Origin of the sequence: Paenibacillus xylanexedens (genome assembly GCF_017874615.1) — a bacterium.
Lineage (GTDB): Bacteria > Bacillota > Bacilli > Paenibacillales > Paenibacillaceae > Paenibacillus > Paenibacillus xylanexedens.
Map to the genome: position 1 here is coordinate 115344 of NZ_JAGIKV010000008.1, position 57671 is coordinate 173014.

50 protein-coding genes (2 of these 50 cut by a window edge) are annotated in these 57671 nt (G+C 45.2%); 20 read left to right on the forward strand and 30 right to left on the reverse strand.

Going from position 1 to position 57671, the window contains the following annotated elements; genetic code table 11:
• On the forward strand, positions 1-288 hold the 3' portion of the coding sequence (locus J2Z28_RS12590; protein ID WP_244988257.1) for a hypothetical protein. It extends 432 nt beyond the left edge of the window; the window shows 288 of its 720 coding nt (coding positions 433-720); its start codon lies beyond the left edge, outside the window; the stop codon is at positions 286-288.
• Positions 289-431: 143 nt separating this feature from the next.
• Here the strand turns inward: J2Z28_RS12590 and J2Z28_RS12595 are convergent, their stop codons facing one another.
• From J2Z28_RS12595 to J2Z28_RS12610, 3 genes are all read right to left on the reverse strand, one after another.
• On the reverse strand, positions 432-4031 hold the full coding sequence (locus J2Z28_RS12595) for an S-layer homology domain-containing protein (RefSeq protein WP_211082763.1): 3600 nt from the start codon (positions 4029-4031) through the stop codon (positions 432-434).
• A gap of 495 nt (positions 4032-4526) precedes the next feature.
• Positions 4527-5684 (reverse strand): glycerate kinase family protein, encoded by a 1158-nt coding sequence (locus tag J2Z28_RS12605; protein ID WP_211082764.1) that lies wholly within the window; start codon positions 5682-5684, stop codon positions 4527-4529.
• A gap of 3 nt (positions 5685-5687) precedes the next feature.
• Positions 5688-6122, reverse strand: coding sequence for an Lrp/AsnC family transcriptional regulator (locus tag J2Z28_RS12610; protein WP_211082765.1), 435 nt, complete (start codon positions 6120-6122; stop codon positions 5688-5690).
• Positions 6123-6283: 161 nt separating this feature from the next.
• Between J2Z28_RS12610 and J2Z28_RS12615 the strand changes: the two genes are divergently transcribed.
• The gene (locus tag J2Z28_RS12615) at positions 6284-6751 is read left to right on the forward strand and encodes a VOC family protein (protein ID WP_211082766.1); all 468 of its coding nucleotides are present in this window, start codon (positions 6284-6286) and stop codon (positions 6749-6751) included.
• A gap of 91 nt (positions 6752-6842) precedes the next feature.
• Here the strand turns inward: J2Z28_RS12615 and J2Z28_RS12620 are convergent, their stop codons facing one another.
• Positions 6843-7397 carry a hypothetical protein gene (locus J2Z28_RS12620; protein ID WP_211082767.1) on the reverse strand — a complete coding sequence of 185 codons (555 nt, stop codon included), beginning with the start codon at positions 7395-7397 and terminating at the stop codon, positions 6843-6845.
• Between the two features lie 96 nt (positions 7398-7493).
• On the opposite strand from J2Z28_RS12620, the gene J2Z28_RS12625 reads away from it, so the two are divergent.
• Entirely contained in the window at positions 7494-8411 is a 918-nt protein-coding gene (locus J2Z28_RS12625; protein ID WP_211082768.1) for a phosphatidate cytidylyltransferase, read from the forward strand.
• A gap of 109 nt (positions 8412-8520) precedes the next feature.
• On the opposite strand, the gene J2Z28_RS12630 is transcribed toward J2Z28_RS12625, so the two are convergent.
• Positions 8521-9099: a hypothetical protein gene (locus J2Z28_RS12630; protein ID WP_244988259.1), complete on the reverse strand. Its 579-nt coding sequence runs from the start codon at positions 9097-9099 to the stop codon at positions 8521-8523.
• A gap of 405 nt (positions 9100-9504) precedes the next feature.
• On the reverse strand, positions 9505-9882 hold the full coding sequence (locus J2Z28_RS12635; RefSeq protein WP_211082769.1) for a LysM peptidoglycan-binding domain-containing protein: 378 nt from the start codon (positions 9880-9882) through the stop codon (positions 9505-9507).
• Positions 9883-10186: 304 nt separating this feature from the next.
• Here J2Z28_RS12635 and J2Z28_RS12640 point away from each other — a divergent pair, with 304 nt between their 5' ends.
• From J2Z28_RS12640 to J2Z28_RS12650, 3 genes are all read left to right on the forward strand, one after another.
• Positions 10187-11239, forward strand: a complete 1053-nt coding sequence (locus J2Z28_RS12640) for a bifunctional transcriptional activator/DNA repair enzyme AdaA (RefSeq protein ID WP_211082770.1) — start codon at positions 10187-10189, stop codon at positions 11237-11239.
• Between the two features lie 77 nt (positions 11240-11316).
• Entirely contained in the window at positions 11317-12090 is a 774-nt protein-coding gene (locus J2Z28_RS12645) for an isocitrate lyase/PEP mutase family protein (protein WP_036671753.1), read from the forward strand.
• 50 nt (positions 12091-12140) lie between these two features.
• Positions 12141-12659 (forward strand): hypothetical protein, encoded by a 519-nt coding sequence (locus J2Z28_RS12650; protein ID WP_211082771.1) that lies wholly within the window; start codon positions 12141-12143, stop codon positions 12657-12659.
• Positions 12660-12825: 166 nt separating this feature from the next.
• Here the strand turns inward: J2Z28_RS12650 and J2Z28_RS12655 are convergent, their stop codons facing one another.
• The 8 genes from J2Z28_RS12655 to J2Z28_RS12685 all read right to left on the reverse strand — a co-directional run bounded on the left by J2Z28_RS12655 (position 12826) and on the right by J2Z28_RS12685 (position 18897).
• Entirely contained in the window at positions 12826-13524 is a 699-nt protein-coding gene (locus J2Z28_RS12655) for a hypothetical protein (protein WP_211082772.1), read from the reverse strand.
• A complete protein-coding gene (locus tag J2Z28_RS31165) occupies positions 13521-14075 on the reverse strand; it encodes an AAA family ATPase (protein ID WP_244988260.1) in 555 nt (184 codons plus the stop codon). Before J2Z28_RS31165 ends, J2Z28_RS12655 begins: the two co-directional genes overlap by 4 nt.
• A gap of 9 nt (positions 14076-14084) precedes the next feature.
• Positions 14085-14396 carry an ATP-binding cassette domain-containing protein gene (locus J2Z28_RS31170; protein WP_244988261.1) on the reverse strand — a complete coding sequence of 104 codons (312 nt, stop codon included), beginning with the start codon at positions 14394-14396 and terminating at the stop codon, positions 14085-14087.
• A complete protein-coding gene (locus J2Z28_RS12665) occupies positions 14393-14773 on the reverse strand; it encodes a GntR family transcriptional regulator (RefSeq protein ID WP_036611682.1) in 381 nt (126 codons plus the stop codon). Before J2Z28_RS12665 ends, J2Z28_RS31170 begins: the two co-directional genes overlap by 4 nt.
• Positions 14774-14872: 99 nt before the next feature.
• Complete coding sequence (locus tag J2Z28_RS12670; protein ID WP_074092797.1) at positions 14873-15043, reverse strand: aspartyl-phosphate phosphatase Spo0E family protein; 171 nt, start codon at positions 15041-15043, stop codon at positions 14873-14875.
• Between the two features lie 244 nt (positions 15044-15287).
• Positions 15288-16670, reverse strand: coding sequence for a transcriptional regulator (locus J2Z28_RS12675; protein WP_211082773.1), 1383 nt, complete (start codon positions 16668-16670; stop codon positions 15288-15290).
• Positions 16671-16942: 272 nt separating this feature from the next.
• A complete protein-coding gene (locus J2Z28_RS12680; protein WP_211082774.1) occupies positions 16943-17860 on the reverse strand; it encodes an aldo/keto reductase in 918 nt (305 codons plus the stop codon).
• A gap of 146 nt (positions 17861-18006) precedes the next feature.
• Positions 18007-18897, reverse strand: a complete 891-nt coding sequence (locus tag J2Z28_RS12685; RefSeq protein WP_211082889.1) for a diacylglycerol/lipid kinase family protein — start codon at positions 18895-18897, stop codon at positions 18007-18009.
• 381 nt (positions 18898-19278) lie between these two features.
• Here J2Z28_RS12685 and J2Z28_RS12690 point away from each other — a divergent pair, with 381 nt between their 5' ends.
• The 3 genes from J2Z28_RS12690 to J2Z28_RS12700 all read left to right on the forward strand — a co-directional run bounded on the left by J2Z28_RS12690 (position 19279) and on the right by J2Z28_RS12700 (position 23895).
• The gene (locus tag J2Z28_RS12690) at positions 19279-20796 is read left to right on the forward strand and encodes a leucine-rich repeat domain-containing protein (protein ID WP_211082775.1); all 1518 of its coding nucleotides are present in this window, start codon (positions 19279-19281) and stop codon (positions 20794-20796) included.
• Positions 20797-21079: 283 nt separating this feature from the next.
• Positions 21080-22420, forward strand: coding sequence for a glycoside hydrolase family 30 protein (locus tag J2Z28_RS12695; protein WP_211082776.1), 1341 nt, complete (start codon positions 21080-21082; stop codon positions 22418-22420).
• Positions 22421-22731: 311 nt separating this feature from the next.
• Positions 22732-23895, forward strand: a complete 1164-nt coding sequence (locus tag J2Z28_RS12700) for an MFS transporter (protein ID WP_211082777.1) — start codon at positions 22732-22734, stop codon at positions 23893-23895.
• A gap of 13 nt (positions 23896-23908) precedes the next feature.
• Here the strand turns inward: J2Z28_RS12700 and J2Z28_RS12705 are convergent, their stop codons facing one another.
• A complete protein-coding gene (locus tag J2Z28_RS12705; RefSeq protein ID WP_211082778.1) occupies positions 23909-25516 on the reverse strand; it encodes a helix-turn-helix domain-containing protein in 1608 nt (535 codons plus the stop codon).
• A gap of 212 nt (positions 25517-25728) precedes the next feature.
• On the opposite strand from J2Z28_RS12705, the gene J2Z28_RS12710 reads away from it, so the two are divergent.
• Positions 25729-26718 (forward strand): ABC transporter substrate-binding protein, encoded by a 990-nt coding sequence (locus J2Z28_RS12710; protein ID WP_211082779.1) that lies wholly within the window; start codon positions 25729-25731, stop codon positions 26716-26718.
• 34 nt (positions 26719-26752) lie between these two features.
• Positions 26753-27796 carry an NAD(P)/FAD-dependent oxidoreductase gene (locus J2Z28_RS12715; RefSeq protein ID WP_211082780.1) on the forward strand — a complete coding sequence of 348 codons (1044 nt, stop codon included), beginning with the start codon at positions 26753-26755 and terminating at the stop codon, positions 27794-27796.
• A gap of 140 nt (positions 27797-27936) precedes the next feature.
• Here the strand turns inward: J2Z28_RS12715 and J2Z28_RS12720 are convergent, their stop codons facing one another.
• Positions 27937-28899: an endo-1,4-beta-xylanase gene (locus tag J2Z28_RS12720; protein ID WP_211082781.1), complete on the reverse strand. Its 963-nt coding sequence runs from the start codon at positions 28897-28899 to the stop codon at positions 27937-27939.
• 261 nt (positions 28900-29160) lie between these two features.
• On the opposite strand from J2Z28_RS12720, the gene J2Z28_RS12725 reads away from it, so the two are divergent.
• Positions 29161-31455, forward strand: coding sequence for a 5'-nucleotidase C-terminal domain-containing protein (locus J2Z28_RS12725; RefSeq protein ID WP_211082782.1), 2295 nt, complete (start codon positions 29161-29163; stop codon positions 31453-31455).
• A 173-nt stretch (positions 31456-31628) separates the two neighbouring features.
• Here J2Z28_RS12725 and J2Z28_RS12730 read toward each other — a convergent pair whose 3' ends face one another.
• Positions 31629-32567 (reverse strand): macrolide 2'-phosphotransferase, encoded by a 939-nt coding sequence (locus tag J2Z28_RS12730; protein ID WP_211082783.1) that lies wholly within the window; start codon positions 32565-32567, stop codon positions 31629-31631.
• A 433-nt stretch (positions 32568-33000) separates the two neighbouring features.
• On the opposite strand from J2Z28_RS12730, the gene J2Z28_RS12735 reads away from it, so the two are divergent.
• The 4 genes from J2Z28_RS12735 to J2Z28_RS12750 all read left to right on the forward strand — a co-directional run bounded on the left by J2Z28_RS12735 (position 33001) and on the right by J2Z28_RS12750 (position 39909).
• On the forward strand, positions 33001-33357 hold the full coding sequence (locus tag J2Z28_RS12735; protein ID WP_211082784.1) for a hypothetical protein: 357 nt from the start codon (positions 33001-33003) through the stop codon (positions 33355-33357).
• Between the two features lie 233 nt (positions 33358-33590).
• Positions 33591-35036, forward strand: a complete 1446-nt coding sequence (locus J2Z28_RS12740; protein ID WP_211082785.1) for a DEAD/DEAH box helicase — start codon at positions 33591-33593, stop codon at positions 35034-35036.
• Between the two features lie 308 nt (positions 35037-35344).
• Complete coding sequence (locus J2Z28_RS12745; RefSeq protein WP_211082786.1) at positions 35345-38446, forward strand: AAA domain-containing protein; 3102 nt, start codon at positions 35345-35347, stop codon at positions 38444-38446.
• A 215-nt stretch (positions 38447-38661) separates the two neighbouring features.
• Positions 38662-39909, forward strand: a complete 1248-nt coding sequence (locus tag J2Z28_RS12750) for a TerD family protein (RefSeq protein WP_211082787.1) — start codon at positions 38662-38664, stop codon at positions 39907-39909.
• A gap of 145 nt (positions 39910-40054) precedes the next feature.
• Here J2Z28_RS12750 and J2Z28_RS12755 read toward each other — a convergent pair whose 3' ends face one another.
• Complete coding sequence (locus J2Z28_RS12755; protein ID WP_211082788.1) at positions 40055-41467, reverse strand: DKNYY domain-containing protein; 1413 nt, start codon at positions 41465-41467, stop codon at positions 40055-40057.
• Positions 41468-41712: 245 nt separating this feature from the next.
• Here J2Z28_RS12755 and J2Z28_RS12760 point away from each other — a divergent pair, with 245 nt between their 5' ends.
• Positions 41713-43581, forward strand: coding sequence for an AbfB domain-containing protein (locus J2Z28_RS12760; RefSeq protein ID WP_211082789.1), 1869 nt, complete (start codon positions 41713-41715; stop codon positions 43579-43581).
• A 168-nt stretch (positions 43582-43749) separates the two neighbouring features.
• Here the strand turns inward: J2Z28_RS12760 and J2Z28_RS12765 are convergent, their stop codons facing one another.
• Positions 43750-44343: a hypothetical protein gene (locus J2Z28_RS12765; RefSeq protein ID WP_211082790.1), complete on the reverse strand. Its 594-nt coding sequence runs from the start codon at positions 44341-44343 to the stop codon at positions 43750-43752.
• Between the two features lie 268 nt (positions 44344-44611).
• On the opposite strand from J2Z28_RS12765, the gene J2Z28_RS12770 reads away from it, so the two are divergent.
• Positions 44612-45472: a GNAT family N-acetyltransferase gene (locus J2Z28_RS12770; RefSeq protein ID WP_211082791.1), complete on the forward strand. Its 861-nt coding sequence runs from the start codon at positions 44612-44614 to the stop codon at positions 45470-45472.
• A gap of 49 nt (positions 45473-45521) precedes the next feature.
• On the opposite strand, the gene J2Z28_RS12775 is transcribed toward J2Z28_RS12770, so the two are convergent.
• The 5 genes from J2Z28_RS12775 to J2Z28_RS31175 form a co-directional block, all read right to left on the reverse strand.
• A complete protein-coding gene (locus J2Z28_RS12775; RefSeq protein WP_211082792.1) occupies positions 45522-46061 on the reverse strand; it encodes a hypothetical protein in 540 nt (179 codons plus the stop codon).
• A gap of 184 nt (positions 46062-46245) precedes the next feature.
• Positions 46246-46515 (reverse strand): CD3324 family protein, encoded by a 270-nt coding sequence (locus J2Z28_RS12780; RefSeq protein WP_036611734.1) that lies wholly within the window; start codon positions 46513-46515, stop codon positions 46246-46248.
• A gap of 271 nt (positions 46516-46786) precedes the next feature.
• Positions 46787-47713 carry an oxidoreductase gene (locus J2Z28_RS12785; RefSeq protein ID WP_211082793.1) on the reverse strand — a complete coding sequence of 309 codons (927 nt, stop codon included), beginning with the start codon at positions 47711-47713 and terminating at the stop codon, positions 46787-46789.
• A 60-nt stretch (positions 47714-47773) separates the two neighbouring features.
• Positions 47774-48541 (reverse strand): helix-turn-helix transcriptional regulator, encoded by a 768-nt coding sequence (locus tag J2Z28_RS12790; protein ID WP_244988262.1) that lies wholly within the window; start codon positions 48539-48541, stop codon positions 47774-47776.
• Complete coding sequence (locus J2Z28_RS31175; RefSeq protein ID WP_244988263.1) at positions 48520-48681, reverse strand: HTH domain-containing protein; 162 nt, start codon at positions 48679-48681, stop codon at positions 48520-48522. The genes J2Z28_RS12790 and J2Z28_RS31175 overlap by 22 nt, the downstream gene beginning before the upstream one ends.
• A gap of 69 nt (positions 48682-48750) precedes the next feature.
• Between J2Z28_RS31175 and J2Z28_RS12795 the strand changes: the two genes are divergently transcribed.
• Positions 48751-49317, forward strand: coding sequence for a dihydrofolate reductase family protein (locus J2Z28_RS12795; protein ID WP_211082794.1), 567 nt, complete (start codon positions 48751-48753; stop codon positions 49315-49317).
• A gap of 118 nt (positions 49318-49435) precedes the next feature.
• On the opposite strand, the gene J2Z28_RS12800 is transcribed toward J2Z28_RS12795, so the two are convergent.
• Positions 49436-50560, reverse strand: a complete 1125-nt coding sequence (locus J2Z28_RS12800) for an SGNH/GDSL hydrolase family protein (RefSeq protein WP_211082795.1) — start codon at positions 50558-50560, stop codon at positions 49436-49438.
• A 64-nt stretch (positions 50561-50624) separates the two neighbouring features.
• Entirely contained in the window at positions 50625-50993 is a 369-nt protein-coding gene (locus J2Z28_RS12805; protein WP_036671793.1) for a DUF4180 domain-containing protein, read from the reverse strand.
• A gap of 212 nt (positions 50994-51205) precedes the next feature.
• Between J2Z28_RS12805 and J2Z28_RS12810 the strand changes: the two genes are divergently transcribed.
• Entirely contained in the window at positions 51206-51823 is a 618-nt protein-coding gene (locus J2Z28_RS12810; protein WP_036671794.1) for an NUDIX hydrolase, read from the forward strand.
• 107 nt (positions 51824-51930) lie between these two features.
• On the opposite strand, the gene J2Z28_RS12815 is transcribed toward J2Z28_RS12810, so the two are convergent.
• From J2Z28_RS12815 to J2Z28_RS12830, 4 genes are all read right to left on the reverse strand, one after another.
• Positions 51931-52824 (reverse strand): response regulator, encoded by an 894-nt coding sequence (locus tag J2Z28_RS12815; RefSeq protein ID WP_211082796.1) that lies wholly within the window; start codon positions 52822-52824, stop codon positions 51931-51933.
• Complete coding sequence (locus J2Z28_RS12820; protein ID WP_211082797.1) at positions 52796-54115, reverse strand: ATP-binding protein; 1320 nt, start codon at positions 54113-54115, stop codon at positions 52796-52798. The genes J2Z28_RS12815 and J2Z28_RS12820 overlap by 29 nt, the downstream gene beginning before the upstream one ends.
• A 167-nt stretch (positions 54116-54282) precedes the next feature.
• Complete coding sequence (locus J2Z28_RS12825; RefSeq protein WP_211082798.1) at positions 54283-57420, reverse strand: hybrid sensor histidine kinase/response regulator; 3138 nt, start codon at positions 57418-57420, stop codon at positions 54283-54285.
• A gap of 3 nt (positions 57421-57423) precedes the next feature.
• Positions 57424-57671, reverse strand: the 3' portion of a protein-coding gene (locus J2Z28_RS12830) for a response regulator (protein ID WP_211082799.1). 910 nt of this gene lie beyond the right edge of the window; the window shows 248 of its 1158 coding nt (coding positions 911-1158); the start codon falls outside the window, past its right edge; its stop codon occupies positions 57424-57426.

Consider the following 57671-nt stretch of genomic DNA (forward strand, 5'->3'; position numbering starts at 1 on the left):
ACAAACACCCCATTCTGGGAAGGATCTACTTTTTCTCAAATCGAGCCTGCCATGGCTTTTCAATTCGGGATTCCAATTTTATTAGTTAGAGAGACGGGAACTGACGTCAGTAATGGAATTTGGGCTGGAGGAATTACACCTCTCAACATATTTGTTGATTGGGATTCCGAAAACCAATCCGTAGAGGATTTCTTTAACAGTGTTCAATGGAGAGAGGTCTTTGCATACTGGGCTGCAGAGGTACGGGGTAACTATTTGCTCCGAACAGAACCCCTGTTCAATAATTAAATCATTACCATGAATTCAAAGGTATGTCAGTTGAACCTCGGGTTTGCCCTTTCTTGAACTTATGGATACAAAAAAGAGCGGGTTATCTTATCGATAACCTGCTCTTTTTCTTCATTTTGAACTCTGTGATTCTGTAACAGATATTACTTTTGCGCTGCGGCTTCGATATCAGCATATGCCCAGTGTGTTGCTGGTACATCACTGAACGTTAGCGTAACTGCGCCAGTTAGGGGTGTCCGGTTGAACAGTACGTTCAACACTTTCACCGCTTCAGCACGCGTCAGCTTACTATCCGGTTTGAATGTACCATCGTTGTATCCAACCATCAGGCCAGCCGATTGCACGTATGCAATCGCATCTGCTGCCCACAGGTCTGCGGATACGTCTGTGAAGGAAACTGCTGGACCATTCACGGTTGTTGCACTCGCTTGTTGCTGCGTCCAGCGATACGCAATCGTTGCCATCTGTGCACGGGTGATCGAACCTTCCGGTGCAAATTGAGTGTTGCTCATGCCGTTCATGATACCAGCGGATTGAGCCTTTTGAATCTCACTTGTTGCCCAGTGTGTTGCAGATACATCCTTGTAACTCACGCTATTCCCGGAACCTGCTTTTTCAGTTGGAAGATTGCGAGCCAGCATGGCTGCCATTTGTGCACGTGTTACGAATGCGTCTGGACGGAAGTCAGCACCGAAACCTTGGATGTACGGTTGATGTGTACTTTGTGAAGCTTTCAGTCCATCCACAACAACGAGGGTGAACGTACTGAATTTCGTTACAACAAACTCAATGCCTTCGCTGTTATCCGCGAGTTGCACCAATTTGCCTTGAATCAATTCTTTTGTGCCGTCACTGTGTTCGATATAGATCGCCAGGTTGTCCAATGCTTGCTGACGAGCAGCCGGATCAGTTGGCAGACTGTCACGCAGTGGCAACGTGAGTGTCACTTCGCGGCTCTGCATATTCGTGTCGATCTCTACCGGACGAGCCAGCACGCGTACATTCGTGTTTGGAGCAACCTGTTGAATCAATTGCTCTTTCTTCGCACGTTCTTCCACTTCTTTGCGTTCGGATTCCTTTTTCAGTGGAACCACACGGAAGTATAAGTCTTGATCGAATCCGGCGATGGAATTCGTCGGAACGGAAATCACTACATTTTCAGTGGAAATCTCCAGCTTAAGCGAACCATCATTCAATTCTTTCACCGCTGCCTTTGGCAGTTCAATACGTGTCTCGGACACGGAATCTTTGGTGTCTGGGATGACAATGCGTGCGGTGTTCATGTTCAATTGCTTCGCTTTTTCAACAGATTCCTTGGCAATCGCTTCGGTCATTTTCACCAGGTCTTTGATCGTGCCGTTGGTTTCGGTTGTACGGGTAATCGGCGTTTTGGTCAGGTTCGTGCCGTTTGTTCCATTAACGTCAACCACGATCTGCTCTTGTTTCGTTGTTGGTGCAGGTGTAGACGTTACAGGCGTAGTCGTAGATGATCCGCCACCACCACCTGTGTTTCCACCCGGGTTAGGCGTTGGAGTATTGCCATTATCTGTGCTGCTATCACCATTTTGTGTAAAGACAAACTTCACAGCGCGGCCTGGCAGTTCATCGCTGATTGCTTTGCAACGAACCCATACCGTTTTGTTGCCGCTAAGGTCCATTTTTTGAATGAAGGCAACATCAATCCAGTGCAGCTTATTGTCAAAGGATATCTCCATCGTGCTGTCCAAGCCCGTTAGGGTGTTATTAATGTCATTACCCTTCACATTAGGAGCCGTAAAGAATCGATTAAATACATATTGCAGATTCCCAACATCCTCATAGCTGTCTTGTTCATTTAGGACCCATTCAGCCAATTCCTTCTGGCCTTCAGTACTGAGTTCTGCCCTTTTGGATAAATCAAGAGCGCCTCTAAGATTAAATTTGTATTTGCTGAAGAATGCTTCACCTTTACTCTGATCTTTCATTGCTTTATCAAGCCATTGATCCATTCGCGGTATAGAAGTAGCTTGCTCAAATGAATCGATAGGCATAGAGAGGAGATTCAGGACAATATCAGGATCAACAATATCCCCTTTAGACACTCCTTCCAACCTTTCGAATGCAACTAGATGCAAGTAATTATATGCCAGTACACCTTTATCTACTTTGCTACGTTCCAAATGTTGTTGTCCAAGGCTGCGTAGCACATAGGTCTGTTGGTCATTAAAGTGATTAGGTCCATTTACTAGTTGCTGAGCGAGCAGATCCAGCTTATTCCTAAGAACATTGAGTTCCCTCTGCTCCCAAACAGATTGTGCCAATACACCAAGTTCAATCATATATTGGACCTGTTCTTTATTTTTGTAATCTTTATTTACATATTCAATCAAGAATCCCGCAATGAAATCTCTAACCTGCAAAGACAAGGCACCGTATCCGTTAGGAAGAGTGATACCCAGCTCTGGATCTTCCATAGCCATTCGCATTGCTTCGATATTACTGTTGCTCTTTGCAGTATTTAAGACAGTCAATGGATCGCTTTCGTTATCATCAGGGAAAAATTTATTAAATGCAGTCTGGATTTCTTCAAAACTTGTATATCCTTCATCCGGTCTTTCACTAAGCATAAGATCAGCCAATTGCTCCTGCTCTTCGGATGAGAGGTTTTCCCATTTGCTGATATCCAAAGGGAAACTTCCAAGTGGTTTTTCTTGGTTTTCTTCTTTGGAGTTATACGATTCTATACCTTCTTGAATTTCAAACATCTCATCTAATACTTTCATCATATCTTCTGACGATACTACCTTATTTATAAAAGGAGTATCACTTACTACTGAATCCCTATAACCCAGAATCTTCTTAATGGAAGGGTTACCTATGATTTTACGCTCATATATATAAGCAGTCATACGTTTTTCAATATCTGAAGAGTTGAGATACAGATCAATACGTTCATAGTATCCCTCTTCGACACTAGGATAATCAAAATGCAGTTTCCGCTCTGCTAGCTTTCCATAAAATTCATCAAGGACTATTCTGGAGTCTGATCCTCCAATTTTACGGGGAAGTTCCAGAGCTTGCAGAGCCAACTGCACCAGATATTGAACTTGTCCCTTATTCTGATATCCATCGCTAGTTGGTGGATCGAGACTCAGTACATGTGCTGCGAGTTCAATCTGATCGCCTTCAGATAACGAATTAAAATCAGGATCGGTTATGAATTGTTTATTACGAAAAAGGTCTATAACTTCCTGTTTAAAGTCAGAAGTATCGCCCTGCTTTATCTTTTTTTTGATTTCGTTAAACTGATCCAATTCACTCAGCTGTGTGCTAGGGTTAAAAGATTGCATCTTGTATGCAGTTTCCAACCCATTTTTATCTACAACCATTACATTATAATAGTACGTTTCGGTGTTGCTTAAACCCGTGATTTTTTTAGAGAATGTGCCGTCCGGAGACTCTGAACCCAACACCCACTCCTCATCTCCATACTCAAGTTTTTCTCTAATTTCTTGCATGTTGTTCAGGTCGGCAACACCGGAAACGAAGACCTGGTATTTTAATTCATAGGATGGAGTAGAATCAGAGCCAGCATACCTCCAATGTACTTCAACGTTATGATCTTCCGTCCGCTTGATTGTGATTAGGCCATCATTTCCTGGTACAGGAAATGATGCTCCGGCACTAACCTTCCCTGCTGGTGCCAACCATGGAGCTACTAACACCATAATGAGCATCAAACTAATTATTTTTCTGTAATTCATGTACTTGATCCTCCCTATCTCATGTTTTTTACATATAAATTCAATCCATCTGATACGTAAGGCCTATTGTAGTGCACTGCGATAAACAGAATCTAAACAAAAAGAGTAAATAAAAGGAAAAAGATCCACCCTGTAGTACAAAAACAGGATAGATCTCAACTTTTTTCGCCATAATTCATCATTTTATTTTAAAGAAAGTATTCTTTTGGGCCTATATAACTCCGGCTCTTAAATCAAGGTGTACCCGCCATCCACATACAATGTGCTGCCCGTCGTGAACGTATTGGCCATCAGATACGTAACTGTATGTGCAATTTCTTCCTTGTGCCATCAAGGGTAAAGATAACGCGAACGAAGCAACCTGAACGACAACTATACAATGGAACTTCACAGTAAAAAACGAGAGACAGATCACCTGATATCAGGCATATCCGTATCCCGTCTTTGTCACATCGCATTCCAATCCGACCCTATAAGATCCAGATGGTCACTGATCTAAGAAAGTAGACCCAGCTTCAGTACTCTAGCAATATTCTCGGTGGTACGTTCCACATTCTCCGGGCCTTCTCGCAATATTCGATCCAGATCTGCTGCCCCAGGCACAATACCAAATATGGCATCAATACCTTCTGCGTAGAGGGTGTCGATCCCTTCGCCCACATAGCCTGCAAGAGCAATCACGGGTTTACCCGCTTCCTTGGCTGCTCGAGCAACACCATAGGGGGTCTTGCCAAATTTCGTTTGGAAGTCGATACCGCCTTCACCCGTAAATACCACATCCGCAGCAATCAACTTTTCACGCAACTCAGTATATTCAATGACAATTTCAATCCCTTTACGTAACACAGCCTGTGTAAAAATCAAAAGTCCCGCGCCCAATCCCCCAGCCGCTCCGGCTCCTGGTACATCACGGATATCCTTGTGCAGCTGCTGTTTCACCACATCTGCATAATGGGACAGATTCGTATCCAGCTGCTCCACCATCTCTGGAGTTGCCCCTTTTTGTGGTCCAAACACCCTTGATGCGCCATACTCCCCACATAGGGGATTGGTCACATCACAGGCCACAATGAACTCCACTTCTTGCAAACGCTCATCCAGACCAGATACATCAATCTGAGCCAGTTGATCCAGAACCCCGCCACCACGCGCAAGCGGACGACCCTCTGCATCCAGAAACTTGGCACCAAGCGCTTCAGCCATGCCAGCCCCACCATCGTTGGTCGCACTACCACCAATACCAATGATGATCTTGCGTATGCCGAGGTCCAGACATGCGCGAATCAACTCGCCTGTTCCATAGGTTGTCGTCCGGAGCGGGTCCCGGGTCTCCTTGGTAACCAAGTGGATGCCGCTGGCAGACGCCATTTCGATGGCCGCCGTTGTTCCGCTACCCAGAATGCCATACTGTGCAGTGACTGTCTGACCCAATGGTCCGCTCACCTCGTGCTGGTGAAGGACGCCGCCGGAAGCGTCCACAAGGGACTGCACCGTACCTTCCCCACCATCTGCCATAGGTACATGAATATAGCCTGCCGTCGGGTATATTTTACGCAAACCTTTTTCCATCGCGATACATACTTCTTTCGCTGTCATGCTTTCTTTGAACGAATCCGGTGCCAGAACAAATGTCTTCTCTCTAGTCTCTCTCATATCTTAAAGGAGAACACGGTTTTCCATAATATTTTTCATGCTGATATGGGATTTGGAGGGTCCCAGCTTCACCAGTGAATCCTGAAATTCGGCAAGCTCTTCAATGGACGCCGTCTGTACCTTGATCAGATAGTTATACTCACCGCTAATCCGATAGACATCCGTGACTTCGATAGCCTGTTCACAGAACTGGACCAACTCTTCGCAATACTCTGTTTTGAGTAAAATAAACGTCGTGGTTCCACGGTTTAACCGGGCCAGATTATAGATGGTTGAATAGCCGGTTATTACACCTCTCTCCTCCAGTTTCAGAATTCTTTCCTTAACCGAAGGTTGGGACATGTTAATTTCTTTGCTTATCTGTGCAACGGGGATACGTGCATGATGTTGCAGCAAGCGCATAATCTGCTGATCGATTTCATCTATCATGTGTTCCATTTGTAAGACCTCCGAGTCGTCGACTTATTTAATAAGGTTTTTCTAATGAATTAGCTAAAAATAGTTAGATTTCATCTCATTATATCCTTTGATATTGTATGGTTCCAATGCGATATCAACCCTATAATTTAGAATACAATCTGAAAAAGGAGCGATGTAATGTGAGTGTTATTGGACTTGCACATGTAGCCATTCAGGCTCGTAATTACGAAGATACTCTGGCGTTTTATACAAAAGTATTGGGATTCAAGGTCGGTCACTCCTGGAGTTTGCCTTCCTTCCACATTACCGAGGCATGTATGCTGATCTCTCCGGATCAGCGTACCTGTATTGAGGTATTTGACCCAAAAGCCGTCATTCCCGCCGAGGGTGAACCTGCCACCTCTCCTGAAGCGGTCCGGCACGGCGCACTGTTACACTTCGCCTTTTACGTGCATGATGTAGAAGATATCTATGACCGAGCGCTCGCCCATGGAGCCAAAGCCTATGTTGAACCGGATTGGATATCGCTTGGCGAACCTGCACTTCGGGTTAGAAATGCGCTCGTCCACAGTCCGAACGGTGAAGTGATCGAATTCCTTGAAGCGGTTGATTTTGACCGATCCTCATCCTCACCATCATCCATATGAAGTACACAAACAGCCTGTTGCCTCGTCATTCGTGGCAGCAGACTGTTTCATGGTTCGATTTCCTTGGCAAGCATCAGCACACGCACCTACCCTACTCTTGCTCTGCATTCCCCAGCGTATACTCGCTTAGCTTTCCTTCATAGACCAATTGCAATCGTTCACTCTGGCGAAAATCATCCGGTGTCACCAGCGCCGGCAGTTTATTCCACAGTTTGATTCCCGAACGCTGTAGAATCTCGGCTACAAATTGGGAACAGAAGTAGGAGTTGCTGAACTCCACCGGCTCCTTGAGCGTAATGCCAATCACGCCGAGCAGATTGTACATATATTTCTGGCGGCTGCGGATGAAGATGTGCAGCACACGTTTCATCTTTTCCACTTCACGATCCGTTACCTGAAGCTCATATATGACACATGTAGTATTGGGATACTTGCTGTATGTACCTGTCTGAATATCTTCCTTCACAAACCCGCCGTTAAGCGGATTGCTCGGATGCTTGCGGCCGAAGCTGTACAGCTCGGTTAACTCCTGGTCAAATGAGATCGATGCGTGATTATATGGCGCTCGGGTGTAACTCTGAATAACCTTGGTAAACAGCGTTCCTGTATTCGTAAGCAGGATATAGATGGAGCGTTCATCTGTCATAGCAAAATTTCCCCTTATCAAGTTGGTACTATTCCTTCATAATAACATAGGTACCCTATAATGGAATCTTACTTTGAATAAGCAGGTGATCGGTACGTGAGCAGTTCACTCTTTACACTAACGTTAATCTTCATAGCTTTACTTGTGATACATATCGTGTACAAAATTATTGCAAAGCTTCAGCCAAGCAAAGACTATTCAGGCATCGGCCAAAAAATCAAAACCTGGTGGGGTATGTTTGTGATCTTCTGCCTCGCCACCCTTTTTAACCCCATCGTGTCCCTCATCTCCCTTATGGTGCTTGCATTCTTCTCACTCAAAGAATACTTCTCCATGATTCGCAGTACACGCAAAGCCGACCGCAGGCTGTTCCTGTGGGCGTATCTGGCGATCCCGGTTCAGTTCTACTGGATCTACATTGGATGGTATGGCATGTTTATCGTGTTTATTCCCCTATATGTGTTCCTGGTGCTGCCCTTGCCACGCCTGATTAACAAAGGTACGGTCGGTTTCCTGCGCAGTGTCAGCTCCACACAATGGGGACTAATGCTGATGGTGTTTGGGCTGAGCCACCTGGCCTATTTCCCATTTGCCACACCGGAGTACGGGTCCAAGCTGGTGTTGTTCCTGGTCGTGTTAACACAGCTTAATGATGTGGTGCACTATCTCGTCTCTCTCTATCTGGGCAAACGAAAAGTGGTGCCTACAGCCAATCCATTTGTCACCTGGGAAGGGTTCGCGTGTGCATTCATAGTGACAACAGCTACGTCTTATTTTATTCATCCCTACCTGACGCCATTTGATTGGAAGTTCTCGCTGTTCATCGGGGTGTTGATCAGTTTGGCCGGATTCTTCGGAAGTCTGACGGTGTCTGTACTGAAGCGCGATCTGTTAATTGGAGATGACAACAAGTTCGATTCGCTCAAAAAAAGCTACCTGAGCCGGGTGGACAGCCTGACCTATACCTCGCCGGTTATGTTCCACGTGGTCCGTTATTTCTTTGACTTTATGTAGCAACAGATAGATCGGCGATCTTGTAATTAAGTATGTCAAAAAAAGCAGCCCAAGTGGCTGCTTTTCCTGTTCAACAGGCTCTAGATGGAGCCTTCATGATATGCCTGCGTTACTTCAACGTGATTTCTTTTTCGGACATGATTTCGTTCCCCTCATCATTTGTGAAGACAAATGTGGCTTTGCCCCGCTCGCCCTTCATCTCATCCGAATAGATAAAGCCGGAGAATTGTCCATTGCCGCTAAAGTAAAACCCCTCTTCACCATTTCCACCATGTTCGATGGCTTCCTGTAGCGAATTTACAATCGTCACCGTGTTAGACGTCCACCGCATCTCCGTTAGTGTATACCCCTTCGGGACCTGTTTAATTCCAAAATCAAAGCTGTTACCCTCGCTCGGTTTCTCCGTCTGGTCAATGACAATATCAATCTGCTCAGACGGTTCAGTGGATTCCGATTGAGCCGTAGGCTTGCCCTCATCACCACTGGCACTGCCTTGGTTATTGTTATTCTTCGCATCCGCATTCGGAACAGAGTTTTCTCCAGCTTCCTCTACGGGTTGCTTCGATTGTGGATAGGCGTGCTCCTGAACCGATTCACCATTATTCTGGACTCCACAGGCACTAACTAAGAGCGAAATGCAGAGCACAGACATGCAAAGTGCAGATTTCTTTATATTTATTTTCATCATCTACTTCTCCCTTCATCCATTTACAGCACATATATCTATATCAGTTGAACTAGTCATTTACACGATAACGGAGAGGACAGAAAAAACCTGAAAAAGCGAAGCGTTCGCCTAAAAGCTTTCTGAAAGAAAGCTGCATCGGAAGCATACGCTATCCCCGGATTTTCCCTTTAAGAAAAGGGAATCAAAAAATCTGGGGATAACAGCGATTGGAAGGTTATTCTGTCATCGTAGTGTCAGTGTAAATATTCTTTAGTTCAACTTATATAGCACGCCACTTATTAATCACTACACCATATCGTCCCACATGAAGCTCCATTATATGTAAATGATTAATAAATTCAGTATGTAACTGCACCTCGATGAATAAAAAAAGAACTCTGTTCATGACGTCATGCACCGTTTATTTTATCGATCAAATCCAGGCAAGACCAACACTTGTCCAATCTGAATGGCGTTATGCTCAATTTTGTTCACTTTCTTGATAGCTTCTACATACACACGAGTGTCCATCTGCTGAGGTTTATGTGCCAATGAAATGCCCCACAGTGTATCTCCCTGAGATACAACGATCTGGTCCCCCGATAATAATTGCTCATCTCCGGCAAATGCAGTGAATACAGCACTACACCCTATGATTATAATTAGAGTTATAGTTACGATCTTCATTAGCCAGGTTGGCGTCTTCACACGCTGCATGAAATGATCTTTAACATACACGGTGCGAGACTCGGACGTTTTGGTATAAACGGATTCATAAATACTTTTGTACGTAGAATATCTCATTCTAGTCGACCTCCAAACTTTCATTCCGCTAATCTTTAATTTCATGTTTACCTATGTATTTTTCATATAACAATGAATGATCAATAACTCACTTTTTCACCATATAGGTATCTTTGCCTAAGTTTCCCTGCCCTGATAGGTCTATACTACCAGTTCACTCTAAACAAATTCTGAACAACCGAATTTCAATGTTATATCCGATTTAATCTATCCAATATTCATGCCTGATTTTCGGCGATGCTTGCTGCAACGTTTTTCTATAATAGGTATAGATAAAGATTCTAATGAGTAAGGACGTGCCCCCATGATTTCTGCTGATCTGAAGGAACAATATTACGAGGCGCTTGTGGCCAAGGATTCGGAATACGAGGGTTTATTCTATGTTGGAGTCCGAACCACAGGTGTGTTCTGTCGTCCCACATGCCCTGCGCGAAAGCCAAAATTCGAAAACTGCGAATTCTATGAAACGGCACAGCAGGCACTTCTGGCCTCTTATCGCCCTTGCCAGCGCTGTCGTCCACTTTCTCACCCTAACCAAGTATCCGATGTCGTTCGCATATTAGTGGAAGCTGTGGAGAAAAATCCGGAGAAACGCTGGAAAGGACAGGATTTCAAGGCCCTCTCCATCGACGAATCCACGGCTCGCCGACAGTTCAAGAAGCGGTTCGGCATGACCTTTGTAGAATATGCTCGCGCTCGCCGCATGGGACTTGCCCTGAAAAATATTCGCTCCGGCCGCACCGTGATTGATAGCCAATTATCTACCGGATATGAATCAAGCAGCGGCTTCCGCGATGCCTTTTCACGGATCATGGGTGCTGCCCCTACACAAGTCGATGAAGGACAAATCCTAAAAGCGTCCTGGATTGACACCCGCCTCGGCCCGATGATGGCCATTGCAGATGAGGAGTCGCTATATTTACTGGAATTTGTGGACCGCAGAGGTCTGGAGCGCGAAGTTGAGCGTCTGCGCAAACGAACCAAATCAGCGATTGTACCCGGCACTACAGCTCCCATCCAGTCTATTGAGCGTGAATTAAACGAGTACTTTCAAGGTATTCGGACAGCATTCGACACACCGTTGTTCTGTTTAGGAACACCATTCCAAAAGCGTGTGTGGGACGAGTTGCTGGCCATTCCGGCTGGTGAAACGAGGTCATATCAGGAGATTGCAAATGCACTGGGAAAACCGACTGCTTGCCGAGCTGTGGCACAGGCGAATGGGGCCAATCAGCTTGCAATTGTAATCCCGTGTCACCGTGTAATCAATGCCAGTGGTGAGCTGGGCGGATATGGCGGAGGATTAACTCGCAAAAACTGGCTTTTGACTCACGAGAAACAAAAACAGGGTAGCTGAAAAACAGAATGAAGTAATGAAGTACGCATCAAATGTCCAAAGGAATGCATGATATAACAAAGGAGAGTCAACATAATATGAGTACCTTAGAAGAAAAAGCAGCGTTGTTCCAACAATACCATGTGAAAGGAAAACCACTTGTTCTGGTCAATGTGTGGGACGCCGGAAGCGCACAAGCCATCCAATCCGCTGGAGCAACGGCCATTGCTACCGGAAGCTGGTCCGTTGCTGCGGCCCACGGTGAACGCGATGGTGAAGCCATGCCATTCCATCTGGTGCTTGCCAATCTCGCACGGATTACAGCGAGCGTGGATCTGCCTGTAACGATCGATATAGAGGGAGGGTATGGGAGGTCTGTGTCAGAAGTGAAGCGAAATATCCTGCAAGTCATCGATCATGGTGCTGTAGGAATCAACATTGAAGATCAACTTCCCGCTGGCTTGGGATTGTACACTGTGGAGGAGCAATGCCCGAGATTGTCCGCCGCCCGGGAAGCTGCGCAGCAGGCAGGCATCCCGTTGTTCATTAACGCCCGCACAGATATTTTTCTGCAACATGCACCTGAACACCATAACCACTCTCTCCTGGAGGAAGCACTTATACGTTCGAGCCATTATGCAGATGCAGGAGCCAGTGGTCTGTTTGTACCCGGTTTGCAGGATCACCAACTGATTCAGGAATTGTGTGAGCGTTCACCGCTGCCAATTAACGTTATGGTTACGTCTCCTGAGCCTTCACCAAAACAGCTTGCCACACTGGGTGTAGCACGTGTAAGTTACGGGCCATATCCCTATCTGCAAGTTATGGAACACCTAAAAGAACTGGGGAGAAACATTTTATCGGGAAATTAACAGGAGGGCATGTTATAATCACCTCTATTGAACATTTACAGGAGGCAATTATGCTTAACGTGGAACAAAAGCTAGAAGTGCTACAATCGTATCCCCAACTGCAACGCAAAGATGTTTCTCTCGGTCGAGTTAATTTCCACTACGAGGATAGTGCGTATGATAAAAAAATTGTTGCTCTCCATATTCACCCTAACGGAAACGGTTATATCTATGCAGGACTACTGCCTAACTATGAGACCGATGCCAAAGGATTCGTCAATATTCGTGATTACTCCGAAGCAGATCTGCGCACCTTGTTAGATGAAACGATCCAAGCGATGTCTCACAATCCCAACGCAGTTGAATTCCAAGAACCAGAACAAGTAAAAGCTGCTGCTCCTGCATTGTCTACAACCTCTACGGGTGGCGGAACGTGGATCGATGAAGATGGACATACGCTGACTTTAAAATACGAAGATGACATGTGGTATGTTTATTCCGGTGATAATCTGGATATGGCTTTTGAAACGCGTAGCGAAGCCGGCGAGTATCTCAAAGACGAAGGATTCAAACCGCAGGCTCAGGCTTAAGGGATGCACCTTCATTTGGAATGGCGTATAAAGATTGTTAAATAGGTAAATCCAATGATTTAGGATGATACAAAAAAAACACGAGGCGTGTTCGCACTCGTGTTTTTCATATTTACAGGAAGTTTCGCTTAGATTCCTTGCCCAGTTCCTTTATAACTGTTTCCTGTCAGTCTTTTTTGGATTTCATGGTAAGCGGCGCATTCTTCATCATCGGGTACGTAGATAGAAGTAGCGCACCACCAATACATCCCAGAACGGTGAACAATGTCATCATATTCACACTCGCAAACCACTTCATCCACTCCCCAAAATCTGCGAAGACAACGATCAGAGTGATAACTAGCCCTACCCCAAAGAACATAATGAAGAAGTTACGCATCCCCAAGCGCATCCAACAAACCGTCGGGAAGACAGAGATTCCCAGTACGAGAAAACCGCACATCAGATCGATCCACAGGTAGGATAAGAAATGATACTCGTTTGAATACAACATGCCTGGTTGATAAAGGGTTACGCCAACAATTCCTTTTTCCTGAAGCAGGTGTATGAGGAAATACGCCACATGCAGAATGACCATGGTGCCTGCAACCATCCATACCGAGTTCATATAGAAGGATTTCATGAATTGAATTCGTGTACTGCCCATACCGATCGCAACCGGAAACAGTGTAATAATTCCCCCGATTGCAAACGTACATATCCCTCCGTACATGGGACCAAACAGTTGCGTAGCATACGAGACATCAAATATGAAGCCAATGGCCAGATATACAACGGCGAGCATTAGAGCGATGGATGAAAATATGCCCAGATACAAACGCATATCATCGCGAATCAGTCGGTTCGTACCTTTTACTGCGTTCATGGTTTAACCCCCTCTTGATTACGGGTTCTGTTAACCAAATAATCTTGTAATGTCGCTTTCTCAATGGAAAGACCCTGCGAATGAGCGATATCCTTCCACATTTTCGAGTAGGGCTCATCAATCATCACTTTCACAGTCGATCCCATCTGGGAAGACTCTATAACTTTAACACCTGCTGTGACTCGATTGATATCGTCAATCCCCCCTGTTAGAAGAACCCCTTTTTCGCGTATCTCTTCCATCGGTTGATTTAACAACACCTCTCCGGCTTGCAAAACGATAAGGGACTCACACAAAGGCTGAATCTCCTCAATATGATGGCTGGATATCAGAATCAGACGCGGGTTATCTTCATAACTTTCCAGTAGCGCATTGTAGAAGAATTTACGCTTCTCAGCATCGAGTCCATTAGTAGGTTCATCCAGAATGGTTATCTTCGCATTACTGGCAAGACCCAATATAATCTGGGTGGCAGTCTTCATGCCTTTCGAAAATTTAATGATCTTTTTCTTCTCCGGTAGTTCGAACACATCGATTAAACGTTCCGCCAACTCCTGATTCTACTGCGGATGAAAATATTGCCCCATTTGAACCATGTCACTAACTGTCCAGTTTTTCCCCAGGGGATGATTCTCCTGGATGTAACACAGATGCTCTTGGGCAGCCAGATTATTATAGGGGTCTTGACCCATGATCTGAACGGTTCCACTGTCCGGGCGGTTATGCCCTGCCAGTAAACTCATCATGGTTGTTTTACCCGCTCCATTTCTTCCCCAGATCGCACTAATGATTGGCTCACTCTCATGTAGCGTAACCTGGTTCAGAACGGGCGTCTTCTGGTAGCTGTAGTTGACCTGCTCCATATGAATCATAACTCACTCTCCTTGTCCTTCTTGCCGCGAATCAGATCAATGATCATGTCTTCATTCATGTGAATCCGTCTGGCTTCTTCAAGTAAAGGCTTGATGTATTCTTCATAAAAATCTTGCTTCCGTTCAACGAGCAATGCTTCTCTTGCTCCCTTTGCAACAAACATTCCAACACCTCGCTGTTTGTATATAATCCCCTTGTCCACGAGCTCCTGCAATCCTTTGCGGGCTGTAGCCGGATTGATATTGTAGAAGCGTGACAGTTCATTGGTTGAGGGAACCTGTTCTTCCACCTTCAATCTGCCCTCCACAATATCGTCCATAATCATTGTAGCAATCTGATGAAAAATAGGCTGAGATTCATCCAAAGTCGATTTCATGTGCTTCCAACTTTCATACGTATTCATTAGTCAGTTAGTCGGTTAGTTACTCATGTAACTAACTATAGTATACAAAGACGCAAATGTAAATAGGCGAACTTAATTCATCGCCTTTCCTACCTTGACTCTGTTGTATTGATTAATAAGCCCGTCCAGGACTACGGATTGCTGGATCACTTCCGGATGAAGCAGACTGCCGTATTCCATATGCATGCGATATAACAACTGTCTGGCATCTTCGATCCGTGATATCAAATCCAGGCGATCCATAGTATCCCTCCTTTTTGTCATATTTTAGTGTATTATGCCAATCAAAAGCGCATGTGAGATACGACATACTTATTCTTCCACTTTAATACACAAAAAAAGAACGCTTCTGAAATGAATTCAGAAGCGTCCATTGGTTCAGGCTTATGTCCCTAAACCGTGATCATTTGTTCGGTAAATTGAAGGGTCTGGATTCTCCACAGTCGGGACAGGTCCAGTAACAGGAGCTACAATGCTCACCACTATACTACATGTAACTATCAGCAAAGCCAGCTTTCTCTTCATTGAGTTTCTGCACCTCACCAATCAAGATTTTGTACTGCTGTATAGCTGTGTCAGACGCATATTCCCTGTATTGCTCAAACAGTCCGACACCTCTAAGCATACCTCGTCCATCGCTAATTTCAATAGAAAATCTCAAGCTGTTCAGTACAAAATCTAATCCCTCCACAAACCTGTCTTTTTTAAGACAATACGTGCCTAATCCAGCTAAAAGACGAACGTAGCGATCATCGGTTACCTGCTTGCTTACTTTCCCAATCCGATTTCTCTGTTCATGATAAGTGAAGTATGGCTCATATTGATTGAGTACATGATCTATGTTCATATCATAACGGTTAGCAGCCGTTACAATATCACAAAGCGCTGGAAATATCTCATTTTCCTTCGTTGAGATATACGCGAGGTAGTCAGGTAATACTTCAAACTGCCCAGCCATTAATTGATATATATAACGATTACCTTCAGCCCATTCCTGAAACTGATGAATAACCACTTTTTCTTCAGGTTCAGGCTCTTTCACCCAACTGTAATCGGAGTATAATGCAACATACTTCAATGCCATTTCATAGTTGTTCAAGTGGAAGTGGGCACTTCCACAGGCTAAATACGCATACATAATATAAAAAACGATAGGTCGTTTGGTCTCTTCTTGTTTCCTTCGGCCATTCATCTCATAATGGATGGCTGCTTTCACCTTCAGCTTTTCAGATAGTTCCTGAACTTTACTCCATCTGTGAAGTGATGCAAATGCATTAATTAGTTCGTTAAGCGCATCCAACTGGTAGCGTTCATCTAGCCGATCCACATAATATTCGAACCGAGATGCAATAATCAGATTCCGGTGCTGATCATTCGTCAGTCCCAACCTGAACAGTCGATACTGACAGAGTGCAAGCCGCTCGGAATGTTGCATTTTCTCGCTTTCAGCGATATTTTCATATAGAAGAATGGCTGGTTTGAATTTACCCGCTTGGAAGAATTCTTCAGCCACATCAAATAACAAAGGAATATAGGATAGATTATCCATCATCAGACGAATAACCTCTTCAATACAGTCCAACTTGTCCAACTCGGCACAGCGATGAAGGAAGGGTCCCAGTCTTCGCCAGTCCGGGGTCGCGTGTACAAAACACTCGTCTATGTATAACTCATAGAAGTAACCTTCTTCCAGTCTCATGGCGGAAGTAATGCGATCCAACTGCTGCATGGCAATAGGCCGATTTTTATTCAAAATATTGCTGAGCGTACCCGAATTAATCCCTGACGTTTCCGAAAAATGACTAATGGACATCTGTTCACGCTTCAGATAACTTTCCAAGTGATCGCGTATCGTGGTTGTCGACTCCAAACGAACACCACCCTCCAAAATAAAAAACATAAACGGGATTATCGGTATGCAAAAGTAATTATATGTAATTAGAAAGTATCGGTCAATATAATAATTTCAACTAATTTGTATTAAAACCATTTTAATCCTTTTATAAAACGGACACTCCTATCCTTATTTTATATCGAAAACGCGCCTGACATCAAACCTGAAAATAGACAAAAAACACGAGCCATCTACGGGCTCGTGTTCTCAACTGACTCAGCAGTCATCATGCTCACTATAACTTGGATTTAAGGCAGTATATTACCTGCTGCACGGTAAATTTCATACCACTCTGGACGAGTGAGATGAACATCTCCTGCTTTTACACAGTCTTGCAGACGTTCAATATTCATCGTGCCTGTCACAGGTTGCATCTGTGCAGGGTGACGAAGCAACCATGCGATTGCAATCGTTGTATTGCTCACGTCATACTTCGTAGCAATCTCGTCGATCTTTGCATTCAATTCCGGGAACTTGTCGCTACCCAGGAATACACCTTCGAAGAATCCGTACTGGAACGGGGACCACGGCTGAATGGTGATATCATGCAGACGACAGTAATCAAGAATGCTACCGTCACGGTTAACCGCGGCATCGTTCTCCATGTTCACGTTGATGCCACTGTCAATCATCGTCGTATTGGTAATACTCATCTGCAACTGGTTGGCTACCAGTGGCTGTTTCACGTATTTTTTCAACAATTCGATCTGGTTCGGATTCTGGTTGGATACCCCGAAGTGACGCACTTTACCTTCGCGCTCCAGTTGATCAAAGGCTTCCGCCACTTCCTCCGGCTCAACCAATGTATCTGGACGGTGCAGAAGCAGTACGTCAAGATACTCCGTTTTCAGACGTTGCAGGATGCCATCGACTGAATTCAGGATGTGCTCTTTGGAGAAATCAAACATGCCTTTGCGGATACCACATTTGGATTGAAGAATCATATTTTCACGAACTTGGGGATTCATCTGTACCGCTTCAGCGAAGATCTCCTCACATGTTCCTGTACCATAAATGTCGGCATGGTCAAAGAAATTTGCGCCAACCTCCATTGCAGAACGAACAAAATGTTCGGCTTCCTTACCGTCTAGTGAATTAATCCGCATGCAACCCACGGCGACTACGGGTACTTCTAATGTGCTGCTGCCCAATTTAATGGTTCTCAAGATGTTTTCCCTCCATATTCGAATATTATCGTGTATCTTACCTTTGATTGTGACATAGATCTGCAATCGGTTTCAATAGCTTTATTCTACATTCATATGGAGAAATGATAGTTCTTCATTCCAGCCTATGGTTCCAAAAGAATAAGTTATACTTCTTCCGGTATGATAACCTCAATGTGCCTTGGCAGGACACGGATATGAATCGGCAGGGCAGGACCTTCTTCCCCATCTACATTGGTGCGAATGGCTTCGTCTGAGCGAACATGAACTTCTTTGGCTGTAAAATAGTCCACGTCCTTATGGTCTTTCAGACTACCAAAGAACAGGGAAGTACCTAGTGTCAGGCTGTTGAACACACTGATGTTGCGAACAACAAAACAATGTATCAGACCATCGTCCACCTCAGCATCCGGGGACAACTTCTCGAATCCTCCGACAGAATTGGTCAACGCCGCCAGAAAAAGTGGCGATTCCCCCTCCCAGATCTGTCCGTCATATTCGATGGTTAGATGATTGGCTGGTGTATTCACCAGGTCTTTCAAGCCTTCTTTGAGATATGCGAATGATCCCAACTTCGACTTCTCTTCCGAGGATACCGAGAACAGAGCTTCTGCCAAAGAACCCGCAGCCACCACGTTGGCAAACAGACGATCATTGATTTTCCCCAGATCCACGATATGGGTCTGACTCGAACGTAACTGCCTAATGGCTTCTTCCGGGTCAAGCGAGATATTCAGCGCACGCGCAAAATCATTCACCGTACCTAGCGGTACCACGCCCAATCGGGGACGATGATCCTGATCCATCATGCCGTTAATCGTCTCATGCAGCGTACCGTCGCCTCCGATGGAGATGACCAGATCACAGCCGTCTTTGCAGGCGCTCTGACAGTAGTTGGTGGCATCACCTTCCCCGGCCGTCTCGTTAACCACCACCTCATACTGCTGTGACTCCAGAATTTCTCTGACTTGGGACACATACTGCTCGGCCTCTTCCTTACCTGACGATGGATTACTAATGATCATGGCTTGGCGCATACTCACATCTTCCCCTCCAAATTGGCATCTTTACTTCATCTATACCCGTTTCAAGGGTGGGTTGAATAGGGTCTGCGGGAGATGTTCTATTTTTTTTGATAAACATGTCTCTAAAGAGTGCAGAGCAGGGTTTGTTTCATATAGAATAGAAGTAGAGAAATACCCATTACGAAATTCCTTGTTCCTTTTTCCCGTTGACGGGTTAATAACTATAGATGTGCTTTTAGCCGAACCTGCATATGTTAAACTCTTCAATTCACACTGAACACTCCCGTGGGCAGAACAACCTTCCGGTCGCTGTTATCGTGTAGATACTATACTTAACTAACTCAATCTGTTCGGATTATTTTATAATTCTAAAAATCGGAGGGAATGCATGCAATGAGAAGAATGACGCTATTATTTCTAGTATTCATCCTGAGTCTCGGGGCATCGGGGCAAGCCATGGCTTACACCACTACAGACTTGGGCGAGGGAATCATTGAAGATCCCGCTTTGGAGGACGGACTGAAGTTAATCCTGAACAAACCTCTGGATGTGCCATTAACTTCAACGGATCTGGAGCAGCTTGAGGTGGTAGATCTGAGCAATGCAGGTATTCACAGCCTTACCGGTCTCGAATATGCAACCAATCTGACTCACCTCCGATTATATGGGAATGAGATTGAGGATCTCACACCGCTGGCGCACCTAACCCAGCTTCGCGAGATCGATGTTCGCAATAATTACATTACATCCATAGACGCACTTACTGAATTAAAAGACTTGGGACGGCTGTACATCAGCAACAATTCCATATCTTCCATAGAGGTTGTACGTGGGTTCAACCGATTACATACGTTCCACGCCAGCGGTAACCAGATCGACAGTCTTGCGGCCCTCTCGGATGCGGATGCACTGAAGTGGCTTGAGATCTCAAACAATACGATTAGCGATCTGACACCGCTCATGGGTAAAACGCGACTCCAACAACTCAATGTAGCAAACAATCAGATTCAGACGCTGGACGTACTGGCAGAACTGCCAAATACGCTGCGGAACCTGAATGTGGCAGGCAACCAAATCACGGATCTGACACCACTGAAGCACATGACACGGCTGCGGACACTTGATATCTCTGGTAACCAAGTACAGCACCTTAAGGGGCTTGAGGGACTAACTGTGCTGAAGGAGCTGAATGCAGAATCCAATCAGATCTATGATCTGGAACCTCTTCGGCAACTATCCAACCTGGATGTATTGAAATTGTCCAACAACCGGGTGTGGGATCTAACACCGATTGCAGGTTTTACGTTTACCCGTGATCAGTCAGCGGCAAATGCCATACAGGATATCTCGGCCTCCACCTCGTTATCCTCCGGTATTCAGACATCTACCTCAGAGGTTGAACCTGCGGGACTCACGGTGCAGAACAACTATCTGGATGTTGTGAGCGGCAGTCATACGATGCAGCTTCTGAACCGGATGAATGTGCGGGAGCAGAAACGAACGCCGCAGGGCAGCTTCCAGCGTCTGATTGAAGGGTCCACCACTGCTTATGTAGGAGATCGCGCTTATGTACTGGATGCTGCACCTTTTATCGATGAAGGGCGGACCTATGTGCCTCTGCGATTTGTCTCGGAGCAGTTAAACGCCAGTGTGAACTGGAACAGTGGTACACGCGAAGCTGTGATCACACAGAATGACAAAACCATCCGCTGGAGCGTGGGCAACAAGCAAGTCGTCGTGAATGATGCGCTTGCGATCAATGATGCTCCTCTTCTGATGAAAAATGGTAAAGCTTTTGTACCGGTACGCTTCATCTCAGAGCAATTCAATACCTCTGTTGGTTACATCGGAAGCAGCAAAACGATTCTAATTTTCGAAAATAAACAGCTTGGTGAGAGTGTACAGCCTTAAGTAGTGTCTCACGTTCATTACCAGCCATAAGAGAAACACAGCGAAGTCCTTGTCTGAACAATCAGCGGGGATTTTCGCTATGACATTGGATAATGGTATATGGACATCGCCGATTACAAGCAAATACAGCATAAGATCTGTCTGTGCGGAAACGTACTCGTGGTGCTCTATCTTGGATTAGGGTAAATTTCACACGGTTTAGCATATCTTCTTTTGCAGTGGGAGTTGTTATACTGAACGTAATATATATGACAACTGAGGTTCAAGCGAGGAGGAAATTCACATGACATTCACGCTCACTGGTTATTCCACAACCCAAGACAACCCGTGGAGAGAGCTATCTTTTGTGCCGACTAATGAAAGCGCCAACTTAAAACTGACGGGTGAACAGCACCAGCTTGTGGAAGGGTTTGGCGGCTGTTTCAACGAGCTTGGTTATATGGCTCTATCCCACTTGAATGAGGAGCAGCGCCACGAGGTATTTCATTCTCTCTTCCATCCGGAGGGTGAGCACAAGTTTAACATCTGTCGCCTGCCGATTGGCGCAAGTGATTATGCAGAGCAGTGGTATAGCCACAACGAGATGGACGGCGACGTAGCCATGGAACATTTTTCGATCAAACGTGATTTCAAATATCTGATTCCTTACATTAAGGAAGCTCTAAGTTATAACCCAAACCTGCAATTCTTCGCCTCCCCATGGAGTCCGCCAACGTGGATGAAATCGCCCAAAGCCTATAACTACGGGACACTGCGCTGGGAGAAAGATATTCTGGAGGCCTACGCCCTGTATTTCGTAAAGTTTGTACAGGCTTACCGTGACGCAGGCATTACGATCCATCAGGTGCATGTGCAGAACGAAGTGATTGCAGATCAGAAATTTCCTTCTTGCATGTGGACAGGCGAGCAGCTTCGTGAGTTTATTGCCGATTATCTGGGCCCGGCTTTTGACCAACACGGTCTGGATACGGAGATCTGGCTGGGAACGATCAACGCCCCTGATCCATGGGAGGAATTAATCAAGAAAAAAACGAATGACTTCGATGAGTACGCTGGGCTTGTCCTGAGTGATCCAAAGGCCTATTCCTATATCAAAGGTGTTGGGTATCAATGGGCTGGAAAAAATGCCATTCAACGTACTGCGGCAAGTTATCCGGAGCTTCGGTATATGCAGACCGAGAACGAATGCGGCGATGGCAACAACTCATGGAACTACGCCAAATATGTATATAATCTCTACCAGCATTACTTCAGCAACGGAGTGAACGCGTACATCTACTGGAACATGGTTCTGGAGCCCAAAGGCCGCAGCACATGGGGCTGGGAGCAGAACTCCATGATTACGATAGATCCAGACACGACGGAGGTTACTCGGAACCCGGAGTATTATGTGATGAAACACTTCGCGCATCATATTGTTCCTGGTGCTCGAAGAGTCGGCCTGTCTGGCGCATGGAGCGGGAAATCCGTTGCTTTTCGCAACCCGGATAACAGTCTCGTGATTGTCATCAACAATCCATTCCGGGACCGTCGTGACCTGTATCTAACCCTTGAAGAAGGACAGACCCTACACATGGAGCTGGAAGCCGATTCATTCAACAGCATGGTTATTCATCCAAAATAACTAATCCAACACATCGTTAAAAACGCGGACATCAATAGCGTCAGCCCCAAGGATTCCCCGGGCCGGCGCTTTTTTTTTATGGGCCAGACCATGCTTATTGTCAGCATAATTACTCCTGTAGAACACAAGCCGAAGACGACTTAAAGATATGACGTTTCACTTTTTATATTTACAAATCTATAAATATAGATATAATGTAATCCAGAGAACTTACTCTCATGTTCATCATATTATAGGAGGCAAGGCAGGCTCATTTCAGCATAATATATCTACTTTTCTGTATATTTAAATTTAATGGAGGTACGCTTTACATGAAATCACAACAGGTCAATCCACTCCTTATCCTGATGCTGGCACTCGGGGTATTCGGAATTATTACAACAGAAATGGGAATTGTGGGGGTACTGCCTCAGGTCGCGAATAAATTCAACATTACGGCTGCACAGGCAGGTTGGCTGGTCAGTATATTTGCGCTAGTCGTAGCCATTGCAGGCCCTTTTCTCACCTTGCTGGCATCCGGGATGAATCGCAAAATTATCCTTTTAGCCGCTGTGCTGATGTTTGCCATCTCGAACGTCGTATATGCCTACGCTACAACATTTGATACCATGCTTATCTTCCGTATCATTCCCGCGTTATTCCATCCCGTCTTCTTTTCCGTAGCCCTGGTCACAAGTGCCCAACTTGTTCCGGCGGAGAAAAGTAGTCAGGCCGTCGCCAAAGTATTCACCGGAGTTACCGCAGGCTTTGCTTTTGGCGTGCCACTGACATCTTACCTTGCTGAACGCTTATCCCTCGAAATCGCCTTCCTGTTTGGAGCGATGGTCAGTGTAGTTGCTTTGATCGGCATATGGATCTGGCTGCCCTCCATGCCCGTGAAAGAAAAGATGTCCTATGGCAAGCAGCTCGGTATTCTGCGCAAACCTGGATTATGGCTGAATGTTGCCGCAGTCATTTTTATATTCGCCGCCATGTTCTCCGTGTACAGCTATTTCGCCGAGTATCTTGGACAGGTCACTCAAATGAGCGGATCATGGATCAGTGTCATGCTTACGGTCTTCGGTGTCGTCATGATTATCGGAAATTTGGGGTTTGGACAGTTTCTGCGTAAGAGCATGGTCCGAACTGTCCTCATGTTCCCCCTGCTCTATATATCAGCTTACGCACTCGTCTATTGGGCCGGTCCTCACTTCATGTGGATGGTTATTGTAGTCATCCTCTGGGCATCCGTGCATTCAGGAGGATTAATTGTAAGCCAAACCTGGTTAACCGCTGAAGCGCAGGACGCGCCTGAATTCGGCAATAGCTTATTTGTATCCTTTTCCAACCTTGGTATTACTTTGGGTACTGCCATCGGCGGATGGTTCATCGCGAACCTGGGAATACATCAATTGATCTGGAGCGGAATGATCTTTGCACTGATCGCTTTTGTCTTGATTTGGATTAAAATTAAATGCTTCACTCCCGCAGCCTAGGGTAAACAGATACTCAGGATTGGGACATTTGACGATCCAATATTAATTTCACCTGGGTATCCAGCTGGTAAGGCATAGATATGGGGTCGGTAACTGCAAATTCCGTATATTCGGTCATATATACCTGATTCTGCCTTACTGCGGGCATTTCCTGCCACCAGATGCTGTTTGATATACGTTGATACCGCTCCGAATCCAGCACCGTCAGGAACAAGTGGTCACCTGCATAGGATGTAACTTGCTCCTCTGAGATCATGAGATAAGCCTGACGGTCAATTAATTCCTTCTGAACCCGCTCTGGTGCCTGAAGTCCAAGGCCATCATACAGATTGTAGGCTCCCCTACACCAGTAATTGCCGAATACATAGATCGAATCATCGCGTATTTCCATCACGGAGAACGTATCTGTGCTTTTAATTACACCCTTTAACCGGGATTTCAGACGCTGTGTTTTACGCTCATATTGCTTCATTACCTTCTCCGCTTCTGGCCCCTTACCGAATACCTCTCCAAGTTTCTGTAACAATACAAATGGCTTGTGGTCGTTCTGTGAAAAGATATATGTCCGCGCGATTGGTGATAACGTGTCGTATTCCTCCTGATTTCCAACAAGAATCATCTCAGGCTGCAAATAGGAAATCTCCTGTGGGTCCAGCGGTACGCTGTTAACCTTGTGGAAACTCGCACTTAACGGGGTTAGGTAATGCTCATTGGACAGATTTTTGGCAACCGCTGCCGGGCGGATTCCAAGGGCAAGCAGATGGCCGAGACAACTCATCACACAGATGTTGGACGAGCTCTGCCGGTGGTTAAGAATGAACTGACCTGGCGAGATTCCTTCCATCTGTTTAAAGCGTCGATTGAAATAGTACTCATCCCGATATCCCACCAGAGTGGCCACCTCTTTCATACGTCCTCCGCGTAAAAGCAGTTGTTTGGCATGTTCCATCCGCAGCGTTGTCATATAATCCGACAGATTCGTTCCTGTGAGTTGTCTGAACCAATGGGTAAATCTGCGCTTGCTAATTCTGGCCTGTGCCGCCAGATCATCCACGGTAATTTCCTCGTTGTAGCGGCCCTTTAGCTGCGTAATGATCTCGGATATATTCGCTCTTGTATGCTCGCTGGAGACTTCTCCTTCGTACTCATGGGTATCTTGCAGCACCATACTCATTAATCTCTGAAACTGGGTGTGAATACCGACTCGTTGTTTGCGATCCTGTACCATACGACGGTTCTCAATCCCCCTGATCCGCTGCAATATGGCTCGAAATCCGGCCGTGTCCATCTCACGGGTCTCGACAAGGGCGGGGAACATTCTGCGTTCCGAATCATGCAAGGTAAAGGCGACTAACCACGCGGATAACAACGTCTCTTCGTTTATTCGAATCTCTACCGTGTGTCCTGCATTAATAACGAGGGGAACTCCATATTGCAGCTCATGTATCTTACCATCGCAAATGAGCAGACCCTCTCCCTCCTCCACCACAATCATGATCTCGGTTGTTAGTGTTTGTGGTGGAATATCATCGTTAGGCGATAGATGCTGTAGAGCCAACCCGTGAAGTTCGTAATAAATGCCGGGAACACCGTAACGGGTTTTGAGATGAGTCAGATCCAAAGTCAGCTCTCCTTTTCATGATAACCATTATCAATTAGAGCCATCATAACTCAACTCTTCCCTGGTTATCAATGGCCCAATCCTGCCCAGAACCAGCCTATTAATGCAAAAAAAACGTCCTAATCTTCCATTGAATGCATTCTTGAACGGCATTACACTTGATTTATTGATAATGATTATCAGTAAATGCTTCATCATACAGGGGGATATTCATGATACACAACATGTCGAGACTCACCACGCTGCTCACTTTATGTTTAGTGGTATTGGTGGCAACAGCTTGTGGTAAAACAGCGGATACAGCCAACAACACAGCGGCGCAGAACACCAGTCAAACGACCACCCAATCCGAGGAAAAAGGAACCCAGATGGCTACCGATGCTTATGGTAATCAGGTGGAGATTCCCATAGCGCCCAAACGCATCGTATACACCGACAACACGGTTGGAGATCTGTTGATTTTCGGTATCAAGCCTGTAGGTGTAGTACAACAAGGTTTGCAATACGCGACGTATAAAGACGAACTGAAAGATGTGGCAGATATCGGATGGCCGCCAAGTCCCGAGAAGATTGTGGAACTTCAGCCCGATCTGATTATTACATCAACTCCAGACCAAAAGCAGAATGAGACCCTCTCCAAGATCGCACCAGTGATCCTGACCAATGAATGGGACCCTATGCCTGTTCGGATCAATCGTCTGGGTGAATGGCTTGGCAACAAGCAAGTACCAGAAGAGTTTCTTGCACAGCATAATGCAAAGATTGTGAAGATGTGGAACGATCTACAGCAGGATGGCACCATTGAGAAGGACGAGACGGCATCGGTATTCCAATACATGATCGGCCAGAAAAGATTAAGTGTGTACACGACCAGTTACCTGCCCGGTTTCGTGTATAACGAAGATGGATTCAAGCCAACCGCAGCGATTCAGAAAATGATTGATGACCCGGATGACTATGGATATGCCAATATTTCCATTGAACAGCTGCCCGAAATTGCCGGGGACCGGATATTCATTGTGTATTACAGTGACGAAGAACTGAAGGAAGTCGAGAACATGACCAAAGGTCCTGTATGGAGCCAACTGCCCGCTATCAAAGCCGGTAAAGTGTATTTCGTAAATGGCGGTCTTGGGATATCGACAGATCCACTGGCAAGGGAAGAACTGATCAAACAACTGCCAATCATGCTCAAAAAATAATGGGATTGTACCCAACCAATTATGGAGGTAAGTAATGACAGATTCACTTGAACTGTATGATGTGACCATCATCGGTGGAGGACCCGCCGGGTTGTACACGGCTTTTTATAGTGGCATGAGAGAACTGAAGACCAAGGTTATCGAAGCACAGCATGAACTGGGCGGAAGAGTCCTGACGTATCCTGAGAAAATGATATGGGATGTCGGGGCCATGCCTCCAATTCGTGGGGAACAGCTCATTGCGCAGTTGATTGGACAAGCCCGTACATTCGATCCTACGATTGTTCTCGGACAGCGGATTGTCGGCATGCAGCGTCAGGAGGATGGAGCCATTCTCCTGACCGCTGATCAAGGCGAGCAACATCTGACCAAGACCGTGATTCTGGCTATTGGGTACGGAGAGCGCCAGAACGTCAAGCTTGAGATTGAAGGAGCAGATCGCTTCGAAGTGACCAACCTGCACTACACGGTTCAGGAACTGGAACGCTTCCGTAACCAGCGGGTATTAATCTCAGGTGGAGGCGATTCTGCTGTAGACTGGGCCAATGAGTTACAACCCATAGCCAGTAGCGTAACGATCGTTCATCGCCGTGATCACTTTGGCGGTCTGGAGCGCAGTGTTACGATGATGAAGAACTCCTCCGTTCAAGTTCGGACACCCTATACTATAGAAGCGCTCCACAGTAGCGATGGGACACAAATTAATCGTGTATCACTCGTCCATAGCGAGACTTCAGAGCAAGAGCAGCTGGAGGTCGATGCGGTTATCGTCAATCACGGTATGAAGTGCAACTATGGTACCATCCGGGAATGGGGACTGAATCTGGGTGAATGGAACCTGGAGGTGGAAGCAGATATGACGACCAACCTTCCCGGCGTATATGCCGCAGGTGATTTTGTTGCCTATGATAGCAAAGTTGAATTACTCGCAGGCACCTTCACCAGTGGTATCCTTGCACTGAACAGTGCCAAGCGTTATATACAACCCGACGCTTCTCCAATGGCTTATGTCTCCTCACACAATGAGCTGTTCAAAGAGAAAAATAGCGCCTTGGGTGTGGTTGAGGAAGAAGTTTAAAACGGTTAACACATAGAAACACCCTTCTGCACACCAAATAGCGCCATGTTCCCATGCTTAACATGTGGAACAGGCGCTATTTGGTGTTATATACTAGTCATCGGAATCACAAGGGAGCTCAGATTCGTGCAAACGCACGCTTAAGGATTGTTCGCCAGGTAATTTCTCAGCCATTGCATAGCTGGACGTTCTGTACCGTTGCTATTAACCAGATGTGAACCATTTACCCACGTTTGCCCCTGATTGTAGCCCCACAGCGTCACGCCTTTAACGGCAGAATGCTTCCAAAGCACAGGGAATTTCTGCTGATAACGCTGCAATTGTGTATTATCGTCACCTGTCATATCCAGCTCGGATACATAGATTGGCAACCCTGTCGCTGCAAGCTTGTTCAATACCGTGTTCATCGTGCTCACAGAAACGTTGTCCATATTGAAGTAATGCGCTTGGATTCCAATACCATCAACCAGACCTCTGTTTTTCAAAAGGTTGATAATCTGGATATATTGGTCCGCTTTAGCGGGATCACCGATAATACCATATTCATTAATTAACAATTTGGAGTTAGGGAAGGCTTGTCTCGCCTGCTCGAATGACCAGATGACCCAGTCCCAACCCGTTGCCCCATCTCCACCAATGGCATTGCGGTAGGATGGTTTCGCATGCAGAGGTTCGTTCACAACATCAACGAAGGCAGACTTCGAATACCGCTGTCCTGCGGCCTTAATCCATTGTGTCACTTCAGCTTTCTGATCAGCGGCTGAGAGACTGTTAATCCAATTTGGCTGTTGATTTCCCCATACGAGCGTATGGAATTTGAACGGAAATCCGTTGTTGTTAGCATAGTTGTAGGCCATGTCCGCCTGGCCCCAATTCATTACGTTGCGTGTGCCTTCCACAGCATCCCACTTGGTTGAGTTCTCCGGAGTTACCTGATTCCAATACGGGCTAAAATTTGAAGGAACCTGGCTAGCTATAATATTGCCCAAAAATTTGCTGCCTTTCGCCAAACCAGCACTCACACTACCAACCGCAACAGAAGCAGCGAGAATCCCTACCAACGCCAGTGAGCCGACTGTTTTGAACCACTTAGACTTAATCAATGATTTTCCTCCTTAGTATTCTTTTTTTGTAAAGCGCTTACAAACATCATTTTACTGGATAATTTTGGTTTTTAACACCTGTCAAATTATAGTATTTTATTGTAAAAAAATAGAATTCAGTGCCTTTTCTGAAGTTATTTATAGAATCACACTCTTAAATCCAACATAACTCTTACATTGGAGTTTACATTCCCCACATGTTTATCTAGTATGAAATGATACATATCTTTACACATACTAGATAACAAGGGAGATTACAACATGCGCAAAATTTCAACAAAACGTTTCGCCGGATGGCCTTTATCGTTCCTCTTATGTGCCTCCATTTTGTTTGCCCCTTTTGCTTCCACTCCGGTTCAGGCTGCTGAGGCAGACAAGGAGACTAAGATCACGTTGCTGGGAACATCCGATATACATGGTCGATTTATGCCGTGGGACTATGCTCTGGACGGTCCGAACCCAACGGGAAGCATGACTCAACTCTATACTATTGTGAAAAAAGTGCGTGCGGAGAATCCCAATACGATCCTGCTGGATGCAGGAGACATGATTCAGGATAACTCGGCTGAGTTGTTCAATGATCAACCTCAATCTCCCATGATGGTTGCAATGAACGAAATGAAATATGACGCATGGGTTATGGGTAACCATGAGTTTAACTTTGGACTGGACGTACTGGAGAAGATCTCTTCCCAATTCAATGGACAGCCTCTCGTGGGTAACATTTTCAAAGAAAACGGCGACCGTTACATGCCTGCCTATACGATTATCGAGAAAGACGGAATCAAAGTGGGTGTTATCGGAATGAACACACCTATGATTACCGAGTTTGAGAAAGGGACGGATCACCTGGACGGCATCATCGTCAAAGATCCTGTGGAAGAGACCAAGAAGGCCATTGCTGAGCTGAAAGGCAAAGTCGATGTCATGGTTGGACTCATGCATATGGGATTGGATAACGAGAACGGAAATCCGGGCACCGGAGTGACGGATATCGCCAACGCCAACCCGGAGCTGGCTGCCATTTTTGCCGGACACATGCATACCTTGATTGAATCCCAAACGGTTAACGGCGTATTGATCTCCGAACCGAATAAATATGGCTCACATATCTCTCGAATTGATCTGACATTCGAAAAAGACGGCGACAAAGTTGTGCTGAAAAGCAAAGAAGCTCAAGCTCTCGCTGTAAAAGCAGCCGACGGAACATATGAAGTCTCCGATCCTGCGCTGGAAGAGACATTGCACCCGTTCCACGAGTTCGCTCGTGCCGATGCCAATATTGAAGTGGCTGAACTAAAAGGAACGAACCTGGTCCCTGCTGATGAGATTAAAGGTATCCCTGCGGTGCAGATCCAGGAAACACCTTTGTCTGATTTTTTCACCGAAGTGATGTTGCATTACAGTGATGCCGATGTGGTCGCGCACCAGATTGATAACGATAAGGCCAAGCTGGATGTAGGTCCGATCAAGAAAAAGGATATTGCGTTCAACTACCAATACACTTTTGGTGAAGTGACCGTATATGAAGTAACCGGACGTGATCTAATGGATTATATGGAGTGGTCTGCGGGGTACTTCAACTCCACACGTCCGGGTGATGTGACCGTCAGCTTTGATCCGAAACGACGTGCTTCCAAATACAGCACCGATGATTTCTTCGGTGGCGTAACATATGAGATTGACCTGACCAAACCATACGGTAGTCGGATTACAAATCTCAAGTACAGCGATGGGTCAGTGGTAAAAGAAGACGATACGTTAAAACTTGGCATGAACGCCTATCGAATGGAAGCCCTGATTGCCAAAGGCGGCGCGATGGAAGGACGTAAGTTCAAGCAGCTATGGTCCTCCAAGGATGCTTCGGCATTTGGTGAGATTCAAGGTACGATTCGCAACCTGTCCATCGCCTATCTGAAAGATGTCATGAAAGGTGTCTACGAACCGAAGATTCAACACAACTGGAAAATCACCGGCGTAGACCTGACTGCACCGGAACGTGCAGATGTGGTGGAGTTAGTTAACGATGGCATCATGTCTGTGCCGACAACGGAAGATGGCAAGTACACCAACATTGCCTCCATTAACATTTTGGATGCGGTGACTCAAGAAGAGATTGATACGCTATCTGCCAAAGCAGGTGTGAGTGCAGCACAATTCGCAGGCGTGAAAACCAAGGGAGCGTTCTATCAACAGCTGAACAAAGCTCGCAAATCGTCAGGCAATGGCGAGGGAGCAACTACTCCTACACCTGAGAAGCCGACAACGCCAACAGTACCAAAACCAACACCAACTCCAGGCACGTCGAAACCTGGTAAACCATCAACACCAAGCACTGGTAAACCGGGAACTGTCATCAAAGGCAAACAAGCCAAGGTTACTGCGGCTTACCTGAACGTACGCGCTGGCGCTTCATCCAAAGCAAAAGTCGTTGCTGCGGTACCAAAGGGCACTGTGCTTGAGGTGATCAGTACAGACAAGTATGGCTGGGTAAAAGTGAAGCTGGATGGACGTGTAGCATTTGTATACGGGAAATATGTGAGTATTTTGAAATAAATACAATCGTGACGCACCACGCTTAACGAAAAAGAAAAAGGGCGATCCCTCCCATGGACATCATGGAAGGGATCGCCCTTTGTTATGTTAACGAACCGTTATGAGTATTGCTGCAACTGCTTTGCGAGAGTACGTGCCATAACGGGTGAACGAATTATATATACCTTCGATACTCAACCTCTCTTCACATCCCAGTTCGCAAGCATGCCTCTCGCCATCTCCATGTCGGACCCCTTTCCTGTAATTAGTGCAAACTTGGCAACAATTGCAGGATAAGCTGCCCACTGCTCCCGAATATGCTCCAGCATCTTGGGCCATGTTCTTCCCCCTGCCTTCTCATAACGACTCAAAAGCTCACGCAGCCCCTCCTCCTGAAAGAGTGCGTAGTAGATGACAAAGTCCTTACCCGGATCTGCAATCTCCGCTTCCGTCCAATCAATAAGTCCAGTTACTCGCTGGGCATCATCGACAATAATATGCGGCGGATGCAGATCACCATGGATGAACGCCGAGTGCTGCGGCCAATAGCTATTTTTAGAAAGCCATACCGTCCAACGTTCAACTAGCTTGGTTGGCACCGTAAAGTTCTGCTTAATCTCCTCTATATTGGCTGCAAATTCTTTGCGAGCTTCCATAGGTGTCTTGATCCGCACTCCACCTTTCTTCGCCTTGTCGGGATCGATGTTATGCAGTGTGGCGAGAGTCGTAGCTAGTGAATCCAGGAATGAATCAGATAAGCCATCCTGAGGGAATCGCCATACATACCCTCCCCCTGCGGGATCCACAACTGCGATCGGATCACCTTCAAGTAAAGGATAAGCTATCAACTCTGGCGTGAAGATCCTCCAATCCGGTACTTGTGCGGGTATATTTCCTCGGACCACATCCAGCACCTTGTGCTCATTCTCGGCTCGCTCCCATACGTCTTCGCGTCGCGGCTGGCGCAGAACCCATCTGCGGCCTTCTTCATCCGTGGCGAATGCTACACGAAAATCCATCCCCGACTCGTTGATCTCTAAGGATTCCTCAACGATAAGAAGTCCGTTCTGTTTTGCTAAAAATAATAGTTCCTTTTGAATTGCCAAATTCTCATTCAAGTTCGGTTTTGTCATATCAGGTACTCCCCTTTTCCTTGATAAAATAAAAAACACAGACATGTTCGCCTGTGCAGTTCATTTCGGATGTTGGCATACCTGAATGCTCACAAAAAATAGTAGTACATCAAAGAACCACTTCAAAGAGTGATTCTTTCACGACGACTAGCGGCATACGTGTAAAATGGCAAACCGATCCCGATGAACTGCACACAGGCAGTAAACAGCAAGCGTAAACAGACGTTTTTCGCCACACTATCTCAATCGGGAAAAATTTTGCACACGTATCCCTCCGTTCAGTAAGTTAACCATATGCTAACATATTCCAAATTTCAGTTCCAGACTGAATCAAATGATTTTGGTTCTTTTTATTGATATACAGGAACTTCGTCGCCTCAGGTAACGTCCATAGTTATAGATGCATTAAAAAGGATGAGAGGTGAGTAACCCAATGTCCATTACACGAAGGTTATCCTTACTACCAGTCATCATGCTCCTGTTAACCCTTGGATGTGCAGAGAAGTCCGTAGAACAAGGGAAAGAGAAGCCACATGTGCGAGGAATTATTACGGATTTTGAGGAAGAAAGAGGTCAGGTACTCATAGAGAATAAAGAGGATCACGGTGTTGATTCTGGACCGATTTGGGTCTCTCTCAGCAAGGACGCCGATCTCATCATCGAAGGAAAGACTGTCACCGTCTCTTTGGATGAGACACTCGTTGGTCGAAGTGCAGAAGTGTGGATCAATGGAGTTATAGCTCAATCTTACCCTCCCCAAACCAAGGCTGTAAAAATGGTCATTCATTAACACCAAGCAAAATACGCCGATACATTTCGTTTCACGTGGAACGTTATGATACACATACGAATAGCAACAAACGTTACTCCCTCAAATCAAAAATCCTGAAAACAATTTACACACTTGAAGCATTTACTCCGTTAGCCTGCCTGCATATAGAGTATAATGAAGAGGTATACGATAAATGTACGGTGCAATGCTTGTATGTAGAGTATTCAAAACTAACGCAAAAGAGGTAAACGATGAGCGAGCAACAATTTAAAGATTATGGACTTGGTGAAGAGATCGTAAAAGCACTGGACAGTCTGGGCTATGAGACACCAACCGAGGTTCAAACCAAAGTTATTCCGGTAGCACTGGAGAATCAGGATCTTGTGGTCAAATCACAGACAGGCAGTGGTAAAACAGCCGCCTACGGCATTCCGCTCTGCGAGCTGGTGGATTGGAATGAGAATAAGCCACAGGCTTTGATTCTTACACCAACCCGGGAACTGGCTTTGCAGGTTAACGAAGATATTACGAATATCGGCCGCTTTAAGCGTATTAAAGCAACCGCACTATACGGACAGTCCCCTTTCCATATCCAAAAAGCAGAGTTAAAACAAAGAACCCACGTGGCTGTTGGTACACCAGGTCGGGTACTGGATCATATCGAACGAGGCACGCTGCCACTCGAACGGATCGCGTATCTCGTCATTGACGAGGCGGATGAGATGTTGAATATGGGCTTTATTGAGACAGTACAGTCCATCATTCAGAAACTGCCGAAGGAGCGCGTAACGATGTTGTTCTCCGCTACGTTCCCTGAAGATGTAGCCAAGCTGTCACGCAAATACATGAACAAACCGGTGGAGATTGAGATCAAAGCAAGTGGACTGACAACAGCCACGATTGAACATGCTGTGATTAACATACCAGAGGTGAACAAAACCGCACTGCTTCAAGACTTGTTCATTGTGGAAAATCCGGATAGCTGCATTGTGTTCTGCCGTACGCAGGAGAATGTGGATAAACTGTTCCGGGTCATGGCTGACCTTGACTACCCAGCAGATCGTATCCATGGTGGTATGGAGCAGGATGAGCGGATCGAAGTAATGAACGCATTCCGACGCGGACAATTCCGCTATCTGATCGCGACAGATGTAGCCGCACGTGGTATTGATATCACAAATATTACCCATGTCATCAACTACGATATTCCTTTGGAAAAAGAGGGATATGTTCACCGTACAGGCCGTACGGGTCGCGCAGGCAAAACAGGTAAAGCCATTACGTTGATTACACCGAAAGATGGCAGACGTCTGGCGGAGATTGAATCCTATATTGGATTCGAAATCCCTGTCGTGAAGGCTCCTTCCGAAGAAGCTGTAGATCGCCGCAGAGAAGATTTTGAGAAGCGATTGAAGATTGTACCTGAACGCAAAAAGGACAAGCGTGAACAGCTGAACCAACAGATCATGAAGCTGAACTTCAACGGAGGCAAGAAGAAGAAACTTCGTGCCGTTGACTTTGTAGGTACCATCGCCAAGCTTGAAGGGGTAACCGCAGACGACATCGGGATCATTACGATTCTTGATAATGTGACGGATGTAGAGATCCTGAACGGCAAAGGCCCACTCGTACTGGAGCTCATGCAAAACACAACGATCAAAAAGATGCAGCTCAAGGTTCGTAAAGGTCATAAATAGTTTGGTAAATGTCGTACTGCCTTCCTAAACACTTTAAACAAGACAAGCAGACCTGCTAACATGAAGTTATGACGGGTCTGCTTGTCGTTATTAGATTGTATTTATTGCAATAAAGAAGCATTCGAGTTTACCTATCAACTGATACGTTGGAACGCTTACAAGTAGGGCGAAATGACTGACAGCGGAAAGTCCATGGTATGATTAGAAGAAGTCAAATCGTATATGAATGATTGGTACATTAGTGTAGTGAAGCTCTCTAAGGTTGAAGAGCTTTTCTTTTTGTCTTCAGATGATAATGGGGGGAGAACATGAATAAAAAGAAAGATATTTTAAATGCTTGGATTACGATAGAGCAGCTATCCGAAGGATCTATTAAGAAAGAAAAACCGCTAAAGCTCTTACATACCATGGAAGAAGACTGGAATTCGTTTTTTAGAGACTTTTTAATTAAACAAAAAGAACAACAAAATGTAGAAGATAAGATCTATAAAAATTCGGGTTTAGTATTATATTTTGATATTTTCGAATTTGAAGAGGTTGTTGAAATATTGAGGGAGAAGCACAAGATCGAAAAAACCCACGAAGAAGTTAGTAAATCAGACAAATTCACCTTCGCTATATATTTTGATAACCAATTAGAATTTATAGCAGACAAATTATTCTTTACCATGAGCGGTTATATCCGCCAACATGGTGATTTACCAGAAGATTTTTCGAAATTTGAAAACTCATTCAGAGAAGATTTGAGTAGTAAATTTGAAGATGGCTTTAACAGTGCCATTTCTGAACTTTTGCAAAAGTATAATGTTTCCACTAATAATTTTCGCTATGCATTTGTGAAAAACTTAGATAATGGAGAAGTAAATTTACATTCGTTTTTCATTGAAGATCTGAATAAGGCAAAGGTAATCACTACTAAAAATTTAGATCGTTATTTTAATGGCTTTTCGGGATTCAGGCAGAATTTAGATGGAAATAAAAAGTCACTTCATTTTAACTCACAAATTTTTGAGACAAACAGTTTACAACCTAAATATTACCCGTTAGGACGTTTTCCAAGTAACCCTGCTTTTGCACTCTCATTCATGCAACAGGTTGCGGTGAATCTAGCATTACACGATAAAAATGAGATTCGTAGTGTCAATGGTCCTCCAGGAACAGGAAAAACAACTCTGTTAAAAGATATTTTTGCTGATTTGGTGGTTCAACAGGCAGTGGAAATGGTGCAACTTTCTGATAAAACGATAAAAAGAAGTTTAGTTTATTGGCAAAGTGCTAAAATTGGTATTTTACCATCCTCCATTTCAGATAAAAATATTGTTGTTGCAAGTTCAAACAATGGGGCAGTCCAAAACATTGTTAAGGAGTTACCAAAGAAAGAAACGATTGCTGACGATTTTCAAAAGCAATTGGATGAAGCAGATTATTTCAAAGATATATCTAATTCTAAACTAACAGGTGAAGGTTTCGGAAAAAATCGTGAGATTAAAAAGGAGACTTTAAATGAGGAGAATTGGGGTGTATTCTCGTTAGAGGGTGGTGCGTCAACAAATGTGAACAAGCTACTTTTAAGCATAGAAGCAATTGAGAAAGATCTAGAAGATAATTATCAATCCAGTACAGGTGAAGGTGTCTATCAAGAATTCTCCCGTCTCTATAAGGAATTGAAAATCGAAAGAGAAAAAATGCAGGAATATAGCGAGAAAATACATTCACTTCAAAAATTAAAAACCAAGTATACCAAGCAAAATATTGCTTTTGAACAAGAAGAAAAAAAGAAACGTACAAGTTTAATCACACAAGAAGCAGAAGCGACGCGTGAATTTGAAAGACTGAGACAAGAAAGTTTAAATCTTCAAGATGATATATCGAGTGCTTCTATTGAGATAGAAAACCTAATCGATCCACAAGCTCAAGCTAAAAGAAATTATGATGTAGTCACTTCACAAAAACCAAGCCCTTTGTGGTTTCATAAAATATTTAATCGACCCAAAGTTGAGCAGTACTTCAAAAATCTGAATGATGCGAATGATCATTTAAATGATCTATCTAAACAAAAAACGAAATGGTTGAATGAGCGCATCCGACTCGAAAATAGGTTAAAAGAAACTGCTACAAAAAGTGAGCATATTCAAAAACAAACCCAGGACACAAAAGCAGACTTCGAACGTTGGATGATTACTCAACATAACGCTTTAGAAAAATCGACACAAGAAATTGCAGTACTGGAAAACCTAAAATCTCAAAGTGGCATTAAGGAACTAGATTTTTCACTATCCTATGATGAACTTCAAAAGTCTAACCCATGGTTTACAATGCAATTTCGTAAATTACAATCAGAGTTGTTTATTTCAGCTTTAAAAGTTAGAAAGCAATTTCTGTATGAGAACAGAAAGAGTTTGAAAGCCGCGAGGATTATCTGGAGCAAACCGTCTGAATACATTGGAAAAGAGAACGGACTTCAGTTAATTTCGGAATCATGGCAATGGTTGAATTTGGCTATCCCTGTTATCAGCACGACTTTTGCTAGTTTTGGGAGAATGTTTAAGAATCTTAATGAAAACTCAATAGGCAATTTATTCATAGACGAGGCTGGTCAAGCACTACCACAAGCTAGTGTTGGCGCAATCTATAGAAGCAAAAAGGTTATGGTGGTCGGCGATCCTTCACAAATACAACCAGTAATGACGTTAGACTCAAATGTGCTGACCTTGATCGGAAGAATTTACAATGTTGATGAAAAATTTGTCTCTGCTGATGCTTCTACTCAAACCATTGTGGATGCCACAAGTCAGTATGGTTTTCAAAAAAATGAGGATGAATGGATTGGTATACCTCTTTGGGTGCACAGACGTTCGGACTATCCGATGTTTACGATTTCAAATAAAATATCGTATGACGATTTGATGGTACAAGGTAAATCAGAAGATGAGGCACAAGGTACATCACGATGGTATGACTCAACGGGGAAAGCAAATGATAAATTTGTTAAAGAACAAGCTGATTTACTGAAAAGTCTAATTGATAAACGTTTGCAAGATGACCCGAATTTAGCGGATGAAATTTATGTTATCACTCCATTTAGCAATGTGGCTAATAAACTTGTACAAGTATTAGATGGAATTGGCTTCACAAAACGAGAAAATGGAAAAACAACGAACATTGGAACTGTTCATACTTTTCAAGGGAAAGAGGCCAAGATTGTCTACTTTGTTCTTGGGGCTGACTCTGATAGCAGTGGGGCGGCAAGATGGGCTGTCTCTGTTCCAAATATGATGAATGTTGCAGCTACACGAGCAAAAAAAGAATTTTATATTATTGGCGATAAGAAATTATATGCCTCCATCGGTAGTGAAGTAGCAAATAAAACGATTTCAATTATTGACGACTATAACAATGATGTGGTCTGAAATGATCCTACGCTGTACCAAAAGTGACAGTATTTTTGTGGAACAGGGGTTTCCTTGAGTTACTTTCTACGAAAATGTCTGTTACCGTAGATAATATAACTTCAAGCGGGCAGAGTGCCTCACTCTGCCTAATAATTATTGAGTATGTATTGATTTAATGGCACTATTAAAGAGTCTATTTATATTAAGAACTGTTATAGAATGGAGTGGTACACATGAATCAGTATCTTCAGATGGGGGCCAACACCACCCTGAGTGCAGCAAAAGGCAGCATTGTCATTAGCCATGCAATTTCTAGTTTAATAGATATTTCTTTAACAGCATTCCTTTTAACAGATTCAGATAAGGTGCAAGGGGATCATGGCATTATATTTTATAATCAACCAACAAGTTCATCAGGTGTAGCTACGCTCATGCCATCTGAGTTAGTTGGCAATACCAAAGTACATAAAATTAATTTTGATATGAGTAAAGTTCCTGAAGGTATTACAAAAATAGCGATAACTCTTACGGAGGACCATAGTACCGGATTTGCCAATGTAAAAAATTTAGAAGCCTTGATTCATAGCGGAGATACGACGATTCAGTTAACCCCATCCAGCTTCACCACTGAAAATGGCATTGTTGTATTGGAATTATATTTAAGGAATGGTCAGACCAAGGTCAAATCCATCTGGCGCGGCTTCAATTCCGGTCTTGAAGGATTATGTAAAAATTACGGAGTTGAGGTTGAAACTGATGAGCAAATTAAGCCTTCTGCACCCCAAACTGCTCAACATACGACAGTAAAAGAACCTGATCCAACGGTAAGTGTCTCTGAACACAAACAAAGTCAGCCGTCCTTGTCGTCGATCAACCTCCAAAAGGTAAAAGGCAATATAAATCTGGATAAAGGGCAACCGCCCGTGATCATTGATAAATCCCCGGAAATTACAGCAACTGTATCTTGGGAGACGGGGACCGATTATGATATATATGCTTTGGTCTACACCAAGGGTGGCAAGCAGATTGATGTGGCTATGTTTGGCGCAAAAGGAACGCCACCTCTCAAAAGCTATGGTAACGGGATCGTCGAACATACGGGGGATGTTGGAAGAGGTAACCAGTCAACGAAGACAGAAACGATTAAATTAAGGTTAACCGATGATATTCTCGCCGTGGTTCCTGTGGTGTATTCGGCGCAATCCAATGGAACAGGCTCCTTCTACAAATACAAGGTGTCCATGAGTATCGATAATCTGAATGGAACGTCCGTTACAATCTCCGCTAAGAATGCAAATAATAATAATCGGATTTATACCTGTGTGCCCGGAATACTTCATAATACGCCAGATGGAGTAATTATAAGCCCATTGGAGCTTTACAGTAAAAAGAATTCAGAGTTCAGACCTAAGCTTAAGATGGGATCTTCAAAGATGGTAGAAGTTGAAATGGATAAAGGACCCTTAAATAATTATAAATAGTTTATCTAGAGATACAGATTAGTAACAGTAGACTCACCCTAAAATGAAGACAGCCGCAGTTTATGACTTGAAGTAAAGTCTTAGACCGCGGCTATTTAAGGTACTGAAGACCAGTCTTTTTGAATACGCAATCTTACTGTCCGACTTACCTCTTCTTTTTCCGCACTGCACCGCTTTCCACCGTATACCGAAATAGCGCATCTTCCGCGCCCCCGATATCATCCGTAACCTGAAACGTTGCTGCATCTCCCGCCTTATAAACCCCACCCGTCACAAAGCTGAACACCACATGGCCATCTTTGCCCCAATATCGATTCAGCATGACAAATGTACTGCCGTTAACGCCCTTTACCGTGCGGTTGCCATTGGCATTATATAGACCATTCTTGTCCATTGCCCAACTCTGGGGATCGGCATCAAATAGATGTGTAAAGCTGGCACGATCGATATGTTTATTCGGTTTCCCCCATAGATACACCCGATCAACATCCACTGCCCAACTGCCGGAAGGTGTTATTAACTCAAACGTTGCAGCATCAGCTCCCTTGATCATCTGAAGCACATCGTCTGGATGACCGAAAAGCTGACTTGTCCGAACAACCTCGGTACGGTACACATGTTGCTGATCCTTGGAAAGTCCAAGATGCTCCGTTCCGGCATACGTTTCAAAGTGCTGAGCGTCAGCTCCATCCACACGGTAACCGTTGTAATACACATGATTTCGGTCACGTCCAAAAGGTCCACCTAGTGACTGGAACGTATTCGGGTCTGCTCCTTTTACAGTACGCCATTGAAAATAAACATGTTCCCGGTCCCGTGCAAACTGCTCGTCCAACGGTTCAAAGGTAGACCTGTCTGCTCCACGAATAAGGTTGAATACCGCTTTTGCTTCTCGATGAGCCGTACCGCCCCATTCGGTTTTATAAAAAATAGACGACTCTGTCTCATACCAATTCCCTGTGATCTGCGTAGCGCCCTCTGCACTGCGGGCATAATGATTATGCCACCAGCCAGGTACGTCGAGATGATGTTCTTGCAGCCATGCCCTCACCTCATCCTTGTCCCCATTCGCATAACGAAGAGAGCTGGACAGATGGAACAGATGGTCCTTGTCGGTGCAATAGTCGTGATGAGCAATCACAGAGTTCGTATCAATATCCTCAAATAGATGAAAATGCGTGCTGCTCTTTACATATAAATAACGTTGGTCCTGAGCAAAGTAGGGCGTATCCGGCAATAGCCGAAAGCTGTCCGGATCTGAGTCAGGTACGGCCTGATCTTCCAGATAGACGTACTGAGAGTCGCAGCAGTAATCTTCATCGATCACACGAAAAGCTTCCGTATCCCGACTGAACAAACTCGCCTTATTCTTGCGGGCATTGAACCACCATATCCCCTGACGATCACGCAGATAGGCAAAGGTCAACCATCCCTTTGTATACGTAGAGATGACTTCAAAATCCTGAGCGGTAATACCTCCTTTAATCGGAGTACTCGCTCCATCTTCTTCATTTTGCAATATCACCTGAAGGTCTTCATCTACAATAAACTTGTCCATGACGGTCCACCCTCCAACCATGATGTGAATTCAGTCTAGCTTTATTTTAACGTGTGTATTTGATCCTCTCTACATCATCGTACTTGATATTTAGGAACATTTCCTCCGCTCTCACCGCTCAAGCTCGATGTAATGCCGTTTTGTTCAGCAATGGATGGATTGTTCACTTGAAAATGAGTCTGGCCGAACTACAATATAAATGAAAGCGCTATATTTAATTTGATATCTTTCGGGAGGTGTATGTAATGGGTAACAGGAAAGCGGTCTGGTTTCTGGTCTTCGCACTCACGTTCACCCTGTTCGGACTTCATCCTGAACGGACAAGCGCAGCAAGTGTCACCATAACCAATGGGACCGATTGGCTCGACACCGCAGGCAACCCCATCCATGCGAACAGCGGCAACATTCTGCAGGTAGGCTCGACGTATTATCTGTACGGTGAACATGCGGTGGGCGGCAGGTTTGACAGCGTGAACGTCTACACCTCCACTGATCTGAAGAACTGGACTTTCAGCAACGCTATTCTGACGAAAGATTCCGCAACCGAGCTGGCCTCCAGCAAAATTGAACGCCCCAAAGTCATCTATAACGCCTCCACCAACCAGTATGTGCTCTGGGCACACTATGAGAACGGTACGGACTACAACCTCGGGCGTGTAGCGGTCGCAACAAGTAATAACCCGAATGGCAAATTCACCTATGAGGGCAGTTTCCGTCCAATGAATTATGAATCCCGTGACATGACCGTCTTTGTTGATACAGATGGATCAGGTTATCTGGTTACTGCTTCACGCAAAAATGGCGGTGCCAATGATACGATCGCTATTTTCAAAATGAATGCAAGTTACACCGGAATACAATCCTTTGAGGGCTGGCTGTTCGAGAACGCCTACCGTGAAGCGCCTGCTGTTGTGAAAAAAGGCAACCGTTACTACCTCTTCACCTCCCAAGCCGCTGGCTGGTATCCGAATCAGGGTGCTTATGCTACAGCAACTTCCATGACGGGTCCATGGACTGCGCTTACACCATATGGCAATCCATCTGCCTTCGGTTCGCAGATTCATGATATTGCCACGATTACAGGCAGCAACACCACATCCTACATCTACATGGCGGATCGCTGGAATCCGATGAACCTCGGAGAGCATAAACATATCTGGTTGCCGCTAACCTTGAATGATTCGAACGGAACAGCATCACTGGAGTGGTATACAACGTGGAATATCGACGCAGTAACGGGTGCGGTAACACCGCCTGCTCTCGTCAATCATGCACAAGGCAAAACAGCTACCGCCAGCTCCACAGCCTCCGGTTCGTCTGCATCCAACGTCAATGATGGCAATTACCAGACTTCATGGGTGGCTTCCTCCAATAGCTGGCCTGCCTGGTGGCAGGTGGACTTCGGCGCACCGAAGACGATCACCGAGATCGACACGTCCTGGTTTATGTATAAAGGTTCCGAAGGGTACTACAAATACAAAATTGAAATTAGCAACGATGGAGTCAATTACTCCACCTTGGATCGCACCAACAATCTGACCTATGGTTTTACGACCGATGCTGTGCATTTCACAGCCCGTTATGTGCGGATTAATATGGTGAACGCGGTCTTGTGGAATAATCCGGGGAACTGGTACACCCCAACCCTGCACGAGGTCAAAATGTTGGGTCCTGCAACACCGGAAGCCACAGGTTACAGCCGTTTCAGTTCACACAACGTTCCGGATCGATACATCCGTCATGCCAATTACACCGCTCGCGTGGATGCCAACGTCTCCCCTGTTCTGGATTCACAGTTCCGCGTCGTACCAGGTCTTGCAAGCTCCACGGGAATTTCACTGGAGTCCATTAACTTCCCAGGCTACTTTCTGAAGCGTATTGCCAGCAACAAAATTGTACTTGAAGCATATGCGGACACTGCCGCCTATAAGGAAGATGCTACGTTCCTAAGCAGTCCTGGTTGGGCTGATAGCACCAAAGTATCCCTTCAATCGTACAGTCAACCCGGATATTACATCCGGCATTATGACTACGTGTTACAGCTCGATGCGATCACCGCATCCAGCAGCTCGACTGTGAAGAGTGATGCTACGTTTGGGCGAACCAATTTCTAATGAACTAACTGGATGGTAATGGGATGAGCTGAACGTTGGACACCAGAATCTACGTCTTAACCAAGAAAGGCCACTTCTTCAGAACAGAATCTTCTGAGAAGCAGCCTTCTTTGGGTTGCGGACAAACCAAAGAGCAGGTGTTTGCCAGATTCACAGACACTTCATGAACTACAGTGAATTATTAATGATTTCTGTGAAGGGCTTCATGTTGTACGTATCATCCTGAATCCGCCATTCTCCCTGATCCTGCAAAAAGGTGATATCGCCCGATAACGGAATAGACTTGAACTCCTTGCCGTTCTCGTCTGTAAATTTCAGATCTAGCGTGTACTCCACAAGAATCCAGTCGCTCTTGTTATCTTTGATCTTGGTTTGTATATTTTCAGGATGCAATTTCGCTTGTTCGATGTGTGCAACCTGAAGAGGCAAGACAATATATCGATTAGCCATATAAGCCTCATAATTCCTGGAGGTCAGGAACGGCTTCATGGTGTCTCCTTTGGCCAATAACCCTTCCATCTCTAACGTATCCTCATAGTCCTTGCCATCCACAGTGAGTTCTGTTGTCTTATACTCCAGTGACATTTCGAGCGCTTGTTGCTGCTCCTCCGCAGTCGCCTTCTGGTCCTCCGTATCACTTGGCTGTTCCGTTGCTGGTGGAGTGACGGGTTCAGTGCGTTCCGCTGGTTCAGATGGTGTACATCCCATTAACATGGCGGTGGAAAGAAATAATGTACCCATCACATAAGCCAACTTGCGCATGGTTAATCCCTCCCTTTCTGGTCAGTATTACTCTCAATTATCCCTTCAATAGGATATAATGTCCAGTTATTGGACACATCTGAACAGGCATCCAGTGAATTACATCCATTGGGTGTCATCTTCATCATAGATTGTGTTATAGTCATCGGGAAGTGATTTGGAGGAGATAATGATGATGATCAAAATTGCAACTGGACCAACTCTCGAAGGACAGCGCCTGCGGGTCCAATAACTGCGTGTTTCCTTCAACAATGAAGGTGTGAAAGCTATGTCAACTTATCAAGTCGTTCCTATGATCTATGATTCCAAGGAACAGATTGAAGCTATTATTTTACTCGAACAACAATGTAAACAGCTTGATTCCATTCATCTGAAAGCAGACCTTGACCATATTAGCAAAAAAGACGGAGACCATGCACTCCTCTGTTATCACCACGGTGATTTGGTAGGACTACTCAGTTGGTATCCATCCGACGGCGTAACGGGGAATATTAATGCCATCGTACACCCAGATTTTCGTCGCCAAGGTGTGTTCAGCAGCCTACTGAAACGAGCCATCCTGGACATGAAACCACAAGGAATTAACCAACTCAGTTATCGCGTTCCTCAGGGCTTATCTCCGGGTGTTCATACTGCCCAATCCCTTGGAGCCATTTATGATCGTGCGGAGTACTCGATGCAACTTGTGAATGAAGTCCTTTCGGTTGTAGAGCCACCTGAACTAACGTTGTCCGTGGCAGAAACCGAGGATATGGAGTTTATGGTCATTTGCTCCTCCCAAGCCTTTGGAGATTCGGAGGACTGGACACGCGAGTACTTTATGCAAACAAATGAACCCAGCCGAGTCACCTATATTGCATGGCAGAATCAACTGCCTGTTGGGCTGGTACGGGTCAACTCCATTAATGCAACAACCGCATTTATTCATAACTTCTGTATCTTGCCTGCTTATCAGGGACAGAAACTGGGGCGCACTGCGCTTAGCATCCTGGTTGATCTCCTAAGGAAACAAAGTTACACAGATATTCGCTTATCCGTTGTTACCGAGAACAAACGTGCTTTTAATCTGTACCGCAGTGTTGGTTTTGAAGTGAATTCTGAGTATCACTATTTCAACGGTAGTTTATAAAAGGCAGTAGAGAGAGATCGTTTTCCTCATTGGGAGATGGTCTCTCTTTTTATATATTGGAGAATTGAAAAATCAATTTATAACCATCGAACGTTTGCCCGTACATCTCCCGATAGTTACCTTTAGTATAATTATCCACTGTTTTTCGCCAGAAAGATTGGCCAATCTTATTTTTCTCCGATGGATTGGTGAACAACTCCCAGTTTCCTCTAAACATGCCGAAGATCGTCGATGCCACGTGTTCAGCAACGCCTACACCTCGAAACGGCTGCATCAGAAAGAAGTCATGTACAAAGAAATTCGTGCCTTGTGAACAATATGGCGGAGTAGCTATGAACGCAAAACCTGCCGGTATGCTATCCACAATCATGAGGAACGGATAAAGACACTCCGGTTTTTCCCACCATATGTTCTGGACGTTATACTGATCCTGCAAAGTTATATAATCAGGACTTGGTTCGAAAATGCCATGTTCATTCGGGGTATGCTCTCCACCCAGACCATAATGTCCAGATAGGTCATGAAGGTATAGTGGGTACATAATCACATACGCCTCGTCCTTATTCGTTAATTTCACTTCTATATTCATATTCACCAACCTCACCAGATGATTTGAAAACTTATTTCAAGAACTCTCATCGCATATCCTAATACCGTCAATTTAATCGTACGCGTAGTTAACAACCTCGAATATGTAAAAAACCTTTAATAACCATTCTTTATTCTTACAGGAAAAAGCCACATTCGATTGCTCGAACATGGCTTCTATAGTTTCATCCCTTTTTGCAATACACAATTTTCTTGATGCTATCGATGGATAAACAGTATTGGTCCGCAAGCTGATCGATGGTTGTTCCGGCAGCAAAAAGCTGGCGGATCTCGTCGTTCCGCTCCCGGACAATCCTTCTGCCACCCGAATTCTCGCCCCACTTCTTGTGGGCATCCTTGGGCCTCGGAATATAGATCAAGCCACCAGAGATATGACGCTGTATTTCTTTGAGTAATTCTTCCGGGAAGATTGTATCCGCATTAATATATTTCACGTTGCTCCACTCCTTAAAAGTTAAAATCTTTAAGGCAGCAGAGTCGTACAATGAACACATTGGATATGCACTACAATGATATGGCGGAAATGGATTTCAAGCTCTATACAAACAACCGCCGTTGTTCATCGCATGGACTCTGCATAGAGCGGATCGTGAAACTTCTTATGAATCGAATCATGGTAGCCCCCCATTCAGTTAATCTTATTCGTGCTGAAGAACTTTTAACTGTCTATACCATAATAAGGTTTACTTTCCTTCATGGCAAAATCTACACGTCGAATCTGTAATATACCCCTGTTAATTCTTCTGATACGCTCCATAGCTTGTTTGAGATGTTAGCATCATATAATTTTTCGATGATCTTAGCGCTCTTGGGATAGCCCTTAGTGCCGCCCATACCGCTGGGAGCAATATACTCCCCTCCCGTGATCGTCGGATCTGCTGCAGCATATAAGGTAGGTAATGCCCCCATATGTGCCGGTTGACTAATGATTTTCAAAAGACTGCGCATGAATATATTGGTCTGTTTCCCCGAACCGAAGGAAAATAGATTGGTATGCGAAATTCCTGGATGAGCGGCGATACTCATGGAATCAATATGGGCGGAATTAAATTTATTCTGCAGCTCTCTCGCAAACATCAGATTGGCTAGCTTGCTTTGACTGTAGAACTTCATGGGATTATATCCTTTGGAGCCATCTAAATTATTAAAATCAATCGCACCATTATGAGCTGCCATACTACTTACAGTGACAACTCTCGATTTCGGAGTAGAGATCAATCGAGGCAATAGTAGACCCGTAAGCGCAAAATGGCCTAGATGATTACTACCAAACTGTAATTCAAAGCCATCCTTCGTCAACTGGAATGGAGGGTTCATAATTCCTGCATTATTAACGAGAATGGACAAAGAATCGTATTGCTCAAGAAAAGCGGCTGCGAAATTACGGATACTAGCTAAATCGCTAAGGTCGAGCTGCATAACGATTACCTCTCCAGCTACATTCACAGACGATTTTATTTTATTAGCTGCCTCTTTACCTTTTTCCAGATTACGAACTGCAAGGATAACTTTTGCGCCTTTTTCAGCTAACGCTAATGCCGTTTCATACCCTAAACCACCGTTCGAACCTGTCACAATCACTACTTTATCGGATACAGTCGGGATGATGTCTTTAGTCCAAACTTCGCTCATTTGTCTACACACCTTTCTTATCTCTTCCTTGATACCCTAATATCCAGCGTTTGAAATCTTTTATCCCCCACCATACTGACTTAAACTCCGTTCCAGCATCCCTCTAACCTGCTGTTGCAGTTCGAGCGGAGACACCACCTTCACTTCCGGCCCATAGGAGAGTAACTTCCGCGCTGTAAAAGAGAACTCCTCGGGTGGAACAAGTCCGCGCCACTCATGGCCTTCAACCGACTTGAACAACACATCTGACGCAGCAATCCTTGCTCCAAATTCCGTGAAATGCAGCACCACTTCTACGCTTGCTCTATCTTCTTTGGTATCTAGCCATGCCTTCAGACTGGGAACAGATTCATCCACCGATTCCATAACAGCCAACTGCTGCATGCGATCCACCCGATACAACAATACGCGATCCTTATTCCGGGCTGGCATGTACCAATGTCCCTGCTCATAGTAAATACCATAAGGGAAGACCTGGACTTTTTTATGCCCATTGCGGGCATGATACATAAATTCGATTTCTCTCTTTTCTACCGCTGCACCCAATATCTCGGTTGTTAAAGGCTCGGCATGCTCACCGGGATGCTGGACAAAGGTGATATGCTCCCTCATTCGCATAATCAGATCCTGTACATCTTCGGGCAAAGTAGAGAAATACTGCTCAGCCAGATGTTCCCGCATTGATCCATATGGAAAATCCGGGACTTGCTGTAGATATCCCAGCATCATAAACAGCCCTAATGCCTCCTGCTGTGTCAGTTGAAGAGGTGGCAAAATCCGATTAGGCAACACCCGATATCCTCCGTTCACGCCAACTTCGGTGTACAAGGGAAAACCAGCGCCTGCAATGCATCCAGATCTCGCTGAATGGTACGAACCGAGACGTCGAACCGTTCTGCCAGTTCCCTAGCAGTGAACTTCTGTCTGGAATCCATCAGGCGCATGATGGCCAGTTTCCGATGATTCATGAATTCAACATCCTAACTACGTCAACTTTTGTCATAGTTAAAGTGTATCATACATTGTAGAAGGGAGCGATGAACATGTCTGATAACAAAACAATTTTGTACATTGCCATGAGTTTGGATGGATATATCGCAAGACTGGATGGTTCGGTAGATTGGTTATTTGATGTGGAGGGTGACGGAGGAGATAACGGATATACTGCCTTTTATGAAACGATCGGTAGCGTTGTTATGGGACGTTATACGTATGAAGAGGTGCTCACACTTTCCGAAGATTTCCCCTATGCGGATCGGCCAACATATGTGCTTTCTCGCTCGGAACAGCCGCCCGCTCCGAATGTACAGTTTACAACCGAGGAGGTAGATACACTCATTCCCCAGTTAAAACAAACTTCTGATGGAGACGTGTGGATTGTGGGTGGCGGCATATTGGTTCAAGCTGTGTTAGCCAAAAAATTACTGGATGAGATTGAAGTCGCCATCATTCCCAAAATTCTTGGTGAAGGCATCCCCTTATTCCCGACAGGCACTGTGCCCAGTCACTTCAAAATGGTCCGGACCCAGACGCTGGGACAGATCATTTCGATTCGTTATGAGGTACAGAACAGCGGCACAGTGAATACACCACCGAATGTCTAGATGAGTAGAAAAGGGAAAGACCATTCTTGTGATAAAGGGACACCATAAAGTTAGACACCATCTAACCACTGGGGTACCCGTTCATGAAAGAGTGGTCTTTCCATTACCATGTTTCAAGCTATCCTATCATTCCTCGTACATATTCCGCTAAAACCTCTGCCGTCCTACGGTGAGATAACTCGCCTGGATGGGTGCGCGCCCCTACCGTCTCTTCGGTTGTATCGGGAAGCTGGATAATCGTAACCTTACGATCTCCTGTCCCCTTTGTATACGAATCAACCGCACGGTAGATGGCAGACATCATAGGGAAACCAAGCATGCCATAAGCCCATACGAGATGTGCCGCCGGATTGTTTTTCCGAAGTTTGAACAGGAACTGTTCCACCGCTTTCTCAAAAGCAGCCAGATCCTCTTCATGATACGTACCATCTTCATTTAAACGCTGCTTGTACACCTTGCCCGTGTCGGGGTCTTTCCACTCAGGTGACTGGAACGCACCTCCATCATTGCTACCCAGGTTCACGACCACCACATCCGGCTGCCACGAACCAAAATCATGCTCATCTCCTGCACCTAACGCACCGTTACGTTCACCAGTAAGCAGGCCACAGACCTGTTCATAATAATCAGGAATGTTGCCCTTCGGATTGTTATCCCAGCTTGTCAGCACACCCCAGCCACTTTGTGAGATGACCCGATATTCTGCATTCAATGCCTCTGCTGTCATAAACGTATAATTATGTATGGCGCTGAACCACATCGGAATCCAATCTTCCTCCGCTTTAGCTCCAATCGCACCTTCGCCAGATGTAATACTGTCACCAATGAACTCGATCTTGTACGGTTTTTCCTGCACAGGCAGGAACGCTCCATCCGATTTCACCGCATGAATCTGCAAGGCACAACCCGGGTCACCACTCATCGCTTGAACATCTTTGACGATCCGTACATTCTTCACCACATCTGCGTTCATACCTCGGAATACACAGACCCAATACCTTCCCGCCGTTAACATCTGTCTGCTCACCGGAACACCGTTAATCAGAATGCTGATCCATGACTCATACATGTCATACTGCGACTCTACCTCAACCCATATTTCGGAGCCCTGTACATTGAGTTCAACTGCACTCCCCGTCCAAAATAACGTCAACGGCGATCGCTCTCCAGTTGTTCTGCCATGCACTTTAAGATTTCCGATCTCAGGCAGAGCATATACCTTTAAATTCTCATTAGATATCACGGTGCAAACCTCCTACGTTTGGCTCAGATTATAAGCAGGCTCTCTACATGCCTCGGATGTACGCTTAACTGATATTATGCAACTTTTGAAGCGCTTCATCTTTGTTTTTCAAAAAGAAAACATGCTTGCCATTGTTGCACTCATAGATGAAATCTCTCAAGCTCTTGCTGTTATGTCCTTCGAAATCTCCCACAATAGCAAGCTTAACATGATAGTTCACGTACTTCTGCAAAATCTCGCCTGCAAGCTTGGTTTTCAGTTCGAAGAACTCTTCCGTGATGTTCGATTTGTCGATAATGAGCTTATCGGCATCATCGCTATACCTTACCGAAGCCATCAAATCCAGTGCATCTTGAGCATTGTTGATGACGATACCATCACTTTCAATAATGGCGACCTTGGAATTGCCTTGCTGATCAATGGTTATGTTCATTTCACTTTCTCCTCTCCTGGACATCGTTTCTTTATAATATCTCGTAGTTTTATAATAAAAAGCAATAATCGTAGAGTGCGTTCAATCATTAGCGTGATTCCTTAACTTCGAGTTGTCCTTTCTTAGTAGTTATATACTGTAATTCATATGATATAATGGGGTTATTTCCTAACTAAACTAAATCTCGTGACTTGCGAAGAAAAGAGGATTCCATGGACACAAAGTGGCTAGAATGGGCAAAACAGATTCAAGCTATCTCACAAACAGGTTTAACCTATGCCAAGGATGTTTATGATATCGAGCGATACGAGGAATTGAGGCGCATTAGTATTGATATCTTAAGCAACTATACTTCTGTTAACAAAGAGAAAATATCACTTACATTTGCAAGTGATTCAGGTTACGCAACGCCTAAAGTCGATATTCGCGGTGTTGTTTTCAGGGAAAACAAAGTGCTCTTGGTTCGAGAGAAAATAGATGGGGCATGGGCATTACCAGGAGGATGGAGTGACATCGGCCTCTCACCATCAGAAGTAGCTGTGAAAGAAATTAAAGAAGAATCCGGTTTTGATGTTGTGCCGATGCGGTTGTTAGCAGTATTGGACAAAAAATTCCATGGACACCCACCTGAGCCTTATCACGTATATAAGATGTTTATCCGCTGTGACATTGTGGGAGGGCATGCGGAAACAGGTGTAGAAACCAGCGCAGTTGATTTTTTTGCTATCGACGCTTTACCTGAACTATCATTGGAAAGAAATACGTTGGAACAAATTAAAATCATGTTTGAATTTCTTGAACAACCAGATAAAGAAGTCATTATGGATTAAAATAATAACCCCTTCGACTTGCCCGTCTTTGGTGAAGTGACCTCGACACCGCCGATGGTCACCTTCCCGGGTTTTCATATCCTCCAACAGACAGAGGCAATGATGCCTCAACTATTCATCTTTTCAAGCGTCTCCATGTAGAACACATGCAGGAACTTTTTGATATTAACCTTGCCTTTGTCGCCTGCCTGATCTTCTTCCATGGCTCTCATCTTCATTCGAACATCCTGGAAGTCGAAGTACAGGGGAGCATAATGCTCAAACTTGTGGTTGCTATAATCGTTGAGTCCAATCGAGGCCATGTTTGTTAATGCGGCAATTACCGTTCTGCGAATGCGCTGTTCCATCGCCTTGCTCTCTTTCTCGACGTCTTTGGGCGTAGACTTGTACGTCTGGGCCACCGCTTCATAGGACTCCTTCAGTGGCGGCCACTCCGCGGCCTGCTTCTGGTCAATCGCATACTCCATGAGCGCAATGATGTCCTTGCTACCACTTTCTCCGATGATCCCCAGATCCATTAGAATGCTTCTTGCCGCATCTCGCACCGTACGACCTTGGGCAGGGGCCGGCGCTTCCACCAGATTCAATCGAGCCATCGACTGCTTGATCTCCAGCACGTATCGTTCATACTTCCACTGGTCATTCACTTTGCTGAGCACATGCTCCACTTCCACCCGATTAATCGGTTTATGAATAAAGAATTCAATGCCGTTTTGGTAGGCCGCTCCTACCATCTCTTTGTTCTCCACCTGAGAGATCATGATGAATTTCCCGGTATAACCCCCGTGCTTCAGCTTCGCCACCGTCTCAATTCCGTCCTGATCCGGCATCAGCAGATCAATCAGCACCACATCTGGACGCAGATCCATGATCATGCGTGCTCCTTCTATGCCGCCCTCAGCCATGCCCGCAAGCTCGCCGATACCACAGGATTCAATGATATCATGCAGCATGCTCCGACTTACCACATCATCATCCACGATCATGATAGAAAGTGTCATCGACATCGGCCCCCTTGATCAGATTTATTTTGGGAATAGCTATAACAAATGTTGTCCCTGTCTCTCCCGGAGGCGCCGACTCTACCTTAATTTGTCCCGCCAACGACTGAACGATATCACGTACATGGGACAAGCCAATGCCCGTCGCAGCAATGCCAACTTCATTGAACTTTGTTGTATAGCCCGGTTCAAAGATGACATCCCGTTTGGCTTCGGGTACGCCTTTTCCAGAATCCATCACGACGAAATGCACGTTTTCTTCCTGCTCATATATACGAATTCGAATCGTCCCATCATGCTCAATCGCCTCTATCGCATTGGCAATCAGGTTATTCATTACCGTGAGTAAAGGAATGTAATACGGAGACTCACAATCATACTGTTGCTCGATGTCGATCTTTACCTGCTTATGTAGCATTTCGCTATATTTTCGGTTTGCTTTGCTGGCAAAGCTCAGCACTTCGGATAAGCTCATATTGACCGCTTTTTCGTTATCATACAGCTTCAGCAGACCTGCCAGAATGCGTTGTGAATCCTTCTTCACTTCATGAATCTGCTGAGCAATGCCCAGCGTGCGCTGACTGTATTGATTCATGTCCTGCTCCCGGAGATCGCGATATAGATCATAGCTGTCTGCCGTAATGCCTTCAATCGTATTCATCGCTTTCTTCAGGTAAAAGACCTCGCCATACAGACCTGAGTTCACACTCAGCATCTGCTCCATCCGCTTCTCCTGCTCTGCATGTAAGAGCCGCATCTGCCTCACCGCAATGCTGTTATATAGCCCAATCACAAAGTAACTTCGCAGACCACCTACCACAAGCAGATACAACCATTCCTTCATATAAAAGATATTGGTCCCGCTTAACATTCCGCGAAAAAGCAGCTCAACAAGATTAGAGGAGAAATCGATACATGTGATTAACCCGCCGAGCAGAAGAGGCTGCATCTCATGGAATCGATGCTTGAACATGCTAAGCCCATAGGCAAAGACCACATAATATACACCTGCCCCCAGATTGTCCCGCATGCTTTCCAGTATGGACACGGTCTGTACATGATTGATGAGATCTGCCGACTGAAACAGCAAATTCGCGATGCCTGTCAGGATTCCTGTCTTCACATAAGACAAGTGTGGCATGATCATCAGCAGAAATAAAAGGATGCTAACCCCCAGCCCGATTCGGAAGTAATCTTCCCGGAACGGATTTATCTTGAATTGCGCCCCTACCGCAGTGGCAAAGGCAATGGCCGTCATCTGCACATTCTCATTTTTGACCCAATTGCGCATCGATCTTTTCACCCACTATAACAACGTTTAGCGCTCAATGCCGGAACCCGCGCTTCTAATGTTAAATATACTAACATATGAAAGAAGCATTAGAAATAATTAAAATTAGGGAATGAACACGCAAGTAAAACAAAAAGGCCGGAAGTTTCACTTCTGCGGCCTTTTCCTTATATCTCATCCGGAATATCAAATGACACCATCGTTCCCTCACCCGGCTCACTTACAATCGATAATCCCTGACCATAACGTTGCAGCAATCTGCGGTTCGTATTTGCAATGCCTATTCCGCCTTTTCCACCCAGTGTAGCACGCAGTAGCTCAGCAACCTTCTCGGGTTCCATGCCTTTGCCATTATCCTTCACCTCAATACGGGTATAACCCTCATGGCGAGTGATGGATAGGCATAACGTACCGCCTACATTGCGGCTTAATAGTCCGTGTCTGACGGCATTTTCAATCAAAGGCTGAATCGACAGCGGCGGGAGAAGCAACGGAAGATCCGGTTCGACGTTTAATACCACCGACAAGCGATCTTCAAATCGCGTTTTCTCAATAAAAAGATAGGCTTCAACGAGTTCCAGCTCATATGATAATTTCACCAGTTCCCCTGTGTTGAGATAGTTGAAGCTGATCCGTAAATAGGATGAAAAAGCATCGCCAAGCTTCCGCATATGCTCTGTATCAATATCACTTAAAACCATAAGTGAATTCAGCGTATTGAATAGGAAGTGAGGCTGAATCTGAGCCTGTAAATAAGCGGCCTCCATGCGCAGGCGCTCTTGGATAGACTGATTTAGCATGGTCAATGCACGTATCCGATATTTCAGTTCCACCGCATCTACAGGCTTTGTGACATAATCATTGGCCCCCGATGCAAACCCCGTGTAGATATCTGGCGGCTGACTTCGTGCCGTCAACAGCAGCACAGGAAGCTCAGACATCGAGAATTGTTCCCTCACCTTCTGGGTTAGCTCATATCCGGACATATTGGGCATCATCACATCTGTAATGAGCAGATCCCACTGACGTGTGCCGAGCAATTCCATCGCTTCCTGACCCGAACCTGCTGTAGTTATATCATATGGTTCCGTCGAAAGAATGCTGACCAACACATCCAGATTCACCGGATCATCATCCACAGCCAGAATGGTAGCTCTCCCCTCTTTTAACAACGGAGCCATCTCTGCTGTCGCCAAGGCTTCCGCGTCCCCCATACCTGGGCGGGGTAACAGGAATCCGCTAGGTGCATCTTCCATCATCTTGGTGGCCTGTTCCCATATCAGGGGAAGTTGTGACTGAGCCTGATCGGCGGCTTCATCCGCGAGTGGTAGATCAAAGCTGAATACCGAGCCCTTTCCGAGTTCCGAGCGAACCGTAAGTGCCCCGCCGTGCAGTTCTACGAGCTCTTTGCAGATGTTCAGTCCAAGCCCGATGCCTTGTCCATCACTGATTCCATACGACCCTTGTTCATACGGGAGGAAAATACGCATCCGTGTATCCTCATCCATGCCAATGCCCGTATCCGTCACATGAATCAGAGCATGTCCTTCACGAATTTCGGCACTTACGGATATCGTTCCTTCCTCTGTATGTTTAAGCGCGTTATGCAGTAGATTATACAAAATCTGAACAAGCCTTTCTTCATCAGCCATGACCTGAGGGAACGATTCCGGAATCTCCATATGAAGGCGAACCGGTTTTCGTTCTGCCATGAATTGCAGCATAGCGATAACGCCAGGCACAACCGACTGTATGGAAAGAGGCCCCTGACGTAACTCAATGCGGTGCTCCTTTAGCCGGACTACATCCAACAGATCACCAAGCAGATGGGACATCCTTCGACCGATTGTGATGAGCAGTTCCATATCCTCCAGGCTACGTTCATCCAACCTGCTCTTCTCTCGGGTGACCACGTTATGGGCGATGTTAATGATCCCGTGCAGTGGGGTCCGCAGTTCATGTGATGTATTCGCCAAGAACTGATCTTTAATTTTGTCGCCCTTTTGCAGTTCTGTATTCAGCTTCATATTCTCCCTGACATTCCTGAAATATTTCTTGAACCAATAGGCGGAGAAGCCGGTAATGGCAAAGATGATGTCAATGGGATAATAGACTGTTGTCACATCTCTGGCTGTCTCGGCCACACTCCATATCAGGTTGGACGTAATGCCTCCTGCAGTAAGCAGCAGAAAAACAATATCCCGGTCCGCCTGTTTCCTGAAGATCATCGTTCCGACGATACATAGAAACCAGATCATAGATACAAGAAAGAATAGGTTAATGACGTTGTAATGGATCATGGCATATGTAATATGAATGGGCACCGCCACAATTACGGCCGTATAGATCAAGGTCATGACCACATGCCATTGTAGCCATACCTTTCGTACATGAACCATCGTTAATCTCTGGAATAACAGAAGGATACAAGCATTTTGCAGCAACAATGAGATCAATCGAATCTTAATGCCCCAGGTATAATTAATAGGAAGCCATAACATCAATATATTATCATGACCCATCATAACCGCGATGCCAACAGATAAAGTTAATACGGCTCCAACCAGCAAGGAACGTTCCTGTCGATTAAATGCGTAAAGAATACAGGCATACATGCCGTGGAGGAGTAGAACCAGAAAGGTGAGCATCTGAAAACCAATGGAATACCAACGCGAAAAATCAACGGCTGCCTGTGAACCAAAGCGAACAGGTTTGCTAATTCCGCCCATATACGGGCTGTCGTAATTGGCTACACGGACCAATAGTTCAATGGAGGTTGTTCCTTCCTGATCATGGGTCGCTGTATATGAAGTACTTCGGGGTATATATGTACTACTATCCGCGGAGACCTCACCCATGCCCCCGTCCGCGTCTCCATTCAACTCGATCTCGGAGGAACTTCGAATCCCCTTGAACCAAAAGGTAACAGGCGTCTGAAGTGGATCTGTCAAAATACGCAAGCGATATGTTCCGTAACCGTACGAACCCTCTTGTTCCTGACTCTGTCCACTCTTCCAGTCCCCAGGGACCTGAACAGTCTTCGCACCGCCATTCCTCTTCGCAATATCTTGTTGGGTCAGCAACTCATCCGGGTATAGTTCCCATTCCCCATTCAAGTACATGACAGGGGACTGATCCAGATCCACATCTCTCAAATCAAGCACCCCGTTAACGACGCGATGCTCATCTACTGTGTGGAATAGCTCAGACCATACCGAGCGCATGCCAATTAACACTCCAAAAATGATTAGCATGATGATCAAATATTTGTAACGGTCCATACGTTTCGTTTGAAGTAATTTCATTAATTATTTTTTCATGACTTTGGTTAAACCGAGCTTCCAGTCCTGATACCATTCGGTAATGTCCTCACTGATCGGTATCTCCAAATCTTGCTCCATTCTGGTGGTTAAGAGACGATACTGCTCCTCCACACCGAGATCGTTGTGCATTTCATCATATAACTTCATTAGCATAAAATAACTTTCTTCTTCATCCGGAAGCATATGCTGGATACGTTGTGTACTCTCGACGACTTTCTCCGCCAGCCCATGCT

What these genes read in the sequence shown, in the direction of transcription:
- J2Z28_RS12690 (WP_211082775.1), top strand. Translation starts at nt 19,279, where the DNA reads ATGAGAAGAATGACGCTATTATTTCTAGTATTCATCCTGAGTCTCGGG.
- J2Z28_RS31175 (WP_244988263.1), bottom strand. Translation starts at nt 48,681, where the DNA reads ATGAATCATCGGAAACTGGCCATCATGCGCCTGATGGATTCCAGACAG.
- J2Z28_RS12775 (WP_211082792.1), bottom strand. Translation starts at nt 46,061, where the DNA reads ATGAATATAGAAGTGAAATTAACGAATAAGGACGAGGCGTATGTGATT.
- J2Z28_RS12630 (WP_244988259.1), bottom strand. Translation starts at nt 9,099, where the DNA reads ATGATGAAAATAAATATAAAGAAATCTGCACTTTGCATGTCTGTGCTC.
- J2Z28_RS12635 (WP_211082769.1), bottom strand. Translation starts at nt 9,882, where the DNA reads ATGAGATATTCTACGTACAAAAGTATTTATGAATCCGTTTATACCAAA.
- J2Z28_RS12640 (WP_211082770.1), top strand. Translation starts at nt 10,187, where the DNA reads ATGATTTCTGCTGATCTGAAGGAACAATATTACGAGGCGCTTGTGGCC.
- J2Z28_RS12610 (WP_211082765.1), bottom strand. Translation starts at nt 6,122, where the DNA reads ATGGAACACATGATAGATGAAATCGATCAGCAGATTATGCGCTTGCTG.
- J2Z28_RS12645 (WP_036671753.1), top strand. Translation starts at nt 11,317, where the DNA reads ATGAGTACCTTAGAAGAAAAAGCAGCGTTGTTCCAACAATACCATGTG.
- J2Z28_RS12755 (WP_211082788.1), bottom strand. Translation starts at nt 41,467, where the DNA reads ATGGACAAGTTTATTGTAGATGAAGACCTTCAGGTGATATTGCAAAAT.
- J2Z28_RS12670 (WP_074092797.1), bottom strand. Translation starts at nt 15,043, where the DNA reads ATGGATCGCCTGGATTTGATATCACGGATCGAAGATGCCAGACAGTTG.
- J2Z28_RS12740 (WP_211082785.1), top strand. Translation starts at nt 33,591, where the DNA reads ATGAGCGAGCAACAATTTAAAGATTATGGACTTGGTGAAGAGATCGTA.
- J2Z28_RS12770 (WP_211082791.1), top strand. Translation starts at nt 44,612, where the DNA reads ATGTCAACTTATCAAGTCGTTCCTATGATCTATGATTCCAAGGAACAG.
- J2Z28_RS12605 (WP_211082764.1), bottom strand. Translation starts at nt 5,684, where the DNA reads ATGAGAGAGACTAGAGAGAAGACATTTGTTCTGGCACCGGATTCGTTC.
- J2Z28_RS12825 (WP_211082798.1), bottom strand. Translation starts at nt 57,420, where the DNA reads ATGAAATTACTTCAAACGAAACGTATGGACCGTTACAAATATTTGATC.
- J2Z28_RS12715 (WP_211082780.1), top strand. Translation starts at nt 26,753, where the DNA reads ATGACAGATTCACTTGAACTGTATGATGTGACCATCATCGGTGGAGGA.
- J2Z28_RS12730 (WP_211082783.1), bottom strand. Translation starts at nt 32,567, where the DNA reads ATGACAAAACCGAACTTGAATGAGAATTTGGCAATTCAAAAGGAACTA.
- J2Z28_RS12665 (WP_036611682.1), bottom strand. Translation starts at nt 14,773, where the DNA reads ATGAAATCGACTTTGGATGAATCTCAGCCTATTTTTCATCAGATTGCT.
- J2Z28_RS12805 (WP_036671793.1), bottom strand. Translation starts at nt 50,993, where the DNA reads ATGAACATAACCATTGATCAGCAAGGCAATTCCAAGGTCGCCATTATT.
- J2Z28_RS12750 (WP_211082787.1), top strand. Translation starts at nt 38,662, where the DNA reads ATGAATCAGTATCTTCAGATGGGGGCCAACACCACCCTGAGTGCAGCA.
- J2Z28_RS12820 (WP_211082797.1), bottom strand. Translation starts at nt 54,115, where the DNA reads ATGCGCAATTGGGTCAAAAATGAGAATGTGCAGATGACGGCCATTGCC.
- J2Z28_RS12785 (WP_211082793.1), bottom strand. Translation starts at nt 47,713, where the DNA reads ATGAGCGAAGTTTGGACTAAAGACATCATCCCGACTGTATCCGATAAA.
- J2Z28_RS12620 (WP_211082767.1), bottom strand. Translation starts at nt 7,397, where the DNA reads ATGACAGATGAACGCTCCATCTATATCCTGCTTACGAATACAGGAACG.
- J2Z28_RS12710 (WP_211082779.1), top strand. Translation starts at nt 25,729, where the DNA reads ATGATACACAACATGTCGAGACTCACCACGCTGCTCACTTTATGTTTA.
- J2Z28_RS12745 (WP_211082786.1), top strand. Translation starts at nt 35,345, where the DNA reads ATGAATAAAAAGAAAGATATTTTAAATGCTTGGATTACGATAGAGCAG.
- J2Z28_RS12595 (WP_211082763.1), bottom strand. Translation starts at nt 4,031, where the DNA reads ATGAATTACAGAAAAATAATTAGTTTGATGCTCATTATGGTGTTAGTA.
- J2Z28_RS12685 (WP_211082889.1), bottom strand. Translation starts at nt 18,897, where the DNA reads ATGCGCCAAGCCATGATCATTAGTAATCCATCGTCAGGTAAGGAAGAG.
- J2Z28_RS12735 (WP_211082784.1), top strand. Translation starts at nt 33,001, where the DNA reads ATGTCCATTACACGAAGGTTATCCTTACTACCAGTCATCATGCTCCTG.
- J2Z28_RS12760 (WP_211082789.1), top strand. Translation starts at nt 41,713, where the DNA reads ATGGGTAACAGGAAAGCGGTCTGGTTTCTGGTCTTCGCACTCACGTTC.
- J2Z28_RS12765 (WP_211082790.1), bottom strand. Translation starts at nt 44,343, where the DNA reads ATGCGCAAGTTGGCTTATGTGATGGGTACATTATTTCTTTCCACCGCC.
- J2Z28_RS12700 (WP_211082777.1), top strand. Translation starts at nt 22,732, where the DNA reads ATGAAATCACAACAGGTCAATCCACTCCTTATCCTGATGCTGGCACTC.
- J2Z28_RS31170 (WP_244988261.1), bottom strand. Translation starts at nt 14,396, where the DNA reads ATGATTCATATGGAGCAGGTCAACTACAGCTACCAGAAGACGCCCGTT.
- J2Z28_RS12795 (WP_211082794.1), top strand. Translation starts at nt 48,751, where the DNA reads ATGAACATGTCTGATAACAAAACAATTTTGTACATTGCCATGAGTTTG.
- J2Z28_RS12695 (WP_211082776.1), top strand. Translation starts at nt 21,080, where the DNA reads ATGACATTCACGCTCACTGGTTATTCCACAACCCAAGACAACCCGTGG.
- J2Z28_RS12655 (WP_211082772.1), bottom strand. Translation starts at nt 13,524, where the DNA reads ATGAACGCAGTAAAAGGTACGAACCGACTGATTCGCGATGATATGCGT.
- J2Z28_RS12815 (WP_211082796.1), bottom strand. Translation starts at nt 52,824, where the DNA reads ATGACACTTTCTATCATGATCGTGGATGATGATGTGGTAAGTCGGAGC.
- J2Z28_RS12650 (WP_211082771.1), top strand. Translation starts at nt 12,141, where the DNA reads ATGCTTAACGTGGAACAAAAGCTAGAAGTGCTACAATCGTATCCCCAA.
- J2Z28_RS12725 (WP_211082782.1), top strand. Translation starts at nt 29,161, where the DNA reads ATGCGCAAAATTTCAACAAAACGTTTCGCCGGATGGCCTTTATCGTTC.
- J2Z28_RS12810 (WP_036671794.1), top strand. Translation starts at nt 51,206, where the DNA reads ATGGACACAAAGTGGCTAGAATGGGCAAAACAGATTCAAGCTATCTCA.